48 protein-coding genes and 1 pseudogene are annotated in these 57,671 nt (G+C 45.2%); 21 read left to right on the top strand and 28 right to left on the bottom strand.

What is annotated here, in order from left to right:
* The first annotated feature begins 229 nt into the window (after positions 1–229).
* Both QUA33_RS15165 and QUA33_RS15160 read left to right on the top strand, forming a co-directional pair.
* Positions 230–646: a hypothetical protein gene (locus QUA33_RS15165; protein ID WP_333149278.1), complete on the top strand. Its 417-nt coding sequence runs from the start codon at positions 230–232 to the stop codon at positions 644–646.
* Between the two features lie 287 nt (positions 647–933).
* On the top strand, positions 934–2,634 hold the full coding sequence (locus QUA33_RS15160) for a pentapeptide repeat-containing protein (protein ID WP_333149277.1): 1,701 nt from the start codon (positions 934–936) through the stop codon (positions 2,632–2,634).
* A gap of 271 nt (positions 2,635–2,905) precedes the next feature.
* On the opposite strand, the gene QUA33_RS15155 is transcribed toward QUA33_RS15160, so the two are convergent.
* The 7 genes from QUA33_RS15155 to QUA33_RS15125 all read right to left on the bottom strand — a co-directional run bounded on the left by QUA33_RS15155 (position 2,906) and on the right by QUA33_RS15125 (position 13,383).
* A complete protein-coding gene (locus tag QUA33_RS15155) occupies positions 2,906–3,976 on the bottom strand; it encodes a patatin-like phospholipase family protein (protein ID WP_333149276.1) in 1,071 nt (356 codons plus the stop codon).
* A gap of 240 nt (positions 3,977–4,216) precedes the next feature.
* Entirely contained in the window at positions 4,217–4,747 is a 531-nt protein-coding gene (locus QUA33_RS15150) for a peptidoglycan-binding protein (RefSeq protein ID WP_333149275.1), read from the bottom strand.
* A 1,012-nt stretch (positions 4,748–5,759) separates the two neighbouring features.
* Complete coding sequence (locus QUA33_RS15145; protein ID WP_333149274.1) at positions 5,760–7,853, bottom strand: HEAT repeat domain-containing protein; 2,094 nt, start codon at positions 7,851–7,853, stop codon at positions 5,760–5,762.
* Positions 7,854–8,065: 212 nt separating this feature from the next.
* Positions 8,066–8,425, bottom strand: a complete 360-nt coding sequence (gene nirD, locus QUA33_RS15140; protein WP_333095670.1) for a nitrite reductase small subunit NirD — start codon at positions 8,423–8,425, stop codon at positions 8,066–8,068.
* 201 nt (positions 8,426–8,626) lie between these two features.
* The gene (nirB, locus tag QUA33_RS15135; RefSeq protein WP_333149273.1) at positions 8,627–11,191 is read right to left on the bottom strand and encodes a nitrite reductase large subunit NirB; all 2,565 of its coding nucleotides are present in this window, start codon (positions 11,189–11,191) and stop codon (positions 8,627–8,629) included.
* A gap of 302 nt (positions 11,192–11,493) precedes the next feature.
* Positions 11,494–12,282, bottom strand: a complete 789-nt coding sequence (locus QUA33_RS15130; protein WP_333149272.1) for an ABC-2 family transporter protein — start codon at positions 12,280–12,282, stop codon at positions 11,494–11,496.
* A gap of 120 nt (positions 12,283–12,402) precedes the next feature.
* A complete protein-coding gene (locus tag QUA33_RS15125) occupies positions 12,403–13,383 on the bottom strand; it encodes an ATP-binding cassette domain-containing protein (protein ID WP_333149271.1) in 981 nt (326 codons plus the stop codon).
* Between the two features lie 198 nt (positions 13,384–13,581).
* On the opposite strand from QUA33_RS15125, the gene QUA33_RS15120 reads away from it, so the two are divergent.
* Positions 13,582–14,391, top strand: coding sequence for a calcium-binding protein (locus QUA33_RS15120; RefSeq protein ID WP_333149270.1), 810 nt, complete (start codon positions 13,582–13,584; stop codon positions 14,389–14,391).
* A gap of 60 nt (positions 14,392–14,451) precedes the next feature.
* Here QUA33_RS15120 and QUA33_RS15115 read toward each other — a convergent pair whose 3' ends face one another.
* Together QUA33_RS15115 and QUA33_RS15110 are read right to left on the bottom strand one after the other, a co-directional pair.
* Positions 14,452–15,486, bottom strand: coding sequence for an NAD(P)-dependent alcohol dehydrogenase (locus QUA33_RS15115; protein WP_333149269.1), 1,035 nt, complete (start codon positions 15,484–15,486; stop codon positions 14,452–14,454).
* A 149-nt stretch (positions 15,487–15,635) separates the two neighbouring features.
* Positions 15,636–16,439, bottom strand: a complete 804-nt coding sequence (locus QUA33_RS15110) for an SDR family oxidoreductase (RefSeq protein WP_333149268.1) — start codon at positions 16,437–16,439, stop codon at positions 15,636–15,638.
* Positions 16,440–16,714: 275 nt separating this feature from the next.
* Between QUA33_RS15110 and QUA33_RS15105 the strand changes: the two genes are divergently transcribed.
* Both QUA33_RS15105 and QUA33_RS15100 read left to right on the top strand, forming a co-directional pair.
* A complete protein-coding gene (locus QUA33_RS15105) occupies positions 16,715–17,641 on the top strand; it encodes a DMT family transporter (RefSeq protein WP_333149267.1) in 927 nt (308 codons plus the stop codon).
* A gap of 178 nt (positions 17,642–17,819) precedes the next feature.
* Positions 17,820–18,677, top strand: coding sequence for an Hpt domain-containing protein (locus tag QUA33_RS15100; protein WP_333149266.1), 858 nt, complete (start codon positions 17,820–17,822; stop codon positions 18,675–18,677).
* Between the two features lie 139 nt (positions 18,678–18,816).
* Here QUA33_RS15100 and QUA33_RS15095 read toward each other — a convergent pair whose 3' ends face one another.
* Positions 18,817–19,191, bottom strand: coding sequence for a hypothetical protein (locus QUA33_RS15095; protein WP_333149265.1), 375 nt, complete (start codon positions 19,189–19,191; stop codon positions 18,817–18,819).
* Positions 19,192–19,680: 489 nt separating this feature from the next.
* Between QUA33_RS15095 and QUA33_RS15090 the strand changes: the two genes are divergently transcribed.
* From QUA33_RS15090 to QUA33_RS15080, 3 genes are all read left to right on the top strand, one after another.
* Complete coding sequence (locus QUA33_RS15090) at positions 19,681–22,200, top strand: ATP-binding protein (protein ID WP_333149264.1); 2,520 nt, start codon at positions 19,681–19,683, stop codon at positions 22,198–22,200.
* Positions 22,201–22,322: 122 nt separating this feature from the next.
* The gene (locus tag QUA33_RS15085; RefSeq protein WP_333149263.1) at positions 22,323–23,786 is read left to right on the top strand and encodes a CIA30 family protein; all 1,464 of its coding nucleotides are present in this window, start codon (positions 22,323–22,325) and stop codon (positions 23,784–23,786) included.
* Between the two features lie 191 nt (positions 23,787–23,977).
* On the top strand, positions 23,978–24,856 hold the full coding sequence (locus QUA33_RS15080; RefSeq protein WP_333149262.1) for a sugar ABC transporter permease: 879 nt from the start codon (positions 23,978–23,980) through the stop codon (positions 24,854–24,856).
* A gap of 158 nt (positions 24,857–25,014) precedes the next feature.
* Here the strand turns inward: QUA33_RS15080 and QUA33_RS15075 are convergent, their stop codons facing one another.
* Both QUA33_RS15075 and QUA33_RS15070 read right to left on the bottom strand, forming a co-directional pair.
* Positions 25,015–25,716, bottom strand: coding sequence for a DUF4079 domain-containing protein (locus QUA33_RS15075; protein ID WP_333149261.1), 702 nt, complete (start codon positions 25,714–25,716; stop codon positions 25,015–25,017).
* A gap of 338 nt (positions 25,717–26,054) precedes the next feature.
* Positions 26,055–26,822 (bottom strand): YHS domain-containing (seleno)protein, encoded by a 768-nt coding sequence (locus tag QUA33_RS15070; RefSeq protein WP_333149260.1) that lies wholly within the window; start codon positions 26,820–26,822, stop codon positions 26,055–26,057.
* 370 nt (positions 26,823–27,192) lie between these two features.
* Between QUA33_RS15070 and QUA33_RS15065 the strand changes: the two genes are divergently transcribed.
* The 3 genes from QUA33_RS15065 to QUA33_RS15055 all read left to right on the top strand — a co-directional run bounded on the left by QUA33_RS15065 (position 27,193) and on the right by QUA33_RS15055 (position 30,094).
* The gene (locus QUA33_RS15065) at positions 27,193–27,804 is read left to right on the top strand and encodes a cupin (RefSeq protein WP_333149259.1); all 612 of its coding nucleotides are present in this window, start codon (positions 27,193–27,195) and stop codon (positions 27,802–27,804) included.
* Positions 27,805–27,962: 158 nt separating this feature from the next.
* On the top strand, positions 27,963–29,417 hold the full coding sequence (locus tag QUA33_RS15060; RefSeq protein ID WP_333149258.1) for a HAMP domain-containing sensor histidine kinase: 1,455 nt from the start codon (positions 27,963–27,965) through the stop codon (positions 29,415–29,417).
* Positions 29,414–30,094, top strand: coding sequence for a response regulator transcription factor (locus tag QUA33_RS15055; protein WP_333149257.1), 681 nt, complete (start codon positions 29,414–29,416; stop codon positions 30,092–30,094). Before QUA33_RS15060 ends, QUA33_RS15055 begins: the two co-directional genes overlap by 4 nt.
* A 93-nt stretch (positions 30,095–30,187) precedes the next feature.
* On the opposite strand, the gene QUA33_RS15050 is transcribed toward QUA33_RS15055, so the two are convergent.
* Together QUA33_RS15050 and QUA33_RS15045 are read right to left on the bottom strand one after the other, a co-directional pair.
* On the bottom strand, positions 30,188–30,613 hold the full coding sequence (locus QUA33_RS15050) for a DUF6335 family protein (RefSeq protein ID WP_333149256.1): 426 nt from the start codon (positions 30,611–30,613) through the stop codon (positions 30,188–30,190).
* A gap of 238 nt (positions 30,614–30,851) precedes the next feature.
* Positions 30,852–31,058 carry a hypothetical protein gene (locus QUA33_RS15045; protein WP_190734170.1) on the bottom strand — a complete coding sequence of 69 codons (207 nt, stop codon included), beginning with the start codon at positions 31,056–31,058 and terminating at the stop codon, positions 30,852–30,854.
* Positions 31,059–31,223: 165 nt separating this feature from the next.
* Between QUA33_RS15045 and QUA33_RS15040 the strand changes: the two genes are divergently transcribed.
* Entirely contained in the window at positions 31,224–31,637 is a 414-nt protein-coding gene (locus QUA33_RS15040; RefSeq protein WP_333149255.1) for a peptide chain release factor 1, read from the top strand.
* Between the two features lie 261 nt (positions 31,638–31,898).
* Here the strand turns inward: QUA33_RS15040 and QUA33_RS15035 are convergent, their stop codons facing one another.
* Entirely contained in the window at positions 31,899–33,410 is a 1,512-nt protein-coding gene (locus tag QUA33_RS15035) for an FAD-dependent oxidoreductase (RefSeq protein WP_333149254.1), read from the bottom strand.
* A gap of 101 nt (positions 33,411–33,511) precedes the next feature.
* On the opposite strand from QUA33_RS15035, the gene QUA33_RS15030 reads away from it, so the two are divergent.
* The 4 genes from QUA33_RS15030 to QUA33_RS15015 all read left to right on the top strand — a co-directional run bounded on the left by QUA33_RS15030 (position 33,512) and on the right by QUA33_RS15015 (position 37,711).
* Positions 33,512–34,360 carry an ABC transporter permease gene (locus tag QUA33_RS15030; protein ID WP_333149253.1) on the top strand — a complete coding sequence of 283 codons (849 nt, stop codon included), beginning with the start codon at positions 33,512–33,514 and terminating at the stop codon, positions 34,358–34,360.
* A 65-nt stretch (positions 34,361–34,425) separates the two neighbouring features.
* Positions 34,426–35,283, top strand: a complete 858-nt coding sequence (locus tag QUA33_RS15025; RefSeq protein WP_333149252.1) for an ABC transporter permease — start codon at positions 34,426–34,428, stop codon at positions 35,281–35,283.
* A gap of 51 nt (positions 35,284–35,334) precedes the next feature.
* Entirely contained in the window at positions 35,335–36,396 is a 1,062-nt protein-coding gene (locus QUA33_RS15020; RefSeq protein ID WP_333149251.1) for a spermidine/putrescine ABC transporter substrate-binding protein, read from the top strand.
* Positions 36,397–36,622: 226 nt separating this feature from the next.
* Entirely contained in the window at positions 36,623–37,711 is a 1,089-nt protein-coding gene (locus QUA33_RS15015) for an ABC transporter ATP-binding protein (protein WP_333149250.1), read from the top strand.
* Positions 37,712–37,900: 189 nt separating this feature from the next.
* Here QUA33_RS15015 and QUA33_RS15010 read toward each other — a convergent pair whose 3' ends face one another.
* Positions 37,901–39,988, bottom strand: a complete 2,088-nt coding sequence (locus tag QUA33_RS15010; protein WP_333149249.1) for a thioredoxin domain-containing protein — start codon at positions 39,986–39,988, stop codon at positions 37,901–37,903.
* Positions 39,989–40,115: 127 nt separating this feature from the next.
* Between QUA33_RS15010 and QUA33_RS15005 the strand changes: the two genes are divergently transcribed.
* Positions 40,116–41,690, top strand: a complete 1,575-nt coding sequence (locus QUA33_RS15005) for an outer membrane protein assembly factor BamB family protein (protein ID WP_333149248.1) — start codon at positions 40,116–40,118, stop codon at positions 41,688–41,690.
* A 258-nt stretch (positions 41,691–41,948) separates the two neighbouring features.
* Here the strand turns inward: QUA33_RS15005 and QUA33_RS28245 are convergent.
* Positions 41,949–42,145 (bottom strand): annotated as a pseudogene (locus tag QUA33_RS28245) (DUF255 domain-containing protein); the annotation flags it as partial.
* 1,459 nt (positions 42,146–43,604) lie between these two features.
* Between QUA33_RS28245 and QUA33_RS15000 the strand changes: the two are divergent.
* The 3 genes from QUA33_RS15000 to QUA33_RS14990 all read left to right on the top strand — a co-directional run bounded on the left by QUA33_RS15000 (position 43,605) and on the right by QUA33_RS14990 (position 46,860).
* Complete coding sequence (locus QUA33_RS15000; protein WP_333149247.1) at positions 43,605–44,324, top strand: PEP-CTERM sorting domain-containing protein; 720 nt, start codon at positions 43,605–43,607, stop codon at positions 44,322–44,324.
* Between the two features lie 1,032 nt (positions 44,325–45,356).
* The gene (gene crtA, locus QUA33_RS14995; RefSeq protein WP_333149246.1) at positions 45,357–46,193 is read left to right on the top strand and encodes a cyanoexosortase A; all 837 of its coding nucleotides are present in this window, start codon (positions 45,357–45,359) and stop codon (positions 46,191–46,193) included.
* Positions 46,194–46,362: 169 nt separating this feature from the next.
* A complete protein-coding gene (locus QUA33_RS14990) occupies positions 46,363–46,860 on the top strand; it encodes a 2TM domain-containing protein (protein WP_333149245.1) in 498 nt (165 codons plus the stop codon).
* Between the two features lie 140 nt (positions 46,861–47,000).
* Here the strand turns inward: QUA33_RS14990 and QUA33_RS14985 are convergent, their stop codons facing one another.
* The 9 genes from QUA33_RS14985 to QUA33_RS14945 form a co-directional block, all read right to left on the bottom strand.
* Positions 47,001–47,993, bottom strand: a complete 993-nt coding sequence (locus QUA33_RS14985) for a CHAD domain-containing protein (protein ID WP_333149244.1) — start codon at positions 47,991–47,993, stop codon at positions 47,001–47,003.
* Between the two features lie 438 nt (positions 47,994–48,431).
* Complete coding sequence (petJ, locus tag QUA33_RS14980; protein ID WP_333068405.1) at positions 48,432–48,770, bottom strand: cytochrome c6 PetJ; 339 nt, start codon at positions 48,768–48,770, stop codon at positions 48,432–48,434.
* Positions 48,771–48,895: 125 nt separating this feature from the next.
* Entirely contained in the window at positions 48,896–49,396 is a 501-nt protein-coding gene (psbV2, locus tag QUA33_RS14975; RefSeq protein ID WP_190663568.1) for a photosystem II cytochrome PsbV2, read from the bottom strand.
* 154 nt (positions 49,397–49,550) lie between these two features.
* A complete protein-coding gene (psbV, locus tag QUA33_RS14970; RefSeq protein WP_333035576.1) occupies positions 49,551–50,039 on the bottom strand; it encodes a photosystem II cytochrome c-550 in 489 nt (162 codons plus the stop codon).
* 145 nt (positions 50,040–50,184) lie between these two features.
* On the bottom strand, positions 50,185–50,376 hold the full coding sequence (locus QUA33_RS14965; protein WP_333068403.1) for a translation initiation factor IF-2: 192 nt from the start codon (positions 50,374–50,376) through the stop codon (positions 50,185–50,187).
* Between the two features lie 384 nt (positions 50,377–50,760).
* On the bottom strand, positions 50,761–51,711 hold the full coding sequence (gene accD / locus QUA33_RS14960; protein WP_333149243.1) for an acetyl-CoA carboxylase, carboxyltransferase subunit beta: 951 nt from the start codon (positions 51,709–51,711) through the stop codon (positions 50,761–50,763).
* 237 nt (positions 51,712–51,948) lie between these two features.
* Positions 51,949–52,164 carry a hypothetical protein gene (locus tag QUA33_RS14955; protein ID WP_190663571.1) on the bottom strand — a complete coding sequence of 72 codons (216 nt, stop codon included), beginning with the start codon at positions 52,162–52,164 and terminating at the stop codon, positions 51,949–51,951.
* Positions 52,165–52,225: 61 nt separating this feature from the next.
* Positions 52,226–53,056 (bottom strand): prepilin peptidase, encoded by an 831-nt coding sequence (locus QUA33_RS14950; RefSeq protein WP_333149242.1) that lies wholly within the window; start codon positions 53,054–53,056, stop codon positions 52,226–52,228.
* A gap of 228 nt (positions 53,057–53,284) precedes the next feature.
* Positions 53,285–53,545, bottom strand: coding sequence for a hypothetical protein (locus tag QUA33_RS14945; RefSeq protein WP_333149241.1), 261 nt, complete (start codon positions 53,543–53,545; stop codon positions 53,285–53,287).
* Positions 53,546–53,634: 89 nt separating this feature from the next.
* On the opposite strand from QUA33_RS14945, the gene QUA33_RS14940 reads away from it, so the two are divergent.
* Positions 53,635–55,212: an adenylate/guanylate cyclase domain-containing protein gene (locus QUA33_RS14940; RefSeq protein WP_333149240.1), complete on the top strand. Its 1,578-nt coding sequence runs from the start codon at positions 53,635–53,637 to the stop codon at positions 55,210–55,212.
* A gap of 242 nt (positions 55,213–55,454) precedes the next feature.
* Here the strand turns inward: QUA33_RS14940 and QUA33_RS14935 are convergent, their stop codons facing one another.
* A complete protein-coding gene (locus QUA33_RS14935; protein WP_333149239.1) occupies positions 55,455–55,964 on the bottom strand; it encodes an N-acetyltransferase in 510 nt (169 codons plus the stop codon).
* Between the two features lie 345 nt (positions 55,965–56,309).
* Positions 56,310–57,377 carry a tetratricopeptide repeat protein gene (locus QUA33_RS14930; protein ID WP_333149238.1) on the bottom strand — a complete coding sequence of 356 codons (1,068 nt, stop codon included), beginning with the start codon at positions 57,375–57,377 and terminating at the stop codon, positions 56,310–56,312.
* Positions 57,378–57,671 lie beyond the last annotated feature (294 nt).

Below are 57,671 nucleotides of genomic sequence, written 5' to 3'. Positions count from 1 at the left end.
TGTTCACCACAATAACCCAATTTTCACCGCCAGCGCCAGTTTTCCTTGCTGCGACTTGTGGATATCTCCCACGCGAGCGTTTGGTAGTTTTTGGCAGTGGCTGTTGCTAGAACCCAAATTGCTCTAATTTATAGTTTAAATTGCAGAGCAAGTTTGAGGAGTTCAATTAATTGTATCATTAGAGAAGATAACAAACAGAACAAGCGAGTATTTTCAACAAGGGTATCGCATGGAAAGAGGTTTAATGTGGCTGCCGCTGCTGGCAATTTTTATTTCTCTGGCTTGGGCTGGATGGAACGAGTATCAAAAGCTAGAAGCGTATCGCGTCTGGGCCGAGCAATTTGCTAAAGCCAAGTACGATATTTATGCTGTACTCGGTCAAAAAGAAGACTGTTTAACTTGGGGAAAACCTACTCGCAGCGGACCTGTGAATTTGCAAACTTTTTCATTAAAAGACGTTGAGTCGCTGCGGTTGTTAATCAACTCTCAGGCAGTTGATTTAGAGTCACCGCCAAATTCGGGAAGTCCAATCGCCCTCGAATTTTTGTTGAAAGATGCTCCTGCGGTGCAAGTTCCTTTTACAGAAATTCCTCTAGCGACTAAATGGGGAAAACACTTGCAGCAAGAATTGCAGCGCTTTAGGTAAAAACACTCTCCGGCGGGGCAGCGTATCAGATATCAACTCGGCTACTTGAAGTTACAAAAGTCTGTCAAGCTGGTAGTAGAAAGAGAACTTACGTAACAAATCCTTTGAGCTGCTATCTATAAAAGTACAGGGGGTACGGATCACCCGGAGGACGTGAGTTCGGGCAGTAAGTAGTAGAGGTAGTTTCCCCCTGCCTAGCCGGATCGTGTTCCGTGCACACCTTAGAGTTAAAGTTATTGACCAGCGCGTCCTAAAACAGCTAAATTGCCAGCCCCCCAATCTGCGGAATGCAAACACAAGAATTTTTACAGCGCTATCAACAGGGAGAGCGCAACTTTGGTCACATTGACCTCAGCGGCGCTAGTTTAAGCGGTGTTAACCTGCGAGAAATAGACCTCACTGGTGCTAACTTGACCGGTGCTAATTTGAGCTGGTCTTTTTTGAGCAATGCCAAGTTGACAGGGGCTTGTTTGCGCCGCGCGGATCTCCGCAGTGCGGGGCTGGCTGGGGCGAATCTGAGCGGGGCAAATTTGAGCGGGGCAAATCTTGCTAAAGCGGATTTGCGCCTTGCTTGTTTGACAGCAGCAGAACTCAATTGGGCCGCGTTCCCGGAAGCGGATTTGGGCGGTGCTAATCTTCAAGGAGTTAAATCTGACCAGATTAATTTTGCTGGGGCTAAACTCGACGGCGCGAAGTTGATGGCGGCGGAATTGATGGAGGCGAATTTCAACCGCGCCAGTCTTGTTGGTGCTAATTTAACGGGTGCTAATTTGCGGGAAGCGCATTTGGTGGAAGCGAATTTGCGCTCGGCAATTTTAATCGGTGTAAATTTGATTGAATCTGACTTGAATGGCGCTCAAATGCGATCGGCAAATCTGACGGGCGCTGACTTGCACCGAGCTGTGCTGGCGGGGGCGGATTTGACTGAGGCGGTGCTGGATAACGCTGATTTGAGTCGAGCTAATCTGGCGGGTTCTTATTTATTGAAAGCGAGTTTTAAGAAGGCGCTTTTGCTGCGAGCTAACCTGCAAGGAGTGTATTTGCTGCGGGCAGATTTGAGCGAAGCTAATTTGCGAAGTGCTGATTTGCGGAAAGCTGATTTGAGTGGCGCTTATTTGATGGATGCGATGTTGGGTGAGGCGGATTTAAGAGAAGCTTGTTTGATAGAGTGCCGTTTGATTCGGACGAATTTGGAGGGGGCGCAGCTTACGGGTTGCTGCATTCAAAATTGGCAAGTTCAAGATGTCGATCTGTCGAGAGTTGACTGCAGCTATGTTTTTACTCAGTTTGATTATACTGCGAAAGTTGCGGCAACTCGCTTTCCGGTCGATCGCGATTTTGAGTCGGGGGAATTGGGGCGGCAGCATCAAGAGGACAGTTCTATTGTCAAGGTGTGTTTTGATGAATCTCCTAATTGGGAGGCTTTGGTTTTTACACTGCGTCGCGTGGAGTTGGAAAGCCGCGAACTCAAATTGAACGTTCAATTTTTTGAGTCTGCGGGAGAACAAAATTTACTGCGGCTGAGCGCGAACCGTTTGGTGAACGGCAAAATTTTGGGCGATCGCATTTTGGAGCTTTATCCAGATATGTTGGAAAAGGTTTTAGCCAAGGACGCTGAAATTTTGAGTTTGCTGGACTTGGCTGTTCCTAGTAACAATGCGGAGCCGATCCAAAAGGAAGCATTGCTCAGAAGACAGGAAATATACCAGCGAATGGTGCGCCAAATTTCGTTTATTTTGATGTCTCAGACGCCGGATAAATTTTCCGAAAGCGTGCAGCGGCTGTTGGATTATTTGAAGCAGCAAGGTATCCCGACAGAGCAGATTCAAAAGAAAGTCATCAGTCAGGCGATCGTGCAGCGGGCCAAGCAAGACCCGGCTTTTCGGGAACAGTTGCTTGCGTGGGAGAAAACGGCGTCCGATCGCGTTCGTTGTTCGATGATGGGGGAAGCGGTGCGGTATGCAATTACCCTTTTGATCGATTATTAACAGTTAATTGTGAACACTTGAAGCCGGAGAGCGGCTAAGGCCCGGATTTCCTCGTCGGCGTCGGAAATTGCAAGCATTGTACAGTAAGCCAAGCAAGACTCGGTGTTTCGGGAACAGTTGCTCAGGTGGGAGAAAACGGCTTCGGATTGCGATCGTTGTTAGGTAATGGGGGAAGCAGTGCGGTTTGGGAGGCCCTTTTGTGGGAATGAATACACACAAAAGGGCCTCCCCATTAAAAATCCTCCAACCAGAGCTCGATTTAACTGTGCGGTTAATTAGAATATAGTTCAGTATCTTCCTTCAAAAGCTTACACAACTCATCCAAATCTTTCTTACTGTGTTCAATCAGTTTTTCACCTCGGTTCTCTAGGTACTCAATATTACTGGGACTTGCGTTGTCGATTTGATCGTGACCATTATCGCTACTCAATTGAAGTTGAAAACGATAGTAGTTTCGGTGATTTTCTTTATCTCCTTTAGTCACCATTAGCTGATCGAGTTCATACGCAACCGATTCGCTTTGGCTATCTAGAACAACGTTAATTAAGGGAACAGCCCATTTTAGTTGACCCCAGTTTTTTGCTTCTTTATACTTATATTTCTTAGTTAGTGATCCCGTACCTAAAGAAACAACAAGGGTCTCAGTACGTTGTAGTTCTTCACCAGTCTTTTTCTTGTAAGAAATCATCGCCTCCATCATTGCAAGTGAGGAAGGATTATTTGCAAAAATTCCGCCGTCTACCAAAGCGTAATATCCCTCATCGGTATGATGTCCCGTTTCGAGTTGGTAGGGTGGAAAGAATGTCGGTGCAGCAGAAGTCGCCATTGCTGCTTCCCACATTTTGAATCCCGTACATACTTTCCGGCTATCAAAACTCTTGATTTCCTCTGCGTCCCGATTGCTTGTAAAAAAAATTGGTGCTCTGAGTTCGATATCATAGCTCGGGATGAAAATTTCTCGTAATGCCTCTTCAACCTTAGCTTCACCTAAAAGATCCTTTAAAACTTGTTGCCTACCTTTTGGGTTGTGCTTGGGTTGTAACAAATCATCAAAATCCAGTGGAACATACTCATTAAAAATTTTTTGTCCATATTTGCGATAGAAATTTACAAGTTCGGCAGCGGTATACTCTGGCTCACGATTGATGCTAGAGTCTGAGTTCTTTCTAGTTAAACCCAGTGCTAAAATTCCTCCTGTTGAAGTGCCTGCAATAAAATCAAACATTGTTGCTATGCGTTTTCCTGTGCGCTCTTCAATGTAGTTGAGAATGATCGCAGGAATAATACCCCGAATACCACCACCATCAATTGATAAAATTCTTCTCTTGAATTTAGTACCCATCACATTTACTCCTTTAGATATTGCTTAAATTATCAACTGAAATGAAACAAACTCATACAGCATCAAAATACCAACAGCCAACGTCATCATATGGTTTCCGGTTGCATCGGAATAATAAAATCGAGTCAACAGTTAACAGTCAAAAAATTATTTCTTCGAGCCACCAGTCAACAGTCAACAGTCAACAGTCAACAATTATTTTGCTCGTGCAACCGGAATTTATATGAATCCAACCCGTCGTTAGTGCGGTAACTTGCTGAGGGCGTGCCAAGTTCTATAGCCGACAATTCCATCTTGCGGTAAAGCCTTGCTGAGTTGCAATTGTCGCACTGCTACATCTGTCATCGTCCCGAAGAATCCGTCAATGGAGCCGAAATAATATCCATTGATTTTCAAGACATTCTGAACAATTTTAACAGCATTACCAGAACTGCCCTTCATGACTATCGGCATATTCACAGGTGCACCAGAGTATAGTGCTTCCCAAGTGATAGGGCCGACAATCCCATCTTCTTTTAAAAAGACGCGGTGTTGATAACCTTTGACCGCGTTTTGAACTTGCACACCGAAGATACCGTCAATCGGGCCGAAATAAAATCCCCAATGATATAGAAGCTGTTGTAGTTCCTTGACAGCTTGACCTGTTGAACCCATTTGTAAAGTGGGTTTGTTTACTCCAGTGGTTTCAGCAAATGCCAGATTTGATTGAGCAGTAGTATCGGCGACGAGAGCCATAGTTTCATTGTTCAAGCTTCTTTCTTCGGTGTACATAATGTGGTTTCTCTCAACATTTAAGTTTTAGTCTTTGATATTTCAGGTATAACTGGTGGGATTTGTGAATGCACAGTCACTTTTTGGAGTGTCACTCATGTGAGTGTCACTCGTTTGAGTTAGTCCCAGTGTTAACTGTTAATTTCTCTTCCGGCTGCGCCGGAATGATATTCTGAAAGAATCTTAAGAGTGCAACGAGGACAAGTTATGCCTAAACGTCTAAAGTTGGAGTCTCCTCAAACTTCAGAAAGAAGAGTTGTCTCAACTTTATCGTCAAGCATCGCCTCCAATTGAACGGACGCACTACCAAATAATTTGACTCTTGGCAACCGGACAAGTTAAAGAAGATTTTGCTTCGGTCACGAGCTAATGTCGTAACTCGATATATCGCGAAAGTTCCTTGTTACAATTCATATTATTTCAGTGCTGCCAAGTTCTTCTAAAGCAACCTTCTTTGATTAAAGAGCTCACTTGTTTTCACGGGTGGCAAAAAACCATAGCTAGATCATTCCGGCACAGCCGGAATTGATATCATCCGGATAACCGCAGCAGATATCAAACAAAGCCGAGATGTCGCCACCCTGCTCAATTCACTCTGACCGCGGGCGAGAATTCACAGCCTGAGCAATCTGCCCCTCTTGTTTCTCAACTGCCACCAGTTCGTAAGTCGCCAGAGTCTTATTAATCCGCGCTAAAAAGCGAGCATTGCACGGTAACTCTTTAGCAAGGGTGGAAGAGCAGGTATGATTAATTTTCTGAAGTGCCTAAAGGATTGTTTCCAGTTATATCAATTCCGGTAGCATCGGAATTGTAAAGTCCAGTCAACAGGCAAAAATCACAGATGGTGCAACCGGAATCCATCTAATTCATCTGCGTTAATCTGTGTTAATTTGCCCTCATCTGCGGTCAAAAAAGAGAATTTATCGGGCCGCAGATGACAAGAGATAGACGCAGATTCACGCAGAGATAGAGAACAGAGATAGGAATAATTCCGATGCTAACAGATTTGATGTTACCAATCTTGACTGCGTAGCCGGCGACCCGCTAAGGCCCGGATTTGCTCGTCGCCGTCGGAAACGGCAAGCGATCGCAACAACGGCACAACTCCGGGATTTTCGGGATAATGTTCGATAATCGCTTCGAGCGCTGTAAATCTGGGATTGTAAGGAAAAGAACCGTTTTGATTGTCAACATCGCTCAAAGCCCGATCGCGCAAAAACTCAAACATTCCCGGCTCGTCTTTCCATCCACGCATTAACTCTACCAGGGCGATCGCCCGCACCTGCGAATCTTCATCCTTTTGAGCTCTACTTTTGAGCCACTCGAAAGTTTGAGACTGATTTGTCCGCGCCCGGGCTAACTTTTGCAAAGCCATTTGCCTGACAGCCGGACTCTCATCGCCCTCTGCTTTTGCCTCCAGCAGCATCCAAGTTTCAGGGTTGTCCGGCCAGTTGTAAGCGAGTTCAAGCACCGCCGCTGGGCGCACCAGGGCATCGCTAGAATCGAGCTGAATTTTCAGCCAAGGCAAGGTTTCCTGGTCGTCGAGCCACCCCCGCACGATCGCCCGCACCAGCACGCTCAGCAGGTGAGAATCTTGCTCTGACTCGACCAGGCTTTTGAGGAAAGGCAGCGTCTCGCCCCGGTGAGACCAGCGTTTTGCGATCTCTTCCACGGCAGTTTCTCGGACGTTCAGGTGTCTGTCTGACTCGGCGAGATTTTGCAACCAAGTAAAGACTTCGAGACGGGGTGACGGCAGTGTGGCGACAGCTTCCACTACTACTTGTCGCACAGTCCAGTAATCTTCGGAATCAGCTATTTTTTGGAGCAGGGGCAGGGTTTCTGGGTGGTCGGGCCAACCTGCTGCTATCTGTTTTAGGGCTATTTCGCGCAGGTCGGCGTCGCGATCGCCCAATGCTATATTTTTCAAAAAAGTCAGAGTTTCGGGGTTTCCGGGCCAGCCAGAGGCAATTGCTTGCACTGCTGCCCGCCGGACGCTCGAACTCGCGTCGGACTCGGCTTTAGTTTTCAGCAGCGGGTAAATGTCGGGCTCGCCGGGCCAGTGGGAAGCCAATTCTTCTAAAGCTGCTGTCCGTACTTCTTTGCTGCTGTCGGATTCGGCTAGGGTTTTCAGCAGCAGGCAAACGTCGGCGGCAGCAGGCCAGCCCGCTGCCAACTCCCGCACCGCTACTGTTCGCAGGATAGAACTTCCTGTCTGGGCAAGGTTTTTGAGCAGGGAGACGGTGCCTAAAAGGCTGTGCCAACCTCGGGCTATTTCTTGCCACGCTGCGACTCGCACTCCCAAATTTTCGTCGGATTCGGCGGCGGTTCTCAGCAGCAGCAAGGTATCTGTGCGATCGGGCCAATTAGAGGCTAACTGTTCGAGTGCTGCGGTGCGGACTGCGGGACTTTGATCGAACTGAGCCAGGGCAGCCAGCAGCGGCAAGGTATGGTTCGTGTCTGACCAACCACAAGCGATTTCTCGGACACAGGTCGATCGCACTGCCCAGCTTTGATCGGATTTGGCGAGGTTTTTGAGCATCAGGTAAATTTCTGGCTGATCTGGCCAACCGCGGGCTATTGCTTCGACTGCTGTGGCTCGGACTTCGCCGCAGTCACTGGAGTGAGCGAGTATTTTCAGCCAGGGCAGGGTTTGCGGGTCGTTTTTCCAAGTTTGGGCGATCGCCGCGATCGATCGATTGCGAATTTGATAAGTTTCCTGCAATTCTTGAGCGCTTTGATAAAGAATCAGGAAACCCGTGCCGTATTGCGATAACTTTTTTAAAGCGTTTAACAGTTTTTTTTCGGTTTTTTTATTAACATCATTTTTATTTTTTAACAGGCATTGCGCTGCTAAAAATAAATTAATAAATTTTTCTGGTTGACCGTTTTGCTCGGTGAGATATTCTATAATTTCGCTTGCTGTTTCTTTGTCGAGCTTGGCTGAAATTTCTCTGAGGACTTCGTGCAAAGATTCGTCCCGCCAGTGCTGGCCGAAAACTTGTGCCTTGAGTTCGCCCCAAGTCAGTTGACCAATTTTGAGTTGGGCATGGATTAACTCTGCTACAGTCTGGGGATTATTTTCGGAAACAAGTTTTTTTAACAACATACCGATACCCTGCCCGTGAAGTTTGTTTGCATTCAAAATCCGAAACCATATCCAGTATTAGTTTAGAGTTTGGTGAGCCTTCCTGGAGTAGGTCGCTGATTAACTCCATTTTATACCACAACTACGGGGTCGCGTCCCAATGCAAAATCCGCCACCACCCAGAGAAATGTTAGGTGTTGGCGGATGGCGCTCGAACAATTAAGCCGCTGAATCTAGCTAATAGCTACTTGGACGCGATCGGCTGCAACCCGAACCGCAAAAGTCGGAATTTTTACCGTTTCATCATCGAGACATTGCCCGGTAGCCAGACTAAAGTTTTGTTTGTAAATGGGAGAAGCAACTTTGAGAGTGCCGTTGCGATCGCCCACAATTCCCCGCGACAAAACAAAAGCTTTGCTAAACGGGTCGTAATTGCTAAGCGCATAAACTTCATCTCCGTTTCCCACTCGGAAAATCGCCACTTGTTCGCCTTTAACTAAAGCGCAAACTCCAGTATAAGGGGCGATCGCATCGAGAGAACACACATCTACCCAAGTTGTTACTGTATCGGAAACTTGTAATGATTGAACCATCTTCTTTTCCTGTTAATTTACTTTAATTTCATTCCCAGTCTCCGGCTGGGAACGTAGGTTTCGAGACTCTGCCTCGCTGAAGGAGGCTCTGGCTCACGGTTCGAGGAGGCAGAGCCTCCGGGACTTCATTCCCAGGCAGAGCCTGGGAACGAGATTAAATCTTGCTCCCTCCCCTGATTCAAGGGGAGGGCTGGGGAGGGGTTATTCCGAAACTCCAACCAGAGCCTTTTCATGTTCGTTAGCAGGCCGCGTTTGTCCCCGTTCCGCAACACGAACAATACTCGGATCGGGCAAATCGGAATTCACAAAATGCTGGAACCGCTGCACCTTTTGTGGGTCTTCAATGGTCGTTTTCCACTCACATTGATAAGTGTTCACTAAATGTTCCATCTGCGCTTCTAATTCAGCACAAATGCCAAGAGAATCCTCAATTATTACCTGTTTCAAGTATTCAATACCGCCCTCAAGCTTATTCAACCAAGTAGCAGTGCGTTCCAATCTATCTGCCGTGCGGATGTAGAAAACCAAAAATCGATCGATATACTTAATCAGTGTTTCCTTATCGATATCCGTCGCCAGCAAAACCGCGTGTTGTGGCTTAATGCCGCCATTGCCGCACACGTACAAATTCCAGCCGTTTTCCGTAGCAATGATCCCAAAATCCTTGCTTTGAGCTTCCGCGCATTCGCGAGTGCAACCAGAGACAGCAGATTTGAGCTTGTGGGGCGATCGCAAACCGCGATAACGCAATTCAACCTCGATCGCCAAACTCGTTGAATCCTGCACCCCAAAGCGGCACCAAGTGCTGCCAACACAAGATTTTACAGTACGCAGAGCCTTACCGTAAGCGTGTCCCGACTCAAATCCCGCATCAATCAACCGCCGCCAAATATGCGGCAATTGATCCACACGAGCTCCAAACAAATCAATCCGTTGCCCGCCAGTAATCTTAGTATAAAGCCCAAAATCCCTGGCAACTTCACCCAAAACAATCAACTTATCGGGAGTGATTTCTCCCCCCGGTATTCGCGGCACCACCGAATAAGTACCGTCGCGCTGAATGTTTGCCAAAAAGTAATCGTTCGTATCTTGCAAAGCGACGTGATGCTTCTCTAAAATATGGTCGTTCCAAGTAGAAGCCAGCATCGAACCAACAGCAGGCTTGCAAATTTCGCAACCCTTACCCTTGCCGTGTCTTTCAATCAACTCCTCAAAGGTTTTAATCTTTTGAGAACGCACTAAGTGGTACAATTCTTGACGAGAATATTCAAAATGTTCGCAGAGATTATTTTTGACTGCAAACCCAGCTTTCTTCATCTCCGACTTGAAGATATCCGTCACCAAAGGCACGCAGCCGCCGCAGCCCGTCCCAGCTTGAGTGCATTTCTTGACGCTGGCAAGATCCGTTAAATTGCGATCGCGAATTGCTGCACAAATCTGCCCTTTGGTAACATTATTGCAAGAACAAATTTGAGCCGAATCCGGTAAACTGTCTACTCCAAAACCCGCCGGTACTCCCCCTTCTCGCGGTGGCATTAACAAATCTTCGGGATGTGGCGGCAGAGCAATTTGATTTTGCATGAATTGCAGCAAAGTGCCGTAAGCCGAGGCATCTCCTACGAGAATTCCGCCTAAAATTAGACTGCCGTCTCGATTTAAAACTAATTTTTTGTAAATGCCTTGGAAGGTGTCAGTGACAACAATTTCTTTAGCATCGCCAGACTTGGGAAAAGGATCTCCAAAACTAGCGACATCCACCCCCAATAATTTGAGTTTAGTAGACATATCCGCACCTGTAAAAGTGCTTGTAGCGGGGGAATCCTGCCGGCCATCGGCTGCACGGCTCAAAATATCTGCTGCTACGCTTGCCATTGTATACCCAGGCGCAACTAAGCCGTAGATGCGATTTTGATAGAGCGCGCATTCTCCGATCGCATAAATGTCAGGATCGGAGGTTTGGCAGCTATGATTAATTACAATGCCACCGCGTTCTCCTACTTCTATACCGCAAGTTCTGGCAATTTCGTCGCGGGGGCGAATGCCAGCAGAAAAGACAATCATATCTGTTGCCAATTCCGAACCGTCAGCAAACAGCATTTTAGTAACTTTGCCATCTTCGCTGACAATTTCTGTGGTAGATTTGCTGGTATGAACCGAAACCCCCAACTCTTCTATTTTGCTGCGGAGAATTGCACCGCCCATCTCGTCAACTTGCACGGGCATCAGTCGCGATGCAAACTCAACAACATGAGTTTTTAATCCCATATTTTGCAGAGCATTAGCACACTCTAGACCTAACAAACCGCCGCCAATTACTACACCAGTTTTGCAATTTTTAGCGTAATCTGACATCGCTTCCAGGTCGTCAATTGTCCGGTAAACAAAAGTTCCTGTAGCGTCTTTGCCTTTAATTGATGGCACAAATGGATAGGAACCGGTCGCGAGAACAATTTTGTCGTAGGGAACTTCTAAACCGTTAGCTGAAGAGACTGTTTTTTGTTCCCGGTTGATGGCGACTGCTTTGTCGCCGATGTGAATTTGGATGCCGTTTTCTTGATAAAATCCCGGTGCAACTAAAGATAAATCTCCCGCTGTTTTGCCAGAGAAAAATCCGCTGAGGTTTACGCGATCGTAAGCAACGCGCGGTTCTTCACAAAAAGTAATTAAATTCCAGTGTTTGGCAGCATCCGAGCTGACCATTAACTCTAGGAACTTGTGACCTACCATGCCATTGCCGATTACAATGAGGTTTTTTTTGGCTGTCATTAGAATCTTTTTTATCCCGTTTATCAGTAGTTGGGTTTATTAATATAAGACTTTATTGTAAACTTTTGTACTTATATATACAAAAAATGGGTGTTTATGCAATTGTCGAATACTTTCGATTGCATTTTTGCATGGGGTGTGCGATCGACTTAAGTAGGTGCGTCAGTCGATTTTAGATTTTAGATTTTAGATTTTAGATTTTCTTCACAGTTAAGAATGGTGCGTCAGCTAAGTATTTTTGACAAAACGATTAACATTTTTAGTGTGACGCACCTTACAGTTTTCTAATTTTTAATTATTATTTAAGCTCCCATGCTCGAATACTGCTTCAAGCCCTGTCGCCAAAGCCAGCGATTCCACACAAAAAACACCGCACTCCAACCCAGCATCACCAACAAACTGCGGCCTACATCTACGGGCAATCCGATCAAGATTGAAGCGGGAAAATGAATCAAATAAGGAAAAGGCGTCCACAAAACTACTTCGCGCACGGGCGCAGGAAACACTTCTAGCGGCGCGGTAATTCCCGATAAAAACAGGTAAATTAAAGACCAGAATTGCTCGATCGCACTTGCCCTCTCCAGCCAAAAAGCAAACAGCGCAAAAGTATACTGTATCAGAAACCGCAAACAAAAAGTCAAGACGATAACCAACAAAAATAGCAAAAACCTGCCCAAACTCGGCAGCCAAAAAGACTGCGGGTAAATTGTAAAAAATAGCAGCACTAATCCGAATACAAAGGGCAGCCTTGCAAACCTTTCGGAAACGTGAGATACGAAGTGGTGCCATACGGGATCGAGAGGCTGCAACAATCTATTAGATAGCTTGCCTTGCACTACTTCCTTTTCAAACTCCCAAATTACCCAAACTACATTTACTTGCCTGACAATGAAAGTGGCTAAAAAATAACGGGCAAATTCGAGGGAATTCAGCCCAAATTGACCAGTCTTGGCCGCCTGCATCCAAACACCCATCAAGATAAATGGCAAAGCTCCCGACAGGGCCCACAAAAACAATTCTGCCCGGTATTCGAGCATATAAGCGTAGTAGGTAAATAATAAAGTTTTAGCAATTTTGATTAATTTTGTCATATCAATTTTAGATTTAATTTTTCGGTGTTAGCAACGGGCAAGATGCCCGTTGCACAAAACATTGAAACTCTCGCGGAACAGATATCTTGCCTTTTATGGAGAATGAACCAGCCAAAAATATTACACTTTTCCCGTGCGGAAAACGCGACCGATTACCTCTTCAATTGGCGGGTCAGTAACAGTCAAATCTATCACTTCCAACTCCGCCAAAATCTTCGCCACGCTCACCGTCAGCTCTTCCCTTTTCACTAAAAAACGCACCGATTGTCCCTCAATAGATTCTACCTCCCCGTAAGCAAAAGCACTATCTTTTGCCAGCGGCTTAGCTAATTTTACCTGAACTTCCCGATAAGGTGCAAACCTGTCGAGCAATCCGTCTAAACTACCATCATAAACTAATTGCCCTTCATGGATTAACAAAACGCGCTTGCACAAAGCAGTAATGTCCGCCATGTAATGGCTCGTCAACAGCACCGTTGCTTGATAGCGCTCGTTATATTCTCGCAGAAATTGCCTGACGCTAAACTGTGCGTTTATATCCAAACCTAAAGTCGGTTCATCTAAAAATAATACTTCCGGCTGGTGCAGCAGCGCCGCCATTAATTCAGCTTTCATTCGTTCGCCTAAAGAAAGCTTTCGTACCGCCTGATTTAACTTGCCTTCTAGTGACAGCATCTCTGTCAATTCTCCGACTCGCCGCCGATAATCTGTATCGGGAATGCCGTAGACAGCGGCATTGATTCGCAGAGAGTCAAGCACAGGTAAATCCCAAATTAACTGCTGTTTCTGCCCCATGACTAAGGTGATTCTTTGCAGAAAATCTGCTTCGCGACGGAAAGGAGTACGATCGCACACACTCACCGTACCCGCAGACGGATAAATCAAACCCGTCAGCATTTTCAGCGTAGTAGTTTTGCCCGCACCGTTAGCACCGAGAAACCCCACCACTTCCCCCGGTTCAATACTGAAAGAGACGCCCTCAACTGCTTTGATATTGCGATAAGTGCGACTAAAAAAGTGTCGCACTGTTCCTTTAAGCCCCGGTTCTTTAATCGCTACCGGATAAACTTTGCTCAAGTCTTCAACTAAGATAATTGGCATCGGCTCAAATTTTAACTTTTATTTTAATCTAGGGTATTTCCATCAGGCTTGTGCCAAGATGGAGCGATCGATATCTCTAGTAGGGTTCGCCAACTATTGCTCGATCGCGAGTGAGAAAGTAACGGTGTTCGGGCGCACCCTACTAAACGGTAGAATATTGCACAATATCCATGCTGACATCGCACAAAGTTTACAAATATGGTACTCACACCAGATAATTCAGACATCTCTCGTTTGTTAGGAGACAATTCTTCTGAAAATATTACACTTGCACCAGGACAACTTGCTAGTTTTTCTGGGGGACTTTGGATGCTGGGCGGGAATGATACTGTCACGGGATCGTCAGATGCAGAACGGATTTTTGGCAACGATGGTAAAGACAGCCTGTTAGGCGGTGTCGGCAGTGATTCTATTTACGGTGGCAAAGATGACGACGATGTGTTAGGAGAAACTGGCGAGGATTTGTTGACAGGAGATAGAAATAGCGATTTCCTTAATGGGGGTGCGGGAAATGATTTGCTGCGCGGAGGACAAGGTGTTGATTTGTTAGTGGGCGGTGACGGTAATGATACTTTAATTGGCGACAGAGAGGTGGATATTTACCAAGGTGGTGCAGGTAGCGATGTATTTGTTTTGAGAGTCGATCAAGCGGGAAGCAGAGTAGTTGGAATTGAAGTTGCTGACGCGGTAATTGTGGATTTTGATAAGTCTAGCGATTCGATTGGAATTAGTGTGGAATTTACCAGCAGCAATATCTCCTTGGAAGAGGTAAGTTATAGCTTGAACGATCCGAGACTGCTGCTAATCGATCCTGCAACTATAACGGGGGGAACGAGTTTGTTAGCCAAGGGTGGCATCTCGCGGCAAAGTCTCGATCCCGATGGCAACGGCCGTGTGGAAGCTACTAATATTAGATTCGGTTTTACTAATGCTTTGTTGGGTACTGTTTTGAATGTGACCCCAGCCGATTTAAACGGTCGTTTGATTAATGCTAATGCTTTGCTTTAATTCGTTGCTTATATATTTTTAGTAGGGTGCGCTAGGCGCACCTTACCCATTACGCATTATCTAACTCACCGTCAAAACTGCTCGATAGCGCACTTGATTGTCCCGGACCTTCTGCATTGCTTCATTCGCTTGTGCGATCGCAAAAACTTCGACAATCGGCTCAATCCCAAACTTGTCTGCAATTGACAGCATTTCATTAATCATAGCGCGACCGCCGATCGGCGAAGCCATAATTCGGCGCCGCTTTGTCAGCAACGGAAACAAGGGAATGCTCAACGGTGCGTCCGGAACCCCCACAAAAGCAAGCGCACCGTCAGAATCGAGAAAATCAATGTATGGAACCCAATCTAAAGCAGCAGGAACAGTGCTCAACAAAATATCTAATTTGCTGCTGGGCGCTTGAGGAATTTCGCCTTTTCCTACTACAATAGCTTCGTCCGCCCCCATTTTCTGTGCAAATTCTGCCTTATCTTGGGAAGTAGTAAAAACTGTAACGCGGTTGCCTAATTTTTTCGCAAATTGCACCGCCATGTGTCCCAAACCGCCGATGCCGAGAATGCCAATTTCTTGCCCCGAACTCATCCCCGCATTCCGCAAACCGGCGTAAACCGTAATTCCGCCGCACAACAGCGGCCCCGCTATTTTGGAATCGATGCCTTTGGGAATAGGAAAAGCAAAGCGGGAATCTACCATCAAATAATCGGCAAAACCGCCCGGGCCTGTAACAATTAATCCCTGGTTTTCATCGCAGAGATTTTCGTTACCGCGCAAGCAGTCGCGGCACTGCAAACAAGACGACCTTTGCCAGCCCACACCAACGCGATCGCCCACTTTTAAATGAGTCACTTGCGGCCCTATTTCTGCCACTTCTCCGATAACTTCGTGGCCGGGAACGAGAGGATATTTTGATTGACCCCAATCGTTGTCAATCATGTGCAAGTCGGAGTGACAGATGCCGCAAGTTAACACTTTAATCAAACATTCATGTACTTTGGGAGGTTCCACATCGAATTTGTATTCTTCAAGCAATCCCCCTGTTTTTTTAGCTGCTAGTGCTTTGATTTGCATGGTGGTGTTTCCTGGTTTGTTTGCCATTATAGTGTTCGGGCCGGGTTTAACACTCTCTTTCTTTAGTTGTATATATTCAAGGGAATCTGCCACTAGGACTCAGGCGCGTTACTAATAATTTGTCTGGTGCGCCCTGGGTACCTTACCAATTACCAATTATCCATTACCAATTAGTCTCACAACTTGCCCTTTTCCATTGCCCACTGCATCAAACCTGGGAACAAGCGATAAGCTTCCGATGCCAAAAAAGCAGGACCGACGGTAACTTCTGCACGCTGATTTTTCACCGCATCCCAGATAGCTTTAGCAATATCTTCTGGCTGAGTAGCCCACTCAGATTTCAGCATTTTGCTCATTTGCTGGCGGCGCGATTCGACTGCGGGTTCGTCTCGATCGCGAAATTGAGCTCTTTCTAAAAAATCGCTGTTAATCAAACCCGGATGCACGGCGCAAACGTGAATACCTTGAGGCGCTAATTCCAATCGCAAAGTTTCTGTTAAACCGGTTACTGCATATTTGCTGGCACAATAAGCAGTCATTTGAGGCAAAGGCATTTTGCCACCAATGGAACCAACATTGACTATTGTGCCAGTTTTTCGTTGCAGAAAATGTGGCAACATTTCTTGAATTGTGTTGACGCAGCCCCAAAAATTGGTATTCATTAATTGCTGCCAGTCTTCGGAGGTAGTGTGCTCGATCGCCCCCGTGAGACAAATGCCAGCATTGTTAACTAAAACATCGATGTTGCCGCAGGCATCTAGGGCTTTTTGGACGATCGCGCGCACTTGATGAATGTCGCCAACATCCCCCGGAATAGCTACAGCGGAAGTGCCTTCTCGCTGCACTTGAGCCGCTGCTGCTGCCAATCTCTCTGGCTGGCGAGCTACCATCACGACATCGTAACCTTTACTTGCAAATAAAATTGCTGTTGCTTTGCCGCTTCCTTGAGAAGCGCCTGTAATCAAAACTGTAGGAGCCATAGATAATTATAAATTGTAAGTGGGTAATTTGTTTTTTACGATATTGAAACTATAACAGAGGTTAGGTAATTTTAGGTGCGATCTATATTAATAATTATTGAGCATAAAAATTATTTGTGCTTCAGGAATGGGCTTTTTTTAACGAACCGCGAAGGCGCGAAGGAAGAGAGAAGAGGAGAAGAAGAGAATAGAAATTATTCATAATTTGTGCGAAAATTGCTTTGTAAATTTTCCCAATGCCCAATGCCCAATGCCCAATGCCCAATGCCTAAATAATGAATCTTCCGAAACAAACGCCTAATTGGTCGATCGCCCTAGTGTTAATTATCGGCGTTTTAGCCGTCTCAACTTCCTCAATCTTAATTCGGCTGGCTAACTTAAAAGCAGGCGCGGGCGGTTTGGGTTTCAGTCTGGTACTAGCGGCTTCTCGTCTGACTTTATCTGCTGTAATTCTGCTTCCTGCTTGGCGGAAAATTCAGTGGAACGCTTTGCAACCGGGAGCTCGGCGCTATGCTGCTGCTGCGGGTTTGTGTCTCGCCCTGCACTTTGCGCTGTGGATTACCTCACTTTCTTATACTTCGATCGCCGCCTCGACTGCCCTCGTCACCACTAATCCTGTGTGGGTAGCGCTGTTGTCGCGCTTCTGGTTCGGGGAAAAACTCAGCAAAATGTCGATCGCTGGCATTACTGTAGCCCTGACTGGGGGAATGGCGATCGCCCTCGGAAGCACGGGCGCAGCCCATGCTGGCAGCAGCCAACTGCTTGGCGATTTCCTGGCTCTGGCTGGTTCTTGGGCTGTCAGCTTGTATTTGCTGCTGGGCCGGGAAGCTCAGCGGCGGGGACTGGGAATTGGTGGCTATATCGCGATCGCCTATACTGTTGCTGCGATCGTCCTGCTGCCTCTCCCCTTCGCCTTTGGCACTACTTATACTAACTACCCCGACATTGTATATTTTTATATTTTGTTAACGGCCGCTTTGCCTCAGTTAGTCGGCCACACCATTTTGAACTGGGCCGTAGTGCAGATTTCTCCAACTCTGGTAACTCTTGCTATCTTGTTTGAACCGGTTGGGGCGAGTTGGTTGGGTTATTTGCTGTTTGGGGAAGTGCCCGCGCCGGCGGTACTCGCAGGTGCTGCGGTGCTGCTGTTGGGGGTAGCAACCGCTACCGTCGGAGCAAAAAAAATCACTGTCAACAGTTAAGAGTTAACATTTTTCAACATTGCCACTACCGTTGCCGTGAGTCAGAATAAAACAGATTAGGGCTTAAAAACAAAAATAACTCGTCGCTTAAATATTGGTTCCAAACTATCAAATTTCAGACTAATCACTAATGACTAATGGACTAATGATACTCGGCTGCCTTTAGGAGAATAAAATTATGTTGCCAGAACAACTACAGCGCATCATCGGCTACTTTATCGAAGAAGCCACAGAACAGATCCAAATTATCGAACAAGGCTTGCAAGATCTGCAAAATACCGTGCCAGCTCCCCAAAGAATACACCAGCTCATCCGAGCCTCGCACTCGATTAAGGGGGGAGCAGCTATGCTCGGATTTAGCAGCATTCAGCGAATTTCTCATAGGTTGGAGGATTATTTAAAACTGCTCAGAGAATGTCCGATCGCCATTGATAGCAGGCTACAATCGCTCTTAACCGAAGTTTTTGATATTTTAGCAGCCCTCGTGTCAAAGGTTTCTAAGGGTTTTGGGCTCAACCACGAAGACGCAAACCAAATGCTCTCCCTCGCCGAACCGATTTTTGACGAACTCGACGCTTACCTGAGATTGCGAATTCCCACTCGCCTGACTGTGAGAGCTACTACGGACGAACACATTCACGTTTTCTCCGGTTACTGCACCTCTTTGAGCGAATTTTCCTCGGCTATTGCTTCGCGCGTCGGTTTGCTCGGAGGCACTATTACCCGCCACGATCGGGATAGCCAGGGCATACGCCTTTGTATTGACATTTATCTGCCGCCTTACACCAGGATCGAAAACATCCGCCAAGCTGTCGAACTCTCCGGCGCTATTATCGGAAATGTTCAGACGCAGCGAGACTTTTCGCTGCTGGCGACTGCGGATTATCCGGTTTACCAAAGTGCGATCGAACCTCCCGCAATTTGCATCGGATGCCGCTATTATTACGGCAGAAGCGACGGTGGCTACCTGCTCAATTGCACGATCCATCCCCGCGGCCCGGAAACAGAAGATTGTCGCGATCGCGAACCGGAATAACCGCTGAAAACTCAGCCCTCGGAAGCACGATTTGCCACCCGAAAAACTTTCTTCTGAAACCAATATTTTCCCTGAAACATTTCACATTACCCCCCTGCCAAATTCTTTTTGAGTTCCTAGATAATTAGATCTTTGTCTTTTAGATAACTAAATCCTTCTTCCTTGTGAAACCTCCCCTAACCACTGATACCCCAACTCGAATTAATTGCATCATGCTTGCAGGATGAGCGATCGCCCAGACATTGATTGTCAGACAAGTGATTGCCATAACTAGCAAGATGTATGTCGGAGGCATGACTACCCCGATCGCGAACCAGGTGAAAACGTGAAATATCATTGCTGTAGCCCAAAGGCTGGCGACAACCACAGACGCCCAAATTTTGATTCGAGGTCGGTTTAGTCCTATCAAAATCGCTGTTTGCAAAGTAGTCAGCAAGTTTGCCGGAACTAAAAAGGCACAGATAGCTATGCAGTAGGTATGAGAAAATTGAGTAACTGTATTGAAGTCGATCATCAGTCTAATTGTCGGGCCTGTTGGGTATACTTAAAGAGCTTAGCGTGACTTGACTTTCAGATCTTGTCACCATTACCTTAACTTAATATTTCAGTAACTAGGCCGCTCTGGAGACGCATTTCTCTCCCCCTTTTCCAGCAGGCAAAATTTTACCACAAATATTAAACTTTGGGGAAATTATTAAACATACTTGAAGAATGGCAACAATTGCTATGATAATTAACATCGGGAAGCGATAGTATAGAAGAGCCAAGTCGGTAAAATTTCTAGAAGGCTGAGGCTGGTATAACAGCAACAAATACAGCAGGCTGGTTTTCGACTAAATCATTTTTGATTCGCTGAGTATCGGATGATTGATTCTCACCGTCCATTAAGGGATCGAGCCGTTATGCGATCGAACAATATGAGATTATTATGGAAAAGCCAATTTGCTCTCAAATTTCAAATCAATAGAACTCTCTCCAAATTTTACAGCGGAAGACAAAGCAAATGGATCAACAAATCACAATTCCCGCACTCGAAGAAGTTGACTTGACAAACTGCGACAGAGAACCCATTCATATATCGGGGCACATTCAGCCACACGGGGTGCTACTTGTGGTACAAGAACCTGAACTAGAAATACTGCAAGTCAGCGAAAATACGCAAGATTTGTTGGGAATTGATGCAGAAAGTGCGATCGGTAAAAATTTGAGCGTATTATTCAATCGAGTTCAACTAAAAAAACTCAATCTTTGTTTGCGTAATGAAAACTTAAAAACCGTTAATCCCATTAAACTCTCTGTCACAAACAAAGGTCAATATTTAGAATTTGATTGCATCCTCCACCGAGTAGAAGAAGTATTGATTGTCGAGTTGGAATTAGCCACAAACCCAGAAAATATTTCTGTTTTTAGTTTTTATCATTCAGTGAGAGCCACTGTCAGTAAAATTCAAAGCGCCCCAAATCTCAAGGAATTATCTCAAATAACTGTAGAAGAAGTCAGAAAAATATCTGGTTTTGATCGAGTTATGCTCTATCAATTTGACTGCGAAGGCAACGGCGCTGTGATCGCTGAAGCTAAAGCAGAAAACCTAAGTCCTTTCTTGGGATTAAACTACCCCAGCTCAGATATTCCCAAACAAGCCCGACAACTGTATACGTTAAATTGGCTGAGGTTGATACCCGATGTTAATTATCAACCCGTCCCCCTTGTTTCAGGAAACAATGCTCTTACCACCCAGTCTCAAAACCTCAGTTTCAGCGTGTTGAGAAGCGTTTCTCCCATTCACATAGAATACCTGCAAAATATGGGCGTTGCAGCTTCGATGTCAATCTCATTAATCAAAGACAAAAAACTGTGGGGATTGATTGCTTGCCACAACTATACACCAAGACACCTCAACTATGAATTGCGCGCAGCTTGCGAATTTATCGGGCAAGTAATGTCCTTAGAACTCCAATCAAAAGAAGGAAACGAAGACTACGACTACAAATTACACTTGAAATCGATTCAGACCAAGATTTTTGAAGACATATCCACGTCCGAAAACTTGTCACAAGTGTTAGTTAAATGTCAGCATAATTTGCTAGAAGCAGTCAACGCCCAGGGAGCCGCAATAGTATTTGGGGACAATTGCTATCGAGTCGGGCAAACACCTCAAGGAGAATCCCTCAAATACTTAACTCAGTGGGTACAAAAGAATTTAAATAAAGAAATTTTTTATACAGACTCGCTGACCAAATGCTATCCTGAAGCTGAGGAATTTAAAGACACGGCTAGCGGGTGTTTGGCTATAGCAATATCGCCGACGCAGAAAATATACATTTTGTGGTTTCGCCCCGAAGTAATTAAGACAGTAAATTGGGCGGGCAACCCTAACAAACCAGTTGAAACCGATGAAGATGGCAACCCTCGACTGTCTCCTCGGAAATCTTTCGAGCTGTGGAAAGAAAATGTGAGGTACAAATCGTTGCCTTGGAAACAATGCGAAATAGACGCTGCATTGGAACTGAAAAAAGCAATGATTAATATAGTGCTGCGCCAAGTTGACAAACTCGAAAAATTAAATACAGCACTAGAAGCATCAGTCGCCCGAGAACGCGAAAAAACTGCTAATTTAAAAACAGCAATGTCTGAGCTTAAGCGGGCGCAAACTCAATTGGTGCAAAGCGAAAGAATGTCAAGTTTGGGACAGTTGGTGGCGGCGGTAGCTTATGAAGTCACCAACCCGATTAACTTTATCTACGGAAATCTTAGTTATGCCAACGAATACAGTCACAAAATGCTGAATTTATTGCAGCTTTACGAGCAGCACTATCCTTCACCTTCGCCAGAAATTCAAGCCCAAATAGAAGCAGTAGAATTAGAGTTTATAGTTGAAGACTTGCCCAAGTTGCTGGGTTCAATGAAAGTAGGAGCTAACCGCATCCGCGAGATAGTTCAGTCGCTGCGAAATTTCTCTAGAATTGACGAAGCAGAGATTAAACCAGTTGACATTCACGACGGATTAGACAGCGCTTTGCTGATTTTGAGCAACCGACTCAAACCGAAGCCCGATCGCCCAGCAATTCATCTCATCAAAAAATATGGATCTCTGCCTTTGGTTGAGTGTTACGCAGTTCAAATCAACCAAGTATTTATGAATGTACTGGCAAATGCAATTGATGCTCTCGAAGAGGCTTTTGTCAACAATAATTTATCGCCGCAGGGCGGCGGCGAAGAGCCGGTTAAGTACGGACAAATTCGGATTGTGACTGAACTTTGTCCCGGAGAAAAAGCCGTAGCAGTTCGGATCGAGGACAACGGTTGGGGCATGGAAGAAAAAGTTCGCCAGAAAATTTTTGAGCCGTTTTTTACCACAAAACCGGTGGGCAAAGGTGCGGGGATAGGTTTGGCGATTAGCCATGAAATTGTCGTAGAACAACACGGCGGCAAATTGACTTGCATTTCTGCCCCCGGAGAGGGAACTGAGTTAATTATTGAGATTCCCTTGAGCCAAACTCATCCCACACCCATTGTCAAGTGAAAAAAAATCCGCGCTAGCGAAGCTATCCCGAAATTAGGAAATCGACCCAATTCACAAATCGAAAATTCGATTAAAATACAAAAGCAGCTAAGTAGATTTGAGCCAATTCAGAGGAAGCTAGTATGACTGAAAAAAAAACCGCCCAATGGGATGCCGGCCGGTTTCTCAAAACCTTGGCTTATTTCGGCGTCATTCCCTTCATTGGCAGCATTAGCTGGCTGCAACAACTCTTTGGAAGCAGCAGCAACAGTAAAAAAGACCAACCTAAACTGATACTGGTAGCCGGTGCCACCGGCGGCGTCGGGAAGCGAGTTGTCAAGCGGCTGCAACAGCGCGGATATAAAGTACGCTGCCTCGTCAGAGATGCTAAAAGAGCAACAGAAATTCTCGACAATAATCTCGAATTAGTCGAAGGAGATATTACTCTGCCAGAGACGCTTACACCGTTAGTAACCGAGGGCGTGGAAGCAGTTATCTGCTGTACCGGCACTAAAGTTCAACCTATAGAAGGAGACACCCCAACCAGGGAAAAATACTATCAAGGCATCAAATTTTATATGCCGGAAGTTGTCGATGTTCCCGAAATTGTCGAATACAAAGGCATCAATAATTTAGTGCAAGCTGTTCGCCGCCAGCTAATTCAAGCAGGCGAAAAAACAATTTTTGACTTCACAAAACCCAGCCAAGATTTAAAAGAAACTTGGGGAACCCTCGACGACATCGTGATGGGTGGCACCAGCGAAAGTTCGATTCGGCTGACAGACAATACTGCTATATTCACAGGCAATGTTTCTACCGCCAACTCGGGTGGCTTTGCTTCGGTGCGTACCCGCAACTTCGATCCTCCGCTTAATCTCGCAGGATTTAGCGGCCTCTACCTGCGCGTCAAAGGGGACGGTAAGCGCTACAAATTAATTGTTCGCAGCGAATCTAAATGGGATGGAATTGGCTATTGCTATTCCTTTGATACTGTTTACAATATCTGGATTACTGTCACCATTCCCTTTGATGAGTTAATTCCAGTATTTCGCGCCAAAACTGTCAAAGATGGCTCCAAATTTGATGCCAGCAGTATTTTTTCTTTTCAGTTAATGTTGAGCAAATTTGAGTATGATGGCGCGCTCAACCCGAAATTTACACCGGGTATTTTTCAAATCGAGCTAGAATCTATTAAAGCTTATGGGGGACAGACTTTGCCGCGATTTGTGATGGTGAGTTCGGCAGGAGTTACCCGCCCCGGTCGCCCGGGAATTAACTTGGAAGAAGAACCGCCTGCTGTCAGGATGAATGATATGTTGGGGGGGATTTTGACTTGGAAGTTGAAAGGGGAAGATTGCGTGCGATCGAGCGGCATACCTTATACTGTTGTCAGACCCTGTGCTTTGACTGAAGAACCGGGAGGCAAAGCTTTAATCTTCGAGCAAGGAGACAATATTAGGGGCAAAGTTAGTCGGGAAGATATTGCAGAATTGTGTGTGCAGGCTTTGGAACAACCGCAAGCTTGCAACGTTACTTTTGAGGTGAAAGAGGGGGAAAATGGCAGTTCTCCCGGAGACTGGCAGGCTTTGTTTTCTGGAGTTAAATAACAATTTTTTCTAGGGGCTGATTAGTTTCTTACCCTTATTAGTCGGGGGTTTAAACCGCTTCTTGTCAAACGAAGTCTGCCTCCGCAGACAAGCGAGATAACTGGTTCCCAGGCTTGACCTGGGAACCAGTAATAACCAATAACTAATAACTAATAACTAACAACCAATAACTAATAACTAATAACTAATTTATGTCTGTGACTTTTTCCCGACGCTCCTTGACGCCTTATTTGTTTTTGCTTCCCGCTTTATTTATTTTGAGTTTGACTGTTTTGTGGCCGGCGGTGCAAGCTTTTTATTTGAGTTTTACTAATTACGAATATGATTTAACTCAAATGCCGCAGTGGGTGGGTTTGAAGAATTTTAACAGGTTGTGGGGCGATCGCACATTTTGGCAAACTTTGACGAATACGCTGCTGTATCTCACCTGCGTTGTGCCTGTATTGGTTGTTGTGCCGTTGGGAATGGCGATTTTGTGCAACCAAAAACTTAAGGGGATGAACTGGTTTCGAGCCGCATACTACACGCCGGCGGTGATTTCCATGGTTGTCGCCGGGATTGCTTGGAAGTGGCTGTTTGCTGAGACTGGACTGCTGAATCAGTTGGGGGAATTGTTGGGTTTGCCTCCTGTTTCTTGGCTGGCTAATCCGAAGTTAGCAATCTTTAGCGTCATGGCGGTTACTATCTGGAAAGGATTGGGCTATTACATGGTGATTTATTTGGCAGGGCTGCAAGCTATTCCGGCAGAACTTTATGAGGCGGCTGCTATTGATGGTTCTGATGGTTTGGGAAAGCACTGGGATATTACTGTGCCGCTGATGAAGCCGTATCTAGTTTTGGTAGCGGTAATTTCGGCGATTTCTGCTACTAAGGTTTTTGAAGAAGTTTATATTATGACTCAGGGCGGGCCCCGCAATAGTTCTAAGACGGTTGTTTATTATCTTTACGAACGGGCTTTTAAGGACTTGGAAATTGGCTATGCTTGCACGATCGGGCTGGTTTTGTTTTTGTTGATTTTAGGTTTGTCGATTTTGCAAGTTAGTCTTCAGGGTTTGGCTCGCAATGATTAAGATGTATTACTGATTAGGGCTGGCGCAATTCGGGCATCATAAACTCGGTTTCTCGTTCTCACTCCTGTTGCTCCCAGGACTTTATTACCTTCAGAAACCGGGTTTATTGCTCTAATTTCTACTAATTTTAGGCTGGAATCTCGAAGTAATGCGATCGCTCACGGCTTTGGGCAGGTCTTATTGATGAAATCACAGCTATAAATATAGGGTTTCTGCCAGTTCAGAGGAATTTGTAATAAATCCCTGGTTCCGGTCATTCCCTGTCCAAGAAAGAGCAGCACAGCGATCGAGTTCAAGATCACGTGGATAGTGCGCCAGCGATTTGAACGGTCTTTGTAAATGTCTTGAATGATCGCAAGGGAGAAAACCATAATTAGCGCAGCGGTGATGCCAATGTAGTAGTGAGACCAATACCATTCATTGGTTAGCCGATAAACGCCATCTTGAGTGCCAAGAATCACCAGACCAGTACCTGTTAGGGTGGCAAATATGCCGCGCCATAAAGCGGGTGTAGCTCGATATAGCATGACCAAAGAGCCGATCGTAGCAACAAACATCAGAATGATGAAAATGACCTGAAACGAGTTTTTGCTCCAAACATCCTTGCTCAAAATATGCTCAAAAATCGGGTAGGCTAGACCCAACAGCGTTACTCCTACCACAGAACCTGACAGAATTCGACCTGCTTTGACGTGTTCTGGACCGACTACAGGTGGAATTTTGCTCTTGGTGTCGATCGCAATTTGCTTCCGACGCTGCATAGTTTGCCACGCCATATTGAGAACAACGCCAAGCATAGGAAAAACAATCGCTACAGCTAAAATAGGATGCAGCAAAACCAGAAAATCTTTAAATTCCATACAGCACCTTTTTCTTGAAGAGGGTTGGCTTCATCAACCCGGTTTTTGCGATACATAATATCATATCCGGCGATCTAACCACCGTAATTTTGTAGTCAGGACTAATAGTAATTGTTCATCGGTCAAGAGAAAACTGAAGTCCTGACTACAAACACGCTTTATGAATGGTAACTCACCGAATATGTTGATTGATAAGAAGATATAGCAGTCGTCAATTGGGTGAGGTACAGCTTTCTCAATTACGCAATTACAATTACCCTGTTCTCAGGGAAATGAAAACTGCTGGCGTTAATATCAGTGGTGGTTAGTGGCGACTAATTGCCTGCATCACTTTGAGCTTAGCGCAACAGTTCTTTGTTATTCAGAATAGCAGGCCAATTTTTGTTTGCTGAAGCAATGTGACCAGGGATATCCCCCATCCACTGTGCTTGTACTTTCTTGTCGTAGTTGAGATAAAGCTTCCCATTAACGATTTTCCAGGCGTCAGGCTGGGTGACAACAAGATTTCCTTCACTGGTAGCCTGGGCGCAATATCCACCGTATTGAGGAGCATACTTTTCAGGATTTTGAGCAAACATATCACGGTTTGCTGCACTAGCAAACATCCAAGTTGTTCCACCCCAATTATGTTTAAATTGGCTAACTCCCATAACTAATTTGCTTTGGGTAAAATAGGCTACGACATCCTGACCATCAAGAGCCACACCTTTTTCGGTGTAGAACTGAGGATGAAGGGTTGTTGTGCTGCTTTTACCAGCGCAAGGATTGGCTTTACCAGCGCAAGGATTGGCTTTACCAGCACAAGGATTTTCTTTACCAGCGCAAGGATTGGCTTTACCAGCACAAGGATTGGCTTTACCCGCGCAAGGATTGGCTTTACCCGCGCAAGGATTGGCTTTACCAGCACAAGGATTGGCTTTACCCGCGCAAGGATTGGATTGTGCAACCTTGGATGAAACGGTTGTATAGTTTGAGTTTGTTGAAGCCTTGAAGTTGGCGTAGCTAACATTAGCTGTTGCCAAACCAAGAATGGTCGCAATGGCGATCGTGGTAATGTATTTTACTTTCATGTGTCTAATTTCCAGATAAATTGTTAGTAATTCCACGCCAGATGTTTGCTTGAGAGTTCTTGCTCTCTGGCAATTATGCTGGCTTTGTGTTTCCCTCAAGACTTGAGGTTATTTGCATTAACGCTCAAGAAAATGAGTGCTAGATGAGGAAGAGATGGATGGGAGATAAAACTCTGAATACTTTATACGCCAATTTCTTCAGCAAAAATTCATCTGGAAATTAGGAACGCATCATCTAGTTACCCCGAATGTCTTATAGAGTGGAGATTAACCCTGACTATCCTTTACAGGACTTATACACTCTTGGCTTAGAAAGCGGGTTTCTTCATAGATACCTCGTTGCTAAACCCAAGATTCCTGATGAGAAAGTTAGTAGTGCAGTAATTTAACCGCGAGTTGAGAAATTATGACAGGAAAAGACTGGTTAGTGACTGATGATGGACAGTGCAATATTTTTGAGGCTACAAGTCAAATTGAAGATTTGACCCATCCCTATCGACTTTACCGCTTTTTAACTGACTTGGAAGATGTATTAGACCAAATTAGTGATGATTATTTACGACTCCAGGCAATTTGTCCCCTTGTCCGCAGGTTGTTAGATAGTTCTTCCTGGTTTCAAATTGCTCTCCTTGAGCCTGACTCTGAGACAGGCTGGGCAGTACAAACACTTTATGATGAACCATTTTTTCCTCTGACGGTGCAGTTGGTGGCTTGGGCTCCGGGTGCAGTTTCTCCGATTCACAATCATGCCAGTTGGGGATTGGTGGCGCTACTTGATGGACAGGAGAAAAATACTTTTTGGCAGCGATCGCCAACTCGCAATTTTCCCGATAAAATCACAACAGTAGGCGATATTTTGCTTGCTCCTGGTGACGTTTTGTGCTTAATGCCAGATGCGATTCATCATGTGGAAGCACTGGGAGATAAACCAACCATTAGTTTTAATCTTTATGGTGTAACAGATTACGATCGACGGTTTGAGTTTAACCAGATTAAAGGCACTGCGGAAAACTTTTAATATAGCAGTCCGATCGAAGCAAATATCAACAAATCTCAAATATAACGGGCGATTTTAGCGGCTGCACCAACTTTCGTCGGTTCTACAGAATACTAATTTTATTTAGTTGAATTTTGACTCGTTTTAATGCTTAATTATTATCACTTCCTGACGATAAAATGAATCTAATTCGCCAAGTCATAGCCGCTATCAACCCTCTCACGGGCAAGCGAATTTCCACCTCTTCTCTTCAGTTTCGCCTGACGCTGGAATTGCTGGTACTCTCGATTTTAGGACTTAGCAGTGTGGCATTTTGGGCCGGCTGGCAAAGGTCGCAAAATTTAGTGGGAGCCCATAAACAAACCCTGGAATACATTGGAATACGCTTTCCCGAACAGGTTGAGCTTTATAGTGAAATGGGTTCACTAGAAATTGGCTTAACCCGAAGCGTCCATAAAGCTTCCACAGGAGGAATAATGGTGTGGGTGAAGCGAAATGATGGGATGCTTTTGGTGAATTCACCTGATATGGATCTGCAATCTTCTAAGATTACGAAGATGATCTCGTTGACGGAAGTACCTGCTGAGCCGACTTTTGTTCAGATGGGCGATCGCTATTTGGTGATCTGTAGCAGAACTCTGAGGATTAAAAATGAGTTACTGGGTACGGTATATTTCTCTCAAGATATCACTGATGAGCAACGTCAATTAAATGATGGAATTCGGAGTCTAATTGTTGTCAGTATTGTGGTAATCTTAGTGTTAATGTTGGCGATCGCCAGTCGCATTCGTCATGCTCTCCATCCTTTGGAACATATGAGTCAGGTAGCTAGCACTTTGTCTGCTGATAATTTGCAGGCGGCCAAACTCCAACTGCATCAGGCTCCTGATGAGATTTTAGGACTAGCACAAACCTTTAATGAGATGTTGTTTCGCTTATCGGGTTCCTGGGAGCAACAACGCCAATTTGTCGGTAATGTTTCCCACGAATTACGCACTCCTCTAACGGTTGTAGTTGGTTATTTACAAAGTTTGCTGCGTCGCAGCACTAACTTAAGTGACTATCAGCAACAAGCACTGGAAACAGCGGTTGGGGAAACTGAACGCACGATTCGGATGTTAGAAGATTTGCTCGATTTGGCACGGGCTGATAGTGGCAACTTGCACTTTCGTTTGAATCCGGTGATCCTGAATACTCTGGTGGCTGAGGTGGCCGAAATGAGTCAAAAAGTTAGCAATCGGAAAATTATTTTCGTGTCAACTGATGAGGATGTTGTAGCCTGTGCGGATCAGGATCGTTTACAACAAGTGTTAATTAACTTAGTCGATAATGCAATCAAGTATTCTGCTCCCGAACAACCAGTTGAGTTAGTCTTAGAAAAGAGGGAACAGCAGGTGATGATTCATGTGGGCGATCGCGGAATTGGTATTTCTCTCCCCCATCAAAACCGGATTTTTGAACGATTTTACCGGGTGGATGAGTCAATGACGCGCTCTAGAGACGGTACAGGGTTGGGATTGGCGATCGCCAAAAGCCTGATCGAAGGCATGGAAGGACGTATTACGCTCCGATCTAAACCGGGAGAAGGTAGTATTTTTACTATCACCTTACCTGTCTGGAATCCGCAGCTATGAGCGATCGCATTCTCCTTGTTGAAGATGACCCTAAACTGGCAAAGTTCATCGAATCTGAACTTAGTCTTGAAGGATATCACGTCACTGTCGCCCCCAATGGATTGGATGGATTAACGATGGCTCGTGATGCTCAACCGGATTTATTAATTTTAGATTGGATGCTTCCCGGCATCTCTGGATTAGACATCTGTTTAAGGTTGCGATCGACTGGTGTTCAAGTACCAATAATTATGTTAACAGCAAAAGATGAAGTACCCGATCGCGTGACGGGATTAAATGCTGGAGCCGATGATTATGTTACTAAGCCTTTCAGTATGGAAGAACTCCTCGCGAGAGTCAAAGCCCGTCTGCGCCGAACTCAAGCAAATGACCCGGAAAACTTACAATTTGAAGACCTAATTTTGAACGGTTTAACCCGTGAAGTATATCGAGGCAGTCAACTAATTGAACTCACTGCCAAAGAGTTTGATTTGTTAGAATTTATGCTGCTAAATTCCCGTCAAGTCATTACCCGCGACCGAATTTTAGAAAAAGTCTGGGGTTACGATTTTATGGGCGAGTCAAACATTATTGAAGTGTATATTCGTGCGTTACGGATTAAGTTAGAAGCAAGTAACTCAAAACGCCTGCTGCATACGGTTCGGGGAGTTGGATATGTGTTGCGAGAGCAAAAGTGAGGAGGGGCGGATTTACAAATACTTGGCAGATTAAGTATGGATACTGGTGAACCAGCTCCTATTATACTACCTATTTTTTTGTACCAAATAGACCTATAAATCCGGTCGTTCCTGATAATCTTCCGCAGAACTCGGGTCTAATTCCCACCGACTTTCATCTCGATGTTCAAGCATATTGGTTGTGTGCAAAATAGCCCCATCGGCCATCTCTATGCCCGCAGCGGCTCCGAGTTCGTCAACCATATCCATGTCGGGAGTAGGCGCAGTTCCGCCCACCGATTGCTCGCCAGTGGCACTTTCTTGTTCCGCAGCAGGATCGCCATCCTCGCCGCCGATTTGGGAACTGGTGGCAGAGTATTCCGAACTGCTGTCCTGCAGGGTTGTTATGTCGTCTTGGCTCAATCCCGGTTGATCGTCGATGACGCCGGTACCGTAAGATTCGGTAATTTCTTGAGGCAATTCGCCCAAATTATCGCGTTCAGTTGTTTTTTTTTCGTTGCCCTTTTTTTGCTGTGCCACGATACTTGCTCCTGTTTATTTTTGAACTCAATTAAATTTAAAATGTCCGAATTGGGCTTTAACTGAATTGTTTTTAGTAATTGCCGATGGCTATAATTAAGTGGTATCCTAATTGCTATTTAAGCTTTTAGCTTCTATCCCAGGAAATATATTGATTCGGCTCAGCTATTTCATTGGGAATACAAAAAGCGATCGCCCGTTTGAAAAGGGCGATCGCTTTTTAATAGGGAGGCTAATTCTATTCGGGGAAGTCAGGAATTACCCATTTGGGGGGTTCCATCCGTTTCCTTCTCACTGCTTCCTCTGCTATTTCTAGCATTTTATCCAGAGAAGTATTTTCAATAAAGTTGGACGTTGCTTCTGCGTATTCCCGCTTCGGGCACTTGTCGCCCAGAACGCAGCCATTGACGCAGGCTACAGCACAATCGACAGTGTTCTCCACCATAACTTTTTTCCTTTCACGGTTCCAACAACTAATAGGCAGGTACTCTGGGTGAATTTGTCAAGAGACTGCTCTATATCTTTATTTTACTTCACAAATTGTCATCAAAGGTCGATCGCCAGGGCAAAACTGTTATAAAATCAAAGCAACCTACCTAATCTGCCGATCGTGAGTAATTTTCTGCGGCGCTTAAAACTTTTACCTTGGCGAGAAATGCTGCAAATTGCCGCCCTCGTCAACTCAATCGTGATTGGACTAGAGCTATTTTTAGCCTGGGGTTTCACGCAATCGCGGGCAATCCGCAACGGGTTGACGCTTCTCTACGGTTCCTCCCTCGGGATATTGATACCTTTTGCAGCAGCAGTGGGAATGGGAGCTTTAGCAGTGTACTTTTTAGAGTATTGGCAACAACAATTTTTGCTCAACCGAATTAGTTTGTGGGTTTTAGTTTTGTGCCTGCTCTTGGGTTTGGTTTTAAAATCATTCCTACCCATACCTGCTTCTTTAGCAAGTTTATCAGAAACTGCACTAATAGGAATTACGGTGGGAGTTTTTTGGAAGGGCCGACCTTATTGGCGATAGTCATGCCATTTTAGATTTTAGATTTTATATTTTAGATTGGCTATGACTGACGAAGCTCGTGGTTTTGAGCTTGTCTACAGTTGTATTCTTTTTTGAAAATAGTATCATCAGTCAGCGGTTATTGGTTATTAGTCTATATGTAGGGTGCGCAATGCGCACCTTACCGCTTAAATCAATAAATTTCCTCTTCCTTCTCCCTTCTTTCTTATTCCTGACATCCGTTAAATCTGTTACAGAATCCGTTGCCGAACTTCCTTATTCTTATGGCAGCCAAAAATCTGGAATAAATGTTTTAGTCAAACTGCGAGTAAACTGATTAATCTTTCTCCCGATTTGAATGTGCGGTTCGTCAGCTTCCACAGGAATAATTGCCGCTTTCTTTCCGATTCCGAAACGCGAAATTACCAAATTTGCCGCCTCCAAACCAGTAACATAAGCCTTTTCTTGCGACCAAGAACCGTGGCGGGTCACAACCCAATCGCCGCTCATCAATACATTATCATAACTTGTTACCGCAGGCAACAAATACTGATAGCTGCCAGGGGCAAAATGCGTCACTGCCCGCGACAGCCGAATCGCGCTGCTGTCAATTACTTTTGCCTCCCGAAAAGCCGGAATGCAAGTCGCTAAATCCCGCTGAACTAGGGAAACAATTTCCTCATCTTTCAGGGGAATTAATTGATTTGCGTGATAAAAGTCAGCTTCGACAACGGTTCCCGGTTCGGCTCGAAATTCGTCGTGCAAAGCATTCAAATCAAAAAACGTCCAACCTGTAGTTGAACTAAATCCAAAACAGGCATTAGAAGGCAGGGGAATGTCAATTTTTCGGTCAAACCACAGGCGAACAGCTAACACGTCAACGGCACCCAAATTCATCGCATCCCGAAACTCTGGGCGACTTTGCAAAGCTGGGCTGCTGCTGATAATTTTTTGCATTCCCGTGACGCCAACTGCAAAAATAACTGCATCTGCATCGAAGGTTTCTTCGCCGCAAACAACGCCTTTTGCTCGGTTGTTGCTGTCAACTATTAAGTCAGTAACTCGCTGCTGCGTCAATACTTTTGCGCCTAGTTTTTCCAAGCGTTCGACCCAGGGACGAAAGATTTTTTCTCCGACTGTTCCGCGACACCAAACTACATCAAAATCCGGTTGGTGGGCTAATATGAAATAATAGAGCATTCCCAAAGCGGCGGCAGCAGAACACTGTTCTCCTGGTGCAAATAAACCTACTAATAACATCGGTTCAAAAGCATCGCGGTACAGCCTTGCAGAAACACCAAACTGTTTGAACAATTCGCGGGCTGTGACGCGATCGTACCTGCGCCAAGCTTCGTCGGAATTGTCGAAATCTAGGACGGCGTAGAGTAAGGGTAAGGCTGAAAGCCGATCGACTAATGGCAGCCTTTTAAATCGCGTGTAAAGAAAGGTTCCTAACGGTGTGGGAAGCCGCGGTTCGTCCTGAAAAATCGGCGATTCTACTTCCAATCCGGCGGGTGAATACTGACAAGAACGAGTCCAAGGCGTGAAGGGATCGAGGCCTAACTCCTTGACTAAGGAAAAGATATTTTTGTAGGGATACCAGAAGCCATGAATACCTGCTTCTACGGAACGGCCGCCGGCGGTTTTCCACCCCGCAACTAACCCACCCGGATAAGGGCCTGCTTCTAGCAGGGTGACATCATAGCCTTGCTGGGCTAGGTGATAGGTAGCGCCTAAACCTGCCCATCCTGCACCGACGATGACTATTTTTGGGGTTGACGATTCTGCTGACATTGCGTACCTCTTGATAATTTATTAATGATGACATAATTCATAAAATCCGGATTTGATATAAAATGTGTTGGATTATGTGCTAAATTTCGCTTGAGTGAATAATGAGTGTCAAAAACCGCCAGCAAACTAACCTGTTGCTGCTCTTATTTCCCGCTACGGCATGGCTGATGGTTTTCTTCATTTTGCCCGTGTTAATTGTACTGTTGTACAGTTTTTTAGAACGCGGTACTTACGGGGGCGTTACTTGGATATTTACTCTCAGCAACTACCAGCGTTTGTTCAGCGGACTGTTCTTAGGAGTAATTGGGCGATCGCTCTGGCTGGCTTTTTTGACAACGGCCGCTTGCTTGTTAGTTGGCTATCCCCTAGCATTTTTCATCGCCACCCGTTCTCCTCGCTGGCGAAATGCTTTGCTTTTGCTGGTAATTATTCCATTTTGGACTAATTTTTTAGTCAGAACCTACGCCTGGATTATACTCTTGCGGAGCGAAGGAGTAGTTAATACAGCCCTGCAAAGCCTGCAAATTATTAGCGAACCGTTAAACTTGCTTTTTACGCCTTTCGCTGTGGCGATAGGTCTTATTTACGGCTATTTACCTTTCATGGTTCTGCCTTTATATTCTAGCATAGAACGCTTCAACTTTTCATTAGTAGAAGCTGCTCAAGATTTAGGTGCCAATGATATTCGCACTTTATGGCGCGTATTTCTGCCATTAACAAGTCGCGGTATTGTTGCAGGATCTATTTTAGTTTTTGTTCCGGCAGTCGGCGCTTTCATCACACCGGATATATTGGGAGGTTCTAAAACAGTTATGGTGGGAAATTTGATTCAAAATCAGTTTATGAAAGCCCGCGACTGGCCTTTTGGATCGGCGCTTTCTATGCTGTTGACGGTAATCATATTGATTCCTGTGTTAATTTACTTCCGCGTGTCTGACGAACCTCAATAAGGTAAGGTGTAGATTAATCGGTGCACTCTGCATTTAGGTTAAAATGTGCTAATTATTAATGACTGATGACTAAAACAAAACTAGAATTGCTCGTGCGGGCGATCGGCAAAAAGTGGCTTTGGGTACAAGCTGCACTAGCATTTGCCTTTCTTTACTTGCCAATTCTCATCTTAATTATTTACTCCTTTAATGCCTCCCGATTCAATGCCGTTTGGCGGGGCTTTACTCTCGATTGGTACCGCAGTTTGTTTAGCAATGCAGGCGCGACTATTGCTACAAGTAGCAGCGCCGGAATCTTGACAGCCCTCAACAACAGCTTGCTAATTGCAGCTATTTCGACTGTGTTAGCCACAATTTTTGGTACAATGATCGCGCTAGCACTCGAACGCTTTTATTTCCCAGGACGCAAAGCAGTAGAGGCTTTACTGTTTTTGCCGATTATCATGCCCGAAATTACGATCGGCATTTCGCTGCTAGTTTTCTTTACCCTAGTATTTCGGATCCTAGAAAATCTCACGGGAATTCGCCTCAATCTCGGCTTACCTACCGTAATTATCGGTCATGTTGTCTTTAATATTTCCTTTGTGACTATTACTATCAGGGCACGTTTAGCAGAACTCGATCCGATATTAGAACAAGCAGCTTTTGACTTAGGCGCTAACGAATGGCGGACTTTTTGGCGCATCACCCTCCCTCTGATTTGGCCCGCTATTTTCAGTGCGGCACTGTTGGCTTTTACTCTGTCTCTGGACGATTTTGTCGTCACCTTCTTTACCACCGGCGTCGGTTCGGTGACGCTGCCGCTATTTGTTTACGGCATGATAAAGTTTGCAGTAACGCCAGCGATTAATGCTATTTCAACTTTGATGTTGTTCGCTTCCTTATTCCTGGTTTTATCATCGTTAAAAGTTCAGAAAACTTAAAAATTTTTCTTTTTGTGTCATAATCATTGTCATCTGCAACTAACACAACCTATGAAACGCCTGCTGACTTTCCTAATTTTGTTTGTGATGAGTGCAACGGTGGCTTTTGGCTGTAGCCCCACAGGTGCCAACCAGCAGCAAGTCCTCAGCATTTACAACTATGCCAGTTATATCGCCCCAGAAGCGATCGCCCAATTCGAGAAAGAGAACAATGTGAAAATTCAATACGACACATTTGAGAACAGCGACGCACTCTACGCCAAACTCAAACAGGGAAACCCCGGTTACGACTTAATATTTCCCGCCGATTACATGGTGAAAATCATGATCGCAGAAAATATAATTGAACCGCTGAATTTAAATAATATTCCCAATCAAAAAAACCTAGAACCTAAATTTGTCAATCAAAATTTTGATCCGGGGAACAAATATTCCCTGCCCTACCTGTGGGGAACAATGGGAATTGGCTACAACGTCAAAACAACCAAGGGCGATATCAACAGTTGGGCGGCGATGTTCGACCCTAAATATACCGGAAAAGTCGCGTGGCAAGACGATGCAAGATACACATTTGCAGGAGTTTTAATGTATTTAGGATTTGACCCCAATACAACCAATCCCGAAGAAATTAACAAAGCCCGCGATTTGCTGATTAAAAATAAAAATATCATTGCTGCTTTTGTCCCGGATACTGGTCAAAATCTGCTCGATCAAGGAGAAGTAAATCTGACAATGGAATGGAGTGGCGATGTTTTCCAAGTTATGAAAGAAAATCCCAATCTCCGCTACGCTATTCCCAAAGAAGGAACAATTATCTTCTCTGACAACATGGCAATTCCCAAAGGTGCGCCCCATAAAGAGTTAGCGGAAAAATTTATTAACTTTATTTTGCAGCCAGAAGTAGGCGCCCAAATTTCCAATTTTACCCACTTCGGATCGCCCAACAAGGCAGCAATCGATCGAGGTTTAATCGACGCGAAAGATTTGAAAAATCCTCAAATTTACCCGCCGACTGAAGTCTTTGGCAAAATGAAATTATTGGAGGATGTCGGGAAAGCAACTGCATTGTACGATCGAGCTTGGACGGAAGTTAAAGCGGGGGCTGGAAAGTAGATATATAACCTTTCTCAGTAACATGAGGTACTATCTCGCATAAGGCATAGGGCATACCTCAGCACGCTTGAGAAACGCTATCACACAGGTTTCCGCCGGGGCGGGTTTACTTAAATTTTTAGTTTGTATTAGAGATTTTGATGAACCAGCCCCTAGATAATTTATGTTTATTTAACCGGAATTGAGTTCAAATTTTTATTAGTCATAACTAAGACATACTAACACAATGCACGCTGTCGAAGTTTTAGAAGTTTCCAAAGTATTTAAAAGTGTCCGCAGTCACGATTTTTTAGCTGTAGACAACATCAACCTGCAAATTTACGATCGAGAATTCTTTTCTTTACTCGGCCCTTCCGGCTGCGGGAAAACTACAACTTTGAGAATGATTGCCGGTTTTGAAATTCCCACAGCGGGCGAAATTTACATTCACGGCCAACCGATGCAAAATCGCCCGCCATTTCACCGCCCAGTAAATACGGTATTTCAAAACTATGCTTTATTTCCGCACATGACAGTAGCACAAAATGTCGCTTTTGGGTTGGAAATGGAGAATTTGCCTCAGAAAACAATTCGCGATCGCGTTGCTGAAGCCTTAGCATTAGTACAGTTAACCGATGTAGGAAAACGCTATCCCCGCCAACTGTCAGGGGGACAGCAGCAGCGAGTAGCACTAGCAAGAGCATTAGTCAAACAGCCGTCTGTTTTGCTGTTGGATGAACCCCTGGGAGCGCTGGATTTAAAATTGCGTAAAGAGATGCAGTTAGAATTAAAAAAAATGCAGCGAAAATTGGGAATTACGTTTATTTATGTAACTCACGATCAGGAAGAAGCACTAACAATGTCGGACAGAATTGCAGTGATGGATGGAGGAAAACTGCAACAAGTCGGTACACCGGTTGATATTTATGAATATCCTAAAACGCGGTTTGTTGCTGATTTTATTGGCGACAGCAATTTTTTAAGCGGGCAAGTAGTAGAAAAGCAAAACGGTCAAATAATCGTGTTGGTTGACCAGCAGTTGCCCGTGTTAGTTGCGACAGCAGAAGATATGCCCGCTGGGAAAGTTGTCACCCTGGTGTTGCGTCCAGAAAAAGCTGCTATTTATCCGGCTAATTATGACGCTGAAAATAGCTGGCCGGGAATAGTAGAAGAGGCTATTTATATTGGCACTGATACGCGCTATACGGTGCGGTTGACTGCTAAAAGTTCGATCGCCCTTCGCCGACAAAACTTGCACAGAGATGACTTGCAGCGATACCAAGTCGGCGACAGCGTTCGAGTTGCCGTGCCGCCGGAAAGTATCTGCATTTGTTGACACTCAAGCGGGCTGAAGTCACTGAGATTCTTTGGAAGATTGAGGAGCGGATTGAAGATGTACTTCCTTCCCGGTAGAAGATAATCTACTTCTTCCTTCTGCTTCCCCCTTCTTCCTTCGCGTTCTAGCGCTTACGCGCGGCTTCGCCTAACGCGTCTTCGCGGTTCAATAATATAGACAGTATTGGTACTAAACCCGTGTTTGACTTTGCAAAATTTCCTCCAACAGCCTCTCTTGACTTTTCGCCGGTTCCTTGCAAGTCAAACACTCGCAAACTAACCCGATAACACCTTCAGGCAAATCAGCCTCAATCTGACAGACAGCAGTTGGATAATACTGGGAAATCAAGCCAGAAATTCGATCGGGAGTCGTGCGAATCAGGGTAGAGTGCTGATACCAATCGATCGCCGAAAGTAGACTCGGACAAGCTTGCGGAGCATCTTGCACAATACTGCTGAAAGCTTGCAAACCTTGCTCCGCGCGATCGAGATATTCCAAATTCTGCCCCAGCAGTGCGAGACGAACCAAAGAGGCGATCGCAATTCCATTCGCCGCCGGAGTTGCATTGTCTATATAGCTGCGTTCCCGCACCAACAAATCTCCGCTAGCATCCTTAGCAGTATTGTAATATCCCCCCAATTCCACGCTCCACAAAAACTCATCAAACTCTTCTTGCACCTGCACAGCTTTCTCCAACCAAAAGTGAGAATTCGGCAACTGTTTCGCCTCTTCTCCCTTGCCTAAAGTCAAACTCGCTTGGTGCAAATCCAACAAAGCTTTCACAAACAAAGCATAATCTTCCGACTGCGCGGTTACAGCAGATTGTCCGTCATAATTCAACCGCTGAAACCGCCCATCAGCCCACTGATTGTCTAAAATAAAATTAGCAGTTGTCACAGCTAATTCCAGATATTCCCAATTCCCAAAAACAGCCGCAGCGCGGGCTAAACCCGAAATCATTAAGCTATTCCAAGCAGCAATCATTTTCGTGTCAGTAACGGCAGGAATTCTGCCCGGCCAACTGTCGTTTTTAGCTTCCTGATTGTTGCGGGCGGGCGGAAAGGTTTTTACAGTATCGGGATTGCCACCGTAGCGAACTTGAAAGAGTTTAGCCAAAGCCGATTCTACCGTGTCGCTCAGTTTTCCTGGATGGCGGCGCTGCAATACATTCTTGCCTTCAAAATTGCCGCTGCGACTAACAGTAAACTGTGCTTTAATTTCCGCCAATTCCTCAGCAGTTAATAGTTGTTCGAGTTCGGCATAAGTCCAGACATAAAATGCTCCTTCTTCCGGTTCAAGTTCTTCAGAAGTGTTAAAGCTGTCAGCATCCTGTGCGGCATAAAAATAACCTGTTGGCGCGGTCATTTCTCGCTTCAACCATTCTACTGTCCCCGCGATCGCAGTTTCAAAAGCCGGTTCTTGTATTCCCGCGCTCCACAAATTTGCTAAATACTCAACAATTTGACCGTTGTCGTAGAGCATTTTTTCAAAGTGTGGCACAGTCCAAGTCGCATCAACCGTATAGCGGTGAAATCCGCCTCCTACGTGGTCGTAAATGCCGCCCAATGCTAAGTCTAATCCGCGCTGAGTGCAGACTTGTTTGCTGTCGTATTTTGATTCAAAATTAAATCGCGTTCCCCGCAGTGCTAGCTCAGCATAAGGTATCATCGGAAAACTGGGGCCGGGGTTGCTGCCCGCAATAATTCCGGTGTTGATTTCTAAGCCTTTTTGGAAGAGTTCGCGATTTAATTCGGCGGTTACTCCTGACAGCGCTGCCGACTGTTGGAGGTTGCCTAAAATCTCTGCTTTGAAGGCTTCTACTTTGCCTTTTTCTGTGTCGTAAAAGCGGCGAATTGCTTGCAAAACTTCTAAAAACCCCGGCCGTCCGTAGCGCGGTTCTACGGGGAAATAAGTGCCTCCGTAGAAGGGAACTCGCTCGTCTGGAGTGAGAAAAACGTTGAGCGGCCAACCGCCTTGACCGGTCATCATTTGCAAGGTTTGCATATAAATGCTGTCAATATCCGGGCGTTCTTCGCGATCGACTTTTATCGGTATAAAGTGCGAATTCATGTATTGGGCGATCGCGCGATCGGAAAATGCTTCCCCTTCCATCACCGTACACCAGTGGCAGCTAGAGTAGCCAATTGACAGGAAAATCGGTTTATTTTCGCTTCGGGCCGTTTCCAAAGCTTCTTCGCACCAAGGCCACCAGTCGATCGGATTTTCGGCGTGTTTCCGCAGGTAAAGGCTTTGGGATTGAGCAAGACGGTTGACCATAATCAAATCCACTTTAACTCGTGCTGAGTAAGCTTGTCAGTTCTCTAGCAGTTTAGCGCGAGATGTTTTAGTTGAGTTGTCGCTGATAATTATGTTTTAATATTAAGGCTGATTATCTCGATCCAATATGAGCTTATCATCTCGGAGAACCTTCAATCAACAGCTAGGACAATTTTTGCTGAGTGCTGCTGTTCCTCCTGCTGTTATCAAACTGATCCAAACAGAATCCTCGGAGCAAGCTTTATTAGAAACTAATCTTAACAATTACCTGGCTAAAGCAGACCCAGAAATAGAATTATTAGTCCCGACATTTTTAGGTAACGACAAGCGTCGGTTCTACGGCAGAGGTGTTCCGAAAAGTTTGAAGTTAATCGACAAATTTCAACTCGGCAGTGGCCGGACTGTTCTGGGAAGGCGGTCTGTAGTTTGGAGCGGTGCCGGTTGGACAGGACAGCCAACAATTACCAGAGATGGGGGAAAAACTTATTTAATTATAGGTGCTTATGACCACAATTTGCGAAAAATAGATATTGCTACTAATAAAGAAGTTTGGCGCTATAAATTTGATGATATAATCAAAGGTTCCTCAACAATTTATATCGATGAAAAAGCGAGCGCAGAAAACAGAATTGTAATTTTGCAGGGCAGCCGCAGTGGCGGTGGTAGCAAAAAAGTAGTGCCGAGTTTTAGGGCAATATCTTTTAGAACTGGCAAGGAAATTTGGAAATTGGACATCAGGAAAACGCCTAGCTACAGCCGCGATAATGACAGCAGCGCTTTGGACATCGGCGGTGGCGTTTTGTTCAATGCGGGGGAAAATGCGATCGGCTATTTTCTCGATAGTTCCACAAGCAATGCAAAAATCAAACAAGGCATCAAGCAGCCAAGTATCTTGTCGGAAGTACAGCTTTATGCAGCCGGAGATATCAGCAAACACGGCGGAAACTTGGTAGCGGAGTCATCGCCATCGCGGCTCAAAGATAGAATTTTTATAGCTGCTGGTTCCGGTCATATTTACGGTATTAGTATTGAAACTAAAAAGATAGTTTGGGATTTTTATACTGGTTCAGATTTGGATGGAAGTGCTGTAATTTCTAAATCAGGCAAACTGTTTTGTGCGATTGAAAAACAATACATTCAGGGCAACGGCGGAGTGCTGAAGCTGAATCCCAACAAGGAACCGAATGCCAGCGTCGAATGGTTTTTACCTACCGGAAATCGCCGACTTTCTAGCTGGGAAGGCGGGATAATCGGCTCTGTGGCGTTGAATGACGAGTACAATCCAGGCGAGTTTCCGGCGCTTTTTGCCACAAATGCGATCGACGGCAATTTGTACATCGGTTCACAAGATATGATTACAGGCCAAAAAACTTCTGTGCCTTGGCGAAATCAGTCTTATGAAACTCCGGTAATAGTATTTAAAAAAGCGATTGGTTCTTCAATTTCGACTCCGATTTTCACCGATGGTAATAAACTGATCAGTGCGGGATACAACGGTGTTTATTTGTTCAATTTGAATTGGGAACGAGCGAAGCCGGGGGATCGGAATGCTTTGAAAAATGCTAAAGGGGAGTTTTACCGTTTGAAAGTAATAGAATCAGGGAGATTTAAGCCGGGTTTGTCATTTGAGGCGACGCCTGTAGTTTGGGACGGAATTGTGAGGATTTGCGCGAGGGATGGCTGGATGTATACTTTGGGTTAGTTATTGGTATTTTGTACCTGGATCGGGAACAGGCTTTCCGGCCTGTTCCACAATAAGTAGACTCTTCTTTGCAACAGGCATCTTGCCTGTTCTTAAAGGGGTGTTGAAATCCGCCACCTATTCCTACCTGCGGTTTAACTGCGGTTATATATATGAGAGAAATAATTTCGGAAATTATCGAAAACTTGTTATGGCAACTCATGAAACTTAAATAAGTCAAGTTTACGGTTCAGAGGATGCTCAAGGTATTTTACAGCTTGCGATCGCCTGATCGCAAAATGCTTCCCCTTCCATCACCGTACACCAGTGGCAGCTACAGTAGCGAATTGACAGGAAAATCGGTTTATTTTCCCTCCAGGCCCTTTCTCAGGCTTCTTCGCACCAGGCGCAACAGTCGGATTTTCAGGGTGTTTTCGCAGAAAAAGGCTTTGGGATTGAGCAAAACGGTTGACCACAATCAACTCCTCTTGAACTTTTGCTGGGTAAGCTTGTCAGTTCTCTAGCAGTTTAGCGCGAGATGTTTTAGCTGAGTTGTTGCTGATAATTCTGTTTTCAGATGATCGCTGATAATTTAGATGTCAAATGAGTCGATCTCGGAGAACCTTCAATCAACGGCTGGGAAAATTTTTGCTGACTGCGGCGGTTCCTCCTGCTGTCCTCAAACAGTGCCAAATTGCATTTGCGAATTGACGGGGTGAGAAAGCCGCTGAAACCTTGATATATAGAGGGTTTAGGCTCTTGAACCTCCCTCAAGAGAGTAGCAATTATCAGAAGTCTATTGACAATTTTGATGGTAGCGATCGCCAACGATCCTCATTCGACCGTGTAGAAAGTCTCAAAAGTAGCGATCGCACGCACACCTTCTTTTGATCGCAAGCTACTCAAACCCTTACTGCGTCAACTATTTCTACTTGCCGATCGCCCGTTAAATCTTGGAATAGAGCTTTTTCGGAAAAATAATATTAACAAATTTTTAGGGAAAGCAGACCCAGAAATAGAATTATTAGTCCCAACATTTTTAGATAACGACCACCGCGCCTTCTAAGGTAGACGCAGGGCTGTTTCATTCTCTTGTAGGGGGCAGCCCCCCGTGGCTGCCGCAATTCCACCAAATGCCTAACAAATCCTGGATGGGTCGGGTCGGCATTCTTGGTACGACCCGTACAAAAAGCTGATTTTCCTGAGAATGAAACAGCCCTGACGGTAGACCTGTTCCCAAAACTAGGTCCCAGAAAGTCGAGTCGTCCCTTTAGTCGGGTAAAGTTCCGGCGTCACAGATAAGAACGAGCACCGAAACCATTCCTCTCCACACTGAAATGTTGCACCCTCATCAATAAACCTGTTTTGGGCGGGAGCTCCTGCCCGACCCCCACTCCTCCCAAGAAAACTCATTCTTTGTGGAACGCGCCCCTGAGCCAGTTCTTGGTAATGGTGCAACATATAAGTCTAAATGGCGCTTGTTTCTGAACCCGAAAGCTAGAATCGACGCACCGAATACCATCCAAGATTTTGTCCTGAGTTATCACCCACATTCTACCGCTTCAATTATCATCATCGGTTTTTATCTATTGTTACCCAGCAATCAAGCTCTCACTTAAACTTTTATGCCGTACATTTACCGATAAAAAACTTTTTAAGCGCATAATTTTGAGTTTTAAAACAGTTTTATCAGTAATTATGCTGTGTTAAAACCCAGTTTAGGAAGGTGGGTTATAGCTTTTTGAAATAGAGAAAAGTCAGGAATAAAATCCGGGTGGAATCACCCCTATTTTTTGATGCACGCCATAGGAAATAGCTAGCTAGAACTCATCAATTTAGTCGTTTTGCCTCAATCCCATCAGCGTATCCTGAATCTTTATCGAATCTTTATCCAAACTACTTGCATTAGCTTGTGTTTCTGTTTAGATTGAATATGTGAAGGAAAAAAACCAGCTTCCACTCCACTTAAAAATAAAGGTATCAACCATGAAATTCCAATTAAACTTAGTCAAATCTATTTTAGCTGTTGCCGGTGTTGCCGCTCTTAGTGCTGTATCCGCTGCACCTGCCTCCGCATTCGGCTTTGGTAATATCGCTGGTGGCGATACGGTTGGAGACGCTTATGCTAATGACTTTAGCTTTACTGTTGCAGAGGATGGCTTAAATAAAGTTATCTTCAACATTTTCAATAAAAATGAATCAGTACCCGGCATATTTATTGGTGGAGTTTACTTTGACACAGGTTCTAATAGCAATTTATTGAGTGCCTTTGGCGTTGATGTTGAGAATACTGGCACCGTTGATTTTCAAGATAATGGAGCTGCTAATATGGCACAAAGTGGGAACCTTAGTGCTTGGTCTACTGATTTTTCAGCTACGAAAAATGGTGCTGCATCTAACGGTGTTAACCAGAATGAGAAGTTGGGGTTGAGTTTTACTGGAAATTATAATAACGTAGTTTCCGCGTTGAATGCTGGTACTTTAAGATTAGGGTTGCACGTCCAGGGTATTAATGGCGGTAGCGATACTTTCGTCAGCAGCACTAGCAACACTGAAGCTACTCCTGAACCTTTAACAATGCTTGCTGCTGGAGCCGCTGTTGGTTTTGGTACTATGTTCAAAAAGCAACGCGCTCAAGCTCAAAAAGCTGAATAAGCTATCATTTGAACTCGTTTTCTATTCTGGCTTGATGCCAAACTGATAATTTTATGTTCAAGCTAAAAACCTGGTTTCTTGCTGAAACCAGGTTTCTTAGTATCTGATAGCACGCCACCGTGCAAACCTCCGACTTGACAGCCTATCTCAAGGGAGCATCTCATATTTGTAAAAACACTTCTTCCGGCTCCTTCCTTCTTCCTCTTTCCACCGGCCTTCCAACTCCAATTTCTAGCTTGTCTGCTTTCATTGAGATGCACCCCTCAAATCGCCCGTAGACAGCACATTTAAGAACTACCGTAAGGCCGTTTCTGAAGCATTTCCAATATATAGCAACCCTTGCAGGAATCGTAAATTTTTTACCCCACCCCAACCCTCCCCGAACCCGCTTGCTCGGAAGTAAGAAATTTACAAATGATGCGATGATTGCTATAAAGACACTGAGATTTTTTAAAAGGAGATAATCACCATGGAGCATTGCTCAATATCTAACTCGCTCAGCCTTATTTACTCAAACCTCAGTGTCACACCATGCGCTGTGCCAATTGCGTCTACTCTCAAGAAACCCAAGCCTTATTAAGACTACGTATTTTTAATTATTGTTGATTCACTTCCTTGTTAGTCTTTGCTTATAGCGCCTGAATAAGCCAGTGCTAGGTATTCAACCAATCATTTCGAGTAGCCGTCTTTTCCATAAGTGTCCTAATGCTGAGCTATGGGTTGCATCTGAGTTTCACTACCCATCAAATTCCTGATTGTCTACTAAACTCATCTCAAAGATTTACAGCCCTTAAAATCCTCCGAGTCCTTTCCGTAGGAGGTGTTCAAGCTAATGAGTTGTTTACATCCCCTACTATTTTTATGATATGATCTAACAATAGTCTGGACTGTTTTTAGTTCCGAGTCTGAAACCCTGGATTTTTCGTTGGTACTTCGACTGCCGCATCGACTGGAAACCTTTATTCTACGGTTGAAAATCACAAACTGTCCGAAGTATTGCTCTCATCAATCAACTAACAATTAATATCTAAAATGTTCAAGAGAAAACTTTTTTGGCTCATCATTATCGCCACAGCTTTAGTAACTCTGAATATGACACTCCTTTGGAAACTGGGGGATATTGCTCATTTTTGGATGAGTATAGTTTTTTGGTGCGCTGTGGGTTCCCTGCTTTGGGACAACCAGGATATTCTCAAACAGAGTGAGATAAAAAGTGACCTATGGTCGAGAGTAGCAGGGACGCTATTAATAGCTATTATTTTATTTAAAAGTGCTGTGGTTTCCAGTAAATTCGATCCTTTTTTAAGACTTGCACCTTTTTTGTCTGGTTTAGGTTTGAGCCTACTTGCGGTAGGTTTTCATAACTTAAAACTATATTGGCGTGAATTGGTAATACTATTTTTTCATGGCGTCCCCAGTGTCATTACGTTACCTTTAGTGGATTTTATTACCTCGCTTACTGCTAAATTTGCTTATTATTCTTTGTGGTATATCGGTTTTAATGTAACACGTGATTGTAATTATGTTGCTTTACCTACAGGAAGGGTGTTGGTAAATGGGGGTTGTTCGGGTATAGAGGCCATGAATTATTTATTAGGTTTAGCTGTAGTTTGTTTGGTGATGTTTCCTACTAAACAAAATAAGGCTTTGGTAATAGGTGCCGCTGTTATTTTTGGTTTTATTATTAATGTTTTTAGAGTGGCGGGAATGGCATTGTTAGTTGCATCTAATCGCCTAGATTTGTTTAAATATTGGCATGAGGGTGAAGGTTCTTTAGTTGTGGGAATGATAGCAGTGGTTTTGTTTGGGATATTTTATCAATTTATGTTGAAACGAGATAGCAAACTTAGTCAAAGTTCGGGAAATTAATTAGTTTCAATTTGATGTAGGATATTGGTTTTTAGATTTCCACTACCATAGTGAGGAGTCTCGCTCACTCAAATGTCCGGGTGTTGAAATCCGCCAATGTCACTACCTGTCGTTTAAGTGCGCCTCTATCTATCATAGAAAGGATGTCAGGAATTATAGGAAACTTGTTATGGCAACTCATGAAAATCAAATAAGTCAAGTTTACGGTTCAGAAGATGCTCAGGGTATTTTACAGCTTGCGATCGCACGCCGACAAGATGAAGGGGAACTATCCAGAGTCCAGCTTTTCGAGATTGCAGCGGAATTGGGCATTTCCGAACAGGATATTGTAGCGGCGGAACAGCAATGGTTAGCAAATAGAGGAGAAGTTCAAGAAAAACTGGTTTTTAACTCTTACCGTCGTCGCAAATTGCAGAAAAATGTGACCAAGTACGCAATTATCAATACTTTTTTAGTTTTGTTTAATCTAGCAGGTTCGCACGAGCTTTCTTGGTCGCTGTTCATTTTACTAATGTGGGGATTGGGATTGTCGCTGAATGCTTGGAATGTTTATCAAACTGAAGGGGAAGATTACGAAAAAGCGTTTCAGCGGTGGCGGTTGAAGAAACAGGTGGGAGAGTCTATTGGTACTGCGACGAATAAGTTTATGAAGTGGTTGCAGTCGTGATGTGCTATGGTAAAAAACGCTATCGCCCTTTATTTTACGTCATACTCAAAAACGATCGCCCTTTTCCTTCCCAAGGCGCGATCGCACTTTAAATCCCCGACTTTTTTTATAAATCGGGGATCTGCGCGTTATAGTTACGGCTAATTGAGCTTAGCAGCATCTTCAACCACAGGATGAATTAAAGCAGATCGAAAACCTTGGCGGATTTCCGAACTCAAATACCTGCGCTGCAAAAGCTGCCATTTTTGCCAAGCTGCATACCGATTTTCGGCCAACAAACCAGCCAACTTGGGCAACTCTTTTTTCAGATCGCGATCGACAAAATCTGTCAGAAACTCGCCTAAAACTTCACTGTCTTGAATATCGCCCAAACATTCCTGAACAGCTTTCACATCTTCGACATAAACTTCGTAAGTCTCGCTGTAAAAATCTCCAAACAGATTCATCAAATAGCGAACTCGCTTAGCTTGCTTCCGCAAATCGTGCAGAATAGTTCCCTCGGCTGCTAACTTCTCTTCGACAGCCTCAGCATTCAAATCATCAACAACTTTAACTTTGCCATCTTCATATGCCGTGCCCAACAGCCAAGCCGGATGCAGGAAAAATTCACTGACTTGAGGTAACAGTAAATCTGGCAAAACCTCAGCAATTGGCAAATGTTCGATCGCCTGAAACTGCGGTTCTTCCAACCAATTCTCGATTGACTGCTTCAGCGATTCGTAGCTTTTGTGCTCTAAAATCGCCCTCACCCCTTTCAAAGCGCGGTGTCGCTGTTTGAGCAAATTCAACAAAGCTTTATCTAAAACTTCCTGTTCTTCAGCCGGCAAATTCTGGTAATAGCGGTTTTGGAGACTTTCGAGCATCACATCCAAATCCCTAAGAGTTCCCAGAATCCGCCCCACCTTACCAATTTTACGTTCAGAAGCCTCTTTTGGCCAATCTAAAACCGGAGCAAAACCAGTCACAGCCGATCGCAAACGTCTCAATCCCACGCGCATTTGATGAAGTTCTTCCGCGTCTTTGTCTTTGATAACTTCAGCCTCGTGCGCTACACTTTTGCGGAAATATTTCTCAATCGCCCCAGATGCTGCGTCTCCGAGAGTTTTAACTTTTGCTGATGTTTTTACGTTCATGGCAGGTGTAGATTCCCGATCCCCGATCGACTTTAATTTGGATTTCAAGGCTTTGCTAGTAAAGGGTTTATATCCTAGCACACAACCCCCAATTTATGACCCGCTTCCATACATAAATCTTAATATAAGGTGCTTGACAATTTATACAAAGTCAGCATTTAGCAATCTAAAATCTTCAATCTTCAATCTTCAATCTAAAATCTAAAATCTTCAATCTTCAATCTTCAATCTTCAATCTTCAATCTAAAATCTAAAATCGAATTTCCCTCCCTCACCCTTGAGCTAATAAAAATCGGATTTCTGGCGCGCTTTCCCAAATAGGTTAAGATCGCTGCAAACCGATGTTTATTCGCCAAAGGGTGAGAGAGGGTGCGATCGGGAGGACAAGTTTTAAATTAAATCAAACCCGCCCAGGTTGCCCGACTTCAAAGAGGCAGTTTAGCCTTTCCAGTCTTTTTCAGATTGCGAGAGCACGTAGGTTGCTACATCCTCGATTTGTTCGGGCTTCAACTTGGCGCCGAAAGCAGGCATAGCATTTTTGCCCTTAGTTACCTGAGTGGTAATAGCTTCGAGAGAATTCATACCGTACTTCTCAAGAGCTTCCTTTTTCAAGGTTTTCATGGCCATAACCACGTTGCCGCCACCGATGTGACAAGCAGCACAGTTCGAGCTAAAGATTTTAGCTCCGTTAGCGGCATCTCCTGCCAAAGCAGGGCGGCCAAAGCCGACGGTAAAAATTGCGATCGCTAACAGGGCGATCGATAAGAGTCTTTTCAACGCAGTTCTCCTCTAATGGACACGCAAATGGTGATTCTTTAGATATTTTACCTGTTAAAACAGGCGCGATCGCGCAGTCGTATCGCCTTCTTCCGAGTAATTTACCACTTTTTGGCAGTGGCAGTTCAACTCTCAAAATTCTCCACGCCCCAGCCCGGAGCTTTCTGAGCAGCCCGGATCACAAAAGCCGCTAAATTTTCAATCTCAGCCTGTGGCATCCAGCTTTCCGGCACTTGGCGGCACCAAAAAGTCTCCTCAGTACCGTCATAAGTCATCGGTTCTCTCAGATACGCCACCAGACTATTGATGTTGTTGCGGGGAGGCGTTGCCCCCTTGAGGTCAGCCAAAGACAGAGATATCGTCGGATCGGGCAAATTAGCTCCTCCGACGTGACAATTCAGGCAATTTTGCTCGAACAATACCTTGCCCGCAGACAAATCCTGAGCCGAAAACAAGCGAGTATGTCCCTCAGAGTCCAACTCCAGAGCCACAGGTTCGCTGGCTTGCAAATACCTATTCACGTAAGAATCGGCAGCAGCCAAAACAGGTTGAGGAGCCAACAGCACGAGCGGCAAAATAATTAACATCCCCAACAGAAAGCAGACAAAAGCACCACGACGCAGCATGAGGGACTACAACCTTTTGCGATAATCAATGAGCCGGAGGTAAATTTTAGATTTCAGATGTTAGAGCGAAAAACGACCAGCCAGCAATTCTTGCCGAACTTCAGCCCTCTCCCAATCCAACATCCAAAATCTAAAATCTAAAATCTAAAATCGATTAGCGAGCGCCTTTGCCACCAGCCCACTGCTTGGAGACAATTTTCGGCTGCAACAGAATGTGACCGGCAATCGCGTACAAATCGTCATCCGAGAGATTTCTCATCTCAGCGAAAATATCCGCACTCTTCATGCTGGGATGCAGTTCCGAAATTTCCTCAAACCCGTCATAAGTGGTGGGATTTTTCATAAAGTCCACCAGCGACTCAATATTATTCCGGGGCGGGTTGGCCAAAGCCAGAGTTTCCGGGCTCAAATTCACGTTCGGGTCAGTTTTTGTCATGCCGGCAGCGTGACATTGAGCGCAAGCCGAATTAAACAGGCGTTTGCCTTGCTGAACTTGTTTGAGGCTCAGCACTACCGGAGCACCCTTGTCATTCAAAGTCACAGTGCGAAGTTCAGGACTCAGTTCGACAGCCATCGCACTGCTGACAAATAACTGAAAGCTCAAGAATACAGCGGTCAGAGCAATGAAATATCTTTTAAGCATGGTTCTCCTTAAAAAAATCCGGCAAATTATTGAACGCTAAGAGATCGTACCTGGCAAACAGATGTCTGTTCAAAATTCCCTGATTCTGCAACAACTGGCGAAAGTTTGTGCAGCTATACCTTTAAAGGTAGAGGAATTTTGCGAGCTAATCTGCAATAAGTTTTGAGTCGCGCCTTTTTTCGAGAGTGGACATAATTGCCTTAACATCCTCCAAAGCCAAACGGGTTTGAGGGTGCTTGTAGGCAATTTCCAACTCATCGCACAAGCGGATCACGTCTTCAACAGGGACGTTGAAGTCCTCTGCTATTTCTGCGATGGACAGGTCTGCAAAACCCATAATTTTTAGGTCGCTGACAGGTCAAAATTGAGTTGACGGCTATTAACTGAAAGCCGGACAATTTTAGAAAGCGCTGTTAGCTTGTTCTGTTAGTTTGTTCTGAGATGTTGTTCGATCTATCGCAAGCTAACTAACCGCTAACTGCGACTAGGCATTTTTGCCCAGCCAAACTTCAGGGCCAATCAACTTCCGATCAATATCATCCCACTGCTGGGTCGTTATTACCAATAGGAAATGCGGGCGCGAGGTTTAAAACCCGGTGTCTGCGTGAACGTCTCGTTACCAAACTCAATATTTGTGGTAGAAGCCGGGTTTTGAGCAATTCCTCAGAAATTTCCCTCTGTGCCCCGCACTCACCAACAGACAATCATCCGGCGCAGCAGCTTAGGGAGAAAGTTTGAAAGCGTGAGTCTGTGGGGGCAAAGCGTGGTTGTCGCTGCCATTGAGGGCGGGGAATTCCGAGTCAGCAAAGAAAGGCTGGGGCTGGTGGAGGCTGATGAGCTGACCGAGAGTTTTCTTTAATTGAGTCCGGGGTACAATCAAGTCTACAAAACCGTGGGCGAAGGAGTATTCGGAAGTTTGATAATTTTCCGGCAGCTTTTCCCGCAGAGTTTGCTCGATTACCCGGCCGCCCGTAAAGGCGACAGTAGCTTTTGGCTCTGCAATTATAATGTCTCCCAGCATGGCAAAACTGGCGGTGACGCCGCCGGTGGTCGGGTGGGTCAAAATCGGGATGTAAAGCAGTCTCGCTTCCCGGTGGCGTTCCAGAGCCCCGGAAATTTTAGCCATTTGCATCAAGCTGAGCATTCCTTCTTGCATTCTTGCACCACCGGAAGCGCAGACAATGATTACGGACAAGCGTTCCCGCGTGGCGTGTTCGATGAGGCGAGTTAGCTTTTCTCCAACTACTGATCCCATGCTGCCGCCGATGAACTGAAATTCCATGACTCCGAGGGCGACTGGCAAATTTTCGAGTTTGCCGATGCCTGTTTCTACGGCGTCTAGGTGGCCTGTTTTTTCTTGAAATTCTCGGAGTCGATCGCTATATTTTTTGCGATCGCGAAATTTCAGGGGATCGGTGGCGTGCAGTCCTTCGTTAAGGGGCTCCCAGGTATTGGGATCGATCAACTGCTCGATGCGATCGTCACTGTAAACTCTGATATGATGCCCGCATTCCAAGCAAACCATTTGATTTGCTCGCAGGTCTTTGGTATAACTCAGGGCATCGCAAGCTTCGCATTTATTCCAAAGTCCGTCCGCAATTTCTCGTTCCGGCCGTTCTTGGGAGTTCGGTACTGATTTTCTTCGATTTGCAAACCAATCAAATAGAGACATTAAAACTTGGTAATTGTTAACTGTTGACTGTTGACTGTTGACTGTTGTTATTTGTTAGCTGCTATTTGTTATTTGTTATTTGTTATTTGTTATTTGTTAGCTGCTATTTGTTATTTGTTATTTGTTAGCTGCTATTTGTTAGCTGCCACCAATAACTAATAACTAATAACTAATAACTAATAACTAATAACTAATAACTAATAACTAATAACTAATAACTAATAACAACAGACTTCACTACTGACTATTGTCCTCTTCAACTGGACTGATGAGGAGCGATGCTGTTCGCTGGTGTTCTGGAAGAACTTGCAAGGCTGTAGCACTTCCAGCCCCCAAATAAGATGCTATGCCCAAGTCTACAATCCGGGCCGGGATTTCATGAGCAGCTAGGAGCTGCTGCATTAATTCCGCTTCCCAACGAAAGCTAGTAGTTGTAAGTGTAATCCAAGACACGGAACAATTTTACCAATTTTTGAGACAATATTATGTTAGATCGCACCTGACCACCTGCCGATCAGAAACTAAAATTCGGGAAAAACAACTGCAAGTAAGTAGATAAAATGGCTTCCCCCCACAGAGCAGTAATTGCTGCACCGAGAGCCAGAAAGGGGCCGAAAGGCATGGGTTGACGCCGATCGAGCAAGCCGAGGGCGATCGCCCCGCCACCGGCAAAAGCCCCGGTTAAACAAGCGATGAATCCCGCTAGCAGCAAGTATTTCCAGCCCAGCCAAGCTCCCATCAAGGCGGCCAATTTGGTATCTCCGGCCCCCATAGCATTCTGCCCCAGTCCGATCGTCCCGGCGAGTCCGATCGCGTCAAACAGCCACAACCCGACAACTGATCCGGCGATCCCATCGAGTACCAGATAGTGTATCGAGTCGATCGGACTAAATGTCGGCCACCAACCTTTCGCCACCTGGAAAACCAATCCGAGCACCAAACCCGATCGAGTTAAAGAATTAGGCAAAGTCATTGTATCGCAATCAATCAAAGACAAAGCCAACAGCCAGCTAAACAAAGCCCAAAAACCCAGAGTTTGCACTGTTACGCCAAACCGCCAGAAGATTAACAAAAACAGCAAACCCGTAGCTGCTTCCACCAGCGGATAGCGGGCCGAAATCCGACTGTGGCAGTGATTGCAGCGTCCCCGCAGCCACAGCCAACCGAAAACGGGTATATTTTCGTAAGTTCTGAGTTGATTTAAACATTTGGGACAGCGAGAAGGAGGGTTGATCACCGACAAACCCGCAGGCAACCGATAGACTACCACATTTAGAAAACTGCCAATAGCCGATCCGAGAATAAAGACGATCGCCGTGACAAGGCAATTAAATATAATTTCCATTAATTTGTCTGTTGACTGTTCATTGTTTGCTGTGGTTATGTGTCACTTGTTAGTTGTTAGTTTTTTAGAGCGTGTCCGGTCAGTTACCCATCATAAAAGGTGTTAATAGTCAACAATGCAAGTTTTCATAAAATCCTGAAAACTTAGGTATGCACTAGAAACCTATTTTATTGCGATCGTAGGAGCGGGCATAATATTAGTTACCAATGATTAATGACCAATTACCAATTAATACATTTGAGATTCAATTTCGTCAAAAGTAACAAAACGTTCACCGGGCAACAAAACGGGCTGCGAAGCAAAAATTACCTGACCTCGATCGCTTCCTTGACTGACAACTACACCGGCAGGACGCTGCATCTGCTCGGAATGCACTTTTAGATACATACCATAGGCGGATCGAGCAGCTCGGATCAAATCGGGAGCTAGCAAAGTGTGACTTTCGGAAGTTTCTATCGTCGGTTCTGGGTTTGGTTGGTATGGGTTCACTGGAAACTTATCATAATGGTATTAAGTCGAGCTATTGGTGTTGCCTCTAGAGCGATCGAACTTACCTTATTTTTTAAGAATAAACTTAGGTGGAAATTATTAATAGATTAACCTACAATCCTCCCTTAGCTGCGATCGAACTGCGACTGCGATCGCTCCTTTCCGCTCAACTTTACGCTGCTGCGTGGGTAGATCCGTCCCCCGCAACGCTAATGGGAGTTTTCGATCACCTGCGAACTCTGCGCTACATCCTCCACGACTACGTACCCCGGCCCGTGTCCGAATCTCCGCCCAACCCGGGCGAGGTGCGCTACCAGTGGCAAACAGGCACTTTGCTGTTCACGGATTTGGCAGGGTTTACCTCGCTGTTGGAAGCGAATGCGAGCCAGGGGCGCAAGGGAGCTGAAAGTCTGCTGGGCGTGATTAACGACTATTTTGCCTCGATGATTGAAATTGTCAGCAAATCGGGCGGGGATTTGCTGGAGTTTACCGGAGATGCGATGCTGGTGCAGTTTCTATCAGGGGTTTACCAAGAGGATACAGCCAGGGCGGTGCGGGCGGGTTTGCGGATGCAGCGGGCGATGGCTGAATTTGCCAATATTGAAACGGCGCGGGGTGTTTTGTCTTTGAGGATGCGGGTGGGTATCCACTGCGGCCGCTACATTAGTGCTGACATCGGTACCCCCCTGCGGATGGCTCACGTACTGCTGGGGCATTCAGTCCAGCAAGCCAAGCAAGCTGAGGGATCTGGAACTGTGGGGCGGGTGTGTGTGACTGAAACTGCTAGAGAGTCTTTGGGAGAGCAATTTCGTTTTGAAGTTGGGAAACCGGGTTATTTTCTGGTGGCGGACGATTTCACGGACGATCGACTCGGAGAGTATGATATCACTTTGACTGGGCGGCGGATGCCGAGTTCGGTATTGCTCGATCGCAGCGTTGCGGGCTTGGTAAAAGAAATCGGGGAAGCTGTGAATCGGCTTGAACCCCTTGCTAGTTATATTCCCAAAACTATCCTGAGACTGCTGGTAGAAAATGCTGACAGGCGCAAAATACCGCCGGATTTTCCCGAACCGACGGTGATGTTTGTCAACTTGATTGGTTTACCGGAGTCTGTGGACAAAGCTTCGCTGGAGGAAGAAGTCAATCTGGTAGGGGGTTTTTCTCGGGTGTTTGCGTCGATTGATGCTGTAGTGTCAGCTAAAGGAGGCGTGTTGCAAAAAGTAACGGCGCACTTGAATGGTTCGGATATGCTGATTTATTTTGGCGTGCCCGACGCTCACACGGATGACGCCAGCCGCGCGGCTAGTGCGGCAATTGCGATCCGAGATATGATTGCAGCTTGGCCTGCGGTAATTATCGGGGGTAAAGAAATAAAAGTAAGCTGTCAAATTGGGCTATCCCTGGGGCCGGTGTTTGCTGCTGAGGTTGGGGAACCGCGAGGGCGGAGGGAGTTTAATATCCTCGGCGATACGGTAAATACGGCTGCTCGGTTGATGAGCAAGGCGGGGGAAAACCAAATTTTGATTGCTGAAAGGGTGTGTGAGTCGATCGAGCTAAACTTCATTTGCGAGGCTTTGGGAGCTGTTTCTCTGAAGGGGAAATCTGCTCTGACTCCGATTTTTGCTTTGCAAGGCGCAAAAGGGGAGAAGGGAAAAGCGGGCGTTTAAATAACTTGGCTGGACAATAGTTGTACAGGTTTTATGCTTCACAAATGCAATTACAGCACAACCGCTTTGCACTCTGACTCCTAAATGTTTTTTTATAATTTTTTACGATACATCACAATAAAAACCGCCACTTTGTCAGATCAGTTCCGGTTGCATCTGAATGATTTAACCGCAGAGAACGCAGAGAACGCAGAGGGAGATCGGAGAGAGATGAATAATTCCGATGAAGGACGGAATTAATATCACTCGCATAGACTAAACTCCGATCGATACTTCACCGTTCCGCTGCAATCCTCCAAAGCTCCACTTTCTAACTCCAAAACCATAAAAGCTTCATCGGGCACATCATATTCACATTTCAAGCTCTTTTTGCTAGCAGGAATAAACCCAAAACGCGGATAAAAATCTGGATGACCAAGCACAACCACTGCCTGAAATCCCGATCGCCCGCACTCTTTTAAACCTTCCCGAATCAGCAGTGTTCCTATACCTTGTCGCTGATAGTGGGGTAGAACAGCGACTGGCGCCAACCCCAGAATCGACAAATTCCTAGAACATTTTCCTTCAACGACAACCGAACTGAAGAAAATGTGTCCCACAACGCGATCGGATTGTACCGCAACGAAGGAAAATGTAGATGCAATTCCCCGCAATCGCTCGACTAAGTTAGCCTCATTTTCTCGCCCGAATGCCTCAATATTAATGTTGCGAACAGCTTCTACATCTTCGGGATTTTCTGTACGGATATCCATAGCTTAGATTAATGATTTTTTGCCACTCTGGCAGACGAATTACTACAGAAACTCTTTCTATCTTTCGCGCCCGATATTAATCAAATTATAGCGCCCCTGAAGCCTTTTTCCTCTTTTTTAGTTATATATTTTTGGCAACCAATTACACAACTACTGGCAGATGATTGCCAAATCGTCGGCAAAGTCGATCGCTTCCAATAGACAAGATTGATTCAATCGCTTTCACTCGCTTCAATTATCTGCGTTTATCTGTGTTTCTCTGCCTTAAATCTGCGGTTGCTCTATCGACGAAGACTTATGCAATGCAAGTCTAATCTTCATCCGATACCCCGAACGGCTTAACAGTCATTGTTGCGGTACAAGCTGACCGGAAGACAATCGCTTAATGCCCTCCATCGCTTTAGTTTCTCCGGCTTTATCCCCGCCCTCGCGGGCAATTTTCAAAGCTCCCTCGTAGGATTCGAGAGCTTGAGGATATTGACCGAGACTTTCATGAATTGCGCCCATATTGTTGAGCAAGCGTCCGATACTTGTCTTGTCACCAATTGCTTCTAACATCGGTATTGCTTGCTGAAAATAGATCAGCGCTTGAGTATCTTTGCCGAGTTTGCGAGAGGTAAGTGCCATGTTGTTGAGGAGGCGGCCGACGCCAGCCCTGTCTCCGATTTCCCGGCGAATTGCTAAGGCTTGGTGATAAAATTCCATCGCCCTATTAAAGTCCCCGATGTTGTAGTAGACGCCGCCCATGTTATTGAGGGTACGGCCTAAATCGCGCCGATCGCCCGATGCCGTGCGAATCGTCCGCGCTTGCTGGTAAAATTCGATCGCCTTGGCGTAATCTGCCTGTTCTGCGTACACGGCCGCGATGTTGTGGAGGGATTCTCCAATTTCAATTTTGTCGTCAGTAGTTTTGGCAAGTTCCAAAGCTTCTTGGTGCAGTTTCATCGCTTCGGAAAAATTGTCCCCAATCCGGTTAACGAAACCGATGAGATTGAGAGTGCGCGCGATACGACGCCCTCCGCTGATTTCTCGGTGAATCACTAAAGCTTGCTGCAGAACTTCCAAAGCTTTGGGCCTCAAACCCATTTCGCCATAAACTTCCCCCATATTATTGAGGGTTTCTCCGATTCCGGCTTGGTCGCCGAGTTGCTTGCGGATTGCCAAAACTTGCTCAAAAGTCTCGATTGCTTCTCGAAACAAACCCTCGCGGTGCTGTTTTACTCCTGTTTCAAAAAGTTCGTCTGCTCGCGTTTTGGGGTCAGTTGCCTGGGCGCTATCGCGAGCGTTGGCCCGCCTCGCATTTATACTTGAGGCATAAGCCCCAGCGTCTGAAATTGCCAGCAAGCTGAGTGCGGGCGATAAGACAAGACTTATAGCTGCGATATAGCTAAAGTGGTAAGAGCGGCTGTTCACCGATCGAGTCCTCCAAGAGCCAAGTTATACCTATTAAGATAGAGCTCTTTGGGGTGTTCCTGCCGATTTTTTTTTCAGCCGCTAGGTTCCGATACCGCTTTCAAAAAAGAATGCAACTGTATGCCCGCGCTTCAAACCCATACACAGTCACTCATTCCCTATTCTTCAATCCAAAATCTCAAATCTCAAATCTCACACCGCATGGCTTGGTTTTTGTGGCGTTGCTGAACTATGGTATGATGAAGTTGTCCTCTGAGCGTCAAAAATAACACATATTTCCAAAAAAATATTATG

The sequence above is a fragment of the Microcoleus sp. Pol14D4 genome (genome assembly GCF_036701245.1).
Classification (GTDB): Bacteria; Cyanobacteriota; Cyanobacteriia; order Cyanobacteriales; family Microcoleaceae; genus Microcoleus.
Note: the sequence above shows the minus strand (reverse complement) of the source record. Positions and strands in the feature narration are given on the sequence as shown.

Coding starts and splice junctions, on each gene's coding strand:
- QUA33_RS15165 (WP_333149278.1), top strand. CDS start 230: ATGGAAAGAGGTTTAATGTGGCTGCCGCTGCTGGCAATTTTTATTTCT.
- QUA33_RS15160 (WP_333149277.1), top strand. CDS start 934: ATGCAAACACAAGAATTTTTACAGCGCTATCAACAGGGAGAGCGCAAC.
- QUA33_RS15155 (WP_333149276.1), bottom strand. CDS start 3,976: ATGGGTACTAAATTCAAGAGAAGAATTTTATCAATTGATGGTGGTGGT.
- QUA33_RS15150 (WP_333149275.1), bottom strand. CDS start 4,747: ATGTACACCGAAGAAAGAAGCTTGAACAATGAAACTATGGCTCTCGTC.
- QUA33_RS15145 (WP_333149274.1), bottom strand. CDS start 7,853: ATGTTGTTAAAAAAACTTGTTTCCGAAAATAATCCCCAGACTGTAGCA.
- nirD (WP_333095670.1), bottom strand. CDS start 8,425: ATGGTTCAATCATTACAAGTTTCCGATACAGTAACAACTTGGGTAGAT.
- nirB (WP_333149273.1), bottom strand. CDS start 11,191: ATGACAGCCAAAAAAAACCTCATTGTAATCGGCAATGGCATGGTAGGT.
- QUA33_RS15130 (WP_333149272.1), bottom strand. CDS start 12,282: ATGACAAAATTAATCAAAATTGCTAAAACTTTATTATTTACCTACTAC.
- QUA33_RS15125 (WP_333149271.1), bottom strand. CDS start 13,383: ATGCCAATTATCTTAGTTGAAGACTTGAGCAAAGTTTATCCGGTAGCG.
- QUA33_RS15120 (WP_333149270.1), top strand. CDS start 13,582: ATGGTACTCACACCAGATAATTCAGACATCTCTCGTTTGTTAGGAGAC.
- QUA33_RS15115 (WP_333149269.1), bottom strand. CDS start 15,486: ATGGCAAACAAACCAGGAAACACCACCATGCAAATCAAAGCACTAGCA.
- QUA33_RS15110 (WP_333149268.1), bottom strand. CDS start 16,439: ATGGCTCCTACAGTTTTGATTACAGGCGCTTCTCAAGGAAGCGGCAAA.
- QUA33_RS15105 (WP_333149267.1), top strand. CDS start 16,715: ATGAATCTTCCGAAACAAACGCCTAATTGGTCGATCGCCCTAGTGTTA.
- QUA33_RS15100 (WP_333149266.1), top strand. CDS start 17,820: ATGTTGCCAGAACAACTACAGCGCATCATCGGCTACTTTATCGAAGAA.
- QUA33_RS15095 (WP_333149265.1), bottom strand. CDS start 19,191: ATGATCGACTTCAATACAGTTACTCAATTTTCTCATACCTACTGCATA.
- QUA33_RS15090 (WP_333149264.1), top strand. CDS start 19,681: ATGGATCAACAAATCACAATTCCCGCACTCGAAGAAGTTGACTTGACA.
- QUA33_RS15085 (WP_333149263.1), top strand. CDS start 22,323: ATGACTGAAAAAAAAACCGCCCAATGGGATGCCGGCCGGTTTCTCAAA.
- QUA33_RS15080 (WP_333149262.1), top strand. CDS start 23,978: ATGTCTGTGACTTTTTCCCGACGCTCCTTGACGCCTTATTTGTTTTTG.
- QUA33_RS15075 (WP_333149261.1), bottom strand. CDS start 25,716: ATGGAATTTAAAGATTTTCTGGTTTTGCTGCATCCTATTTTAGCTGTA.
- QUA33_RS15065 (WP_333149259.1), top strand. CDS start 27,193: ATGACAGGAAAAGACTGGTTAGTGACTGATGATGGACAGTGCAATATT.
- QUA33_RS15060 (WP_333149258.1), top strand. CDS start 27,963: ATGAATCTAATTCGCCAAGTCATAGCCGCTATCAACCCTCTCACGGGC.
- QUA33_RS15055 (WP_333149257.1), top strand. CDS start 29,414: ATGAGCGATCGCATTCTCCTTGTTGAAGATGACCCTAAACTGGCAAAG.
- QUA33_RS15045 (WP_190734170.1), bottom strand. CDS start 31,058: ATGGTGGAGAACACTGTCGATTGTGCTGTAGCCTGCGTCAATGGCTGC.
- QUA33_RS15035 (WP_333149254.1), bottom strand. CDS start 33,410: ATGTCAGCAGAATCGTCAACCCCAAAAATAGTCATCGTCGGTGCAGGA.
- QUA33_RS15030 (WP_333149253.1), top strand. CDS start 33,512: ATGAGTGTCAAAAACCGCCAGCAAACTAACCTGTTGCTGCTCTTATTT.
- QUA33_RS15025 (WP_333149252.1), top strand. CDS start 34,426: ATGACTAAAACAAAACTAGAATTGCTCGTGCGGGCGATCGGCAAAAAG.
- QUA33_RS15020 (WP_333149251.1), top strand. CDS start 35,335: ATGAAACGCCTGCTGACTTTCCTAATTTTGTTTGTGATGAGTGCAACG.
- QUA33_RS15015 (WP_333149250.1), top strand. CDS start 36,623: ATGCACGCTGTCGAAGTTTTAGAAGTTTCCAAAGTATTTAAAAGTGTC.
- QUA33_RS15010 (WP_333149249.1), bottom strand. CDS start 39,988: ATGGTCAACCGTCTTGCTCAATCCCAAAGCCTTTACCTGCGGAAACAC.
- QUA33_RS15005 (WP_333149248.1), top strand. CDS start 40,116: ATGAGCTTATCATCTCGGAGAACCTTCAATCAACAGCTAGGACAATTT.
- crtA (WP_333149246.1), top strand. CDS start 45,357: ATGTTCAAGAGAAAACTTTTTTGGCTCATCATTATCGCCACAGCTTTA.
- QUA33_RS14990 (WP_333149245.1), top strand. CDS start 46,363: ATGGCAACTCATGAAAATCAAATAAGTCAAGTTTACGGTTCAGAAGAT.
- QUA33_RS14985 (WP_333149244.1), bottom strand. CDS start 47,993: ATGAACGTAAAAACATCAGCAAAAGTTAAAACTCTCGGAGACGCAGCA.
- psbV2 (WP_190663568.1), bottom strand. CDS start 49,396: ATGCTGCGTCGTGGTGCTTTTGTCTGCTTTCTGTTGGGGATGTTAATT.
- psbV (WP_333035576.1), bottom strand. CDS start 50,039: ATGCTTAAAAGATATTTCATTGCTCTGACCGCTGTATTCTTGAGCTTT.
- QUA33_RS14965 (WP_333068403.1), bottom strand. CDS start 50,376: ATGGGTTTTGCAGACCTGTCCATCGCAGAAATAGCAGAGGACTTCAAC.
- accD (WP_333149243.1), bottom strand. CDS start 51,711: ATGTCTCTATTTGATTGGTTTGCAAATCGAAGAAAATCAGTACCGAAC.
- QUA33_RS14950 (WP_333149242.1), bottom strand. CDS start 53,056: ATGGAAATTATATTTAATTGCCTTGTCACGGCGATCGTCTTTATTCTC.
- QUA33_RS14935 (WP_333149239.1), bottom strand. CDS start 55,964: ATGGATATCCGTACAGAAAATCCCGAAGATGTAGAAGCTGTTCGCAAC.